Below are 57,671 nucleotides of genomic sequence, written 5' to 3'. Positions count from 1 at the left end.
GAGAAATTCCACCCAATCTTATTTTACCAGATTCTACAAATCAAAAATGGTATAATCTATACGAAACAGAAGCAGATTACACAATATTGTACTTTTGGGATCCAGGATGTGGCCATTGTAAAACTGTAACACCGAAATTAGAAACACTTTACTCTGAAAAGTTTAAAGCGCGAAATGTTGAGATTTTTGCGGTAGGAAAAGCAACAGGTGATGACTTTGAGGATTGGAAAAAGTTCATAAAAGATAAAGGATTGAGTTTTATTAATGTTGGTATTACGAGAGACATATACAATCAAGCCAAAGAAAATCCAAGATCGTTAATCCCTTCTAAAACAACATTGGAATCGATAAACTATCAGGACACCTATGATATTTATTCGACACCACGAGTTTGGATTTTGGACAAAGACAAAAAAATCATTGCTAAATCTTTAAGCATTGGTCAAATTGAGCGATTAATTGATGATTTACAAGATCGTTCTGATGATAAGAAGCTCTTTGAGCTTGATGAAAATGCCACTGATATCAAGTAAAGATTAAGCGCTTGAAATTTGAAAAGCTTAATGTTAAGCTGGTAGATGTAGATAAAGATTTCTCGTAATCTGAATAAAATGGAAACGTAAGAAAAAAGGAGAAAAGATTCGCTTTTCTTCTTTTTTCTTATTCTCAACTCTAACTGACTTTCATTTCTCCATCTCTAAAGTCAAAGATTTTAGAGATGGAGGAATTTTATTAATACCATATTAGTATAATTGTAGGGAATCACGTAAAAAATAGAGATTTACGCAATTTAGAGTCTATTGTATAGTTGTAAGCGTTATGGGTTGAATCAATCTTTTATCGAAAAAGAATTGCACATTCATACGCTCTCATCGTATGAAAAACAAAAGGAAGACGGTGGTTGCGTTTAAGGATTATATTGATAAAGCATCAATTACTGCTTATCTGATTGACATTTTTCTTCTGGTTTAGCACCACACATTCCACATGCCGCACCTTCTTCTTGTAAAACTGGATTATTACTTGCGCAAGTACCTGCAAATTCACCATCTTTTTTAGCCCAAATTTTTATTGCAATCCCTCCGAATGCTAAGGCTAATAAAACAACTGCTATTATTATTAAATCCATTGGTTTGTTCTTCTTTTATTATGCTACAAAAATAAGATATATATCTTAATTATTCAAATCGATTAGATTTCCTTTCCCGTATTTGGAAAAAGATACAGTCCCAGGGTTTCCAACATATTTTATATTGCCACTCTCATATATTTCAGCTTTGAAAGAATGAGAATTTGCATTGATCAACATATTGGATACCGTATTAGAAATAACATTCAAACCATGTGTTACTTTTAGCTTTCTCGTATCACAATAACTATTGGTATTACAGTGTAAAAATGCAGCATTAGTATAGCCACTCAACTTAAAGTTTCCAAAACCATGTGTAATGACCGCACTGGTGTAACTGTTTTTTAATATTAAATTAACATCTCCAGCACCATCCGTAATCATCAATCTCAATTCGTTTGAAAATAAAGTATCCTTACTCAATAATTGTTTAGAACCTTCATAATGAATAGACCGGACAGTATCCACATAAATATAAGCATGTATTTCATTTTTAAACGACCTCAAAAAGCTACATTTATTTTTGTTGCGCAATGTTAATTTCTTATCGCCTACCTGCACATCTATGTGTTTCAATAAATTATCTCCGCCTTTCAAAACAACTTTATGCTCATCACTATCAATTAAAGTGTAAAATAAATTATCGTAAAGCATTAAACTATCTACTTGAATCGGTAAAACATATTCTAAAGACGCATCATCACCTTTTCCTTTAAAACAGGCACGATCTTCTGCTTTTTTACATGCAAAAAACACAAAAGTGAATACCAACAAAATGCTACTTTTCTTTAACATAATTACCAACGATATATTAAACCATATTCAAAATAATCTGCTTTTGCCCAATGTGATTTTATAGAAACATTTGCCCAAATTTTTTCCGTGATTTTAAATCTACCTCCAAATTTATGATACCACATTCCAGCAGGATCAAGCGGATTATAAACATATCTTCCCATGCCTACCAATAATTGAATTTGATGAATTGGAAGTACATAAGCACCATACAATCCAAGTTGAATATTCTTTTCCTTTCCATGATTTCCTCCGTTGTATTTTACAATAGTTGCATTATAAATTACATCTACTCCACCTTCAACAATACATTTGGGCGTAAATTTATAATGTGTATAATTAGTCAAAGCTAAAACACCATGTCTATTTCCACCAGTTGGATAAATTTCTTTTACTGATCCTACCAGTTGTGTATAAAAACGCCAAGATTTTGCCTGTTGCCCTACCCTACCAATAATTGGTTCTTCTAAAAAACGTAAAGGATGAAGAAAATACGTATAATTCAATGATAAATACGGAAGATTAACACCTAAGTTTGGAAGTTTATAAGCACCGTTAGACATGTGTTTCATTCCTATGGCAAAACCAAGACTATGTTTTTGGAACTGTTTTTCAATTTTAAATCCTAAATCAACACAAATATTTATATGAGAACCTATGGCATTATTTTTTGGATTATCTTCAAGATCATACTTTTTGGAGAAATAGGACATTCCTGCACTAAGTTGAGAACCAAAACTAAATCCATTTTTCTTTAAGTAAGGTAGATATAATCCAGTGGTAAGATTTATTGCATTTCCTAAAACTTCAGTGTTTCCAAGATTAAAATAAGAAATACCAGCATGAATTGATGGAAGATTAAAATCATGATGCCATTGTTTTTCTCCGTTTGTTTGAATGACACCTTGCACCCCAACACCATAAGCATGTTGTCTAACTAAATGAGCCATCGTTGACCGATGAGGCATTAAATAACCAACATCAACCGTTCCCATTAAACCATAATTTTGCTTTTGTGTAAACCCAATATTAGGATACAAAAAACAGCTGAGTATCAAAAAGCAGCTTATGGTTTTAAAGAATTGCAATTAATTTGAGTTCTGATGATTAAAATTCTAGACAAATATCGGATTTTAATTTTAATCAACACAAATAAAAAGTTTGAAAGATAGATAAATGCCATTACTTTTGAAAAAAAAGTACAATGGACAAACGTTTAGAAGCATTTGAGAGGTTATTAAATATTATGGACGATTTAAGAGAAAAATGTCCTTGGGATAAAAAGCAAACGCTTTCCTCTTTACGTCATTTAACAATTGAAGAAACTTATGAATTAGCAGATGCAATTATAGACAACGATTTGGATGAATTAAAAGGAGAAATTGGTGATCTTATGTTACACATGGTGTTTTACAGTAAAATTGCTAGTGAAAAAGGCGCTTTTGACATTACAGATGTTCTCAACGGAATTTGCGACAAACTTGTTCACCGTCACCCACACATATACGGCGATGTTGAAGCAACGGATGAAGCAACCGTTAAAGCAAATTGGGAAAAGTTAAAGTTAAAAGAAGGCAAAAAATCAGTTTTAGAGGGTGTTCCTCGTTCTATGCCATCATTGGTAAAGGCTTCAAGGATACAAGAGAAAGTCAAAGGAATTGGATTTGATTGGGACCATCCCGAACAAGTGTTAGAGAAAGTCAATGAAGAACTAGCGGAATTAAAAGTGGAAGTAGATGGAAAAACGGATGCCATTGAAGAGGAATTTGGCGACGTTCTTTTCTCCATGATAAATTACGCTCGATTTATTGGGGTTAATCCGGAAACAGCATTAGAAAAGACCAATAAAAAGTTTATAAAAAGATTTCAAGAAATGGAGAAATTAATTAAAGAAAACGATAAAGGATTTGAAGATATGGAGCTCAAAGAAATGGATGTTTTCTGGAATAAAGCAAAAAATAATGTGGGATAAAATACTCGCTCAATACCATACACTAAACAGAAACCACTTTTTAACGTTTTCATAATTGTAGAAATACAAAAAAGTATTATCTATGCGTAAATATTTGTTAATTTAACTAAAGACATTTTGAATAAAGTATTATTTACATTTTTAATCACAGTTTTAGCCAGTAGTTTGTTTGCCCAAAAAGAATATACTGTCCGTGGTTTTATTTACAATTCTGATAATGGTGAAGCCGCCAGTTACGCTAAGGTTTTGCTGAAACCAGTTATCGGACAATCTTCTGATAATATAAAAGGTTCAACTACCGATTTAGATGGGTTTTTCCAATTTAATGCAGTTAAAGCTGGAGATTTTATCGTTGAAGTAAGGAGTATAGAATATATGAATATCATCGATACGATTGAGGTTGGACAAAAAGAAGTTTTGACGCTCCGCTATGAACTTGTAAAAAGTGATGAAGTTAAAGAAATTGAAGAAGTTTCTATTCTAGGAGAAGACCAATCGAAAAGAAACAAAATTGATATGTCGGTAAACAAACTAGACCAAGAAAGTTTAGAGCGTTTACCTAGTTTTGGTGCGGAAAATGATATTTTAGCTGCATTTTCTGTTACACCAGGAGTAGTGAGCACAGGAGATCAAGGTGGACAATTATACGTTAGAGGTGGTACACCGATTCAAAATAAAATTCTACTGGATGGAATGACAATTTACAATCCATTTCACTCCATTGGTTTTTTCTCTGTATTTGAAACAGAATTAATAAAAAGTGCAGATATTTATACCGGAGGATTTGCTTCAAATTATGGAGGTAGAATATCTTCGATTATGGATATTACCTACAGAGATGGTGATTTAAAAAAGCATGGAGGTCTGGTCTCTGTCTCTCCTTTCATGGGTAAAGCAGTTCTTGAAGGACCTGTATTTAAGAACAAAAATGCTCCTGGAAGTGGAGGCTCTTATATATTCTCTGCAAAACATTCTTTACTAAACTATACCTCTAAAGACCTTTATCCTTATGCAAATGATGGAGATGGATTGCCTTTTACGTTTACTGACATCTACGGTAAATTTACCATTAAAAGTCCGGAAGGAAGTAAATTTTCAGCCTTTGGATTTAGCAATAACGATGCTGTAAACTATACTAATGTAGCTGATTTGAATTGGCAATCTTATGGTGGAGGTATTAATTTCACCTTAGTTCCTACTTCAAATCCAGTTATTATAAAAGGACACTTAAACGCTTCAAATTACGAAATATTCTTTCAGGAAAAAGCAGGACAAGCACCACGTACCAGTAAAATAAACGGATTTGATTTAGGTTTTGACTTTATTTACTTCTTAAAAAATCAATCCGAAATTACTTACGGGATTAATATTGGAGGCTTCTCAACAAATTTCAAAACGTTCAATGAGGTTAATAGAGAAATTAAAATTGAAAACTTCAACACCGAATTAAGTGGTTACTTTAATTACCGCTTAGTTACTGGTAGATGGGTAGTAAATCCAGGAATTAGATTGCAAGCTTATCCTTCTGTTTCAACAGTGGTTCCTGAACCAAGGTTAGGTCTAAAATTTAATGCTACTGAAAACTTTAGACTAAAGATGTCTGGAGGATATTATTCACAAAACTTCACTTCTTCCTCTTCTGATAGAGATGTAGTGACTTTATTTTATGGGTTTTTATCCGCTCCAACCAATGTTCAGTCAAATTTCACACAAGCCAATGGAAAAGAAACACAGCCAGAAAATGGTATTCAAACTGCATGGCATGGAATCTTTGGATTTGAATACGACATTTCACGTCCTTTCACTGTAAACGTTGAAGGGTATTACAAATATTTCCCGAAACTATCTAACATCAACAATAATAAACTGTATGACGATATTCAAGAAAATGCAAACATAGCAGATGTTTACAAAAAAGACTTTTTAATTGAATCAGGAGTTTCTTACGGAATTGATGTGCTTTTAGAGTATAAAAAGAATAGACTTTTCCTTTGGGGAGTTTACTCTTATGGAAAGTCAGATCGATGGGATGGATTTAACACCTACGCGCCAGTTTTCGATAGAAGACATAATGTGAACCTAGTAGCAACCTATTCTTTTTTAAAGGATAAGAGTTTGGAAATAAGTGCTAGATGGAACTTTGGTTCAGGTCTTCCTTTTACACCAACCTCTGGATATTACCAAGGTGAAAACTTTGGAGATGGAGTAACTACTGATTACACAACTTCAAATCCAGCAGATTTAAGTGTGTTATTAGGTGATTTAAATTCAGCAAGATTACCGACTTATCATCGTTTTGATATTACCATCAAAAAGAAATTCGAATTTAAGAACAAGAATGTTTTAGAACTTAAAGGTGGTGTTACCAATATTTATAATAGAGACAATATCTTTTATGTAAACAGAGTAACAAACGATAAAATTTATCAATTACCATTTTTACCAAGTATTGGTTTGAGCTTTGACTTCTAAATGAAAATAAAACTTTTTAAAACAAGGAGTAGAGACTGGCATTAATTGTCAGTCTCTTTTTTTTTGAATATTAATTTGTTACTAAGTAGTATAATGGGTTAATTCCGAACATTACGACTCTAACAATTGCTCAACAAAGTCTGATTAGTAAACCTTTCAATAATACATATACAGAATGAGGCTCTTAATATAAAATGCTTATCAGTTACTTTACCAGTAGTTGAATAAACTATATTATAGAGTACTCTTTTTAAACCTGTGTAAAGGGTGTCATTTATAAAGTTGTAATATGCGATGTTTTGGAATGTGGAACGCTTACCGAAATATCACCATACCAAAGCCGAATTCATGTGATTTTGTATTCCTATTTTTAAACCTGTCATACCTTTAAAATTAAAATTGTGTTTTTAATACAACGAAACTTTAAAGAGGTAAACCTTAACCCGAATTATTCACCAATCTTAAAGTTTAAGAATATTAATACCTGTAAGTCAGTATTTTAACTGTATTTCCTGTAAAATTTGAGAAACCCATTTTTGGGTATTTGTGTATTTGTAAGATTTTGATTTAATTTTGATCTATTCGTCGTTACAAGCCCTGCGAAATATGCATATATTACTTTAGGTCTTGTGCCTAGAATAGATTTAAAATTAAATGCATGAACCGAGCCTGCGAGCTCAACGACTAAAGGAGTTAATAATCCGGGTTAAAAGAAATTATTCAAAATTTTTGCTTTTCAGATTTAGAAAATAGAAGAGCAAAAACAAAATATAGTGCATAAAAAAAGCCTTTCGATATGCGAAAGGCTTTATATATTTTTATTAGTTTTTTAATTACTTACTCAACAATAATTGACTTTGTAATTAAAGCTGCTCCAGATTGGATTTTAACATGATAAATTCCGTTTTCTAAATCAGATACATCTAAGGTATTTGTTTTACCATTTATAGTTGAAGTCTTTACCGCTCTTCCCATTCCATCATAAACTACTAAATCTGCAGTTTTCACTTCGTTTGGCAGTATGATATTCATTAGGTTGGATACAGGGTTAGGATACAACTTTGCAGCTTCCAATGCTTCTTGGTCAATGGAAGTGGTCATAATATCCTTACTCATTACAACATTGTATTCTGTTCGTGGTTCTGGCGCACCATCACGACCAAACATTAAATAAGAGTGTGTAAAAATAGGAAGGTTACTAACGGTATGGTCATAATATTCATATTGTGTATGAATAGCAATCCAGTCTCCTAGTAAGCCTGTTTCAATAACTATCGTATCGGTGATAAAATAACGAATAACGTTTTCATATTCACCCATTGCGCCCATTTTCAAAGTCCCTTTTCCATCAACTTTAGTTGTAATTAAACCTCTTGCAGGCACGGTTTGCTCTGTTGAATTAATGGTCATTGTTGCGGTTCCTTTGATGCTATCACTAATTTCATCTCCAACATCAAAAGGATAAGAATAATATTTTCCTTCATCTGTATCAAGATTTAGAATTAAGTCGCCATTTTGAGCATCTTTGTAAACAACACCTTGACTATTTCTCTCTATTTGATCATCAGTAATAAATGTTACTAATTGACCTTCAACTTCTATGGCTTTGTCTGAAGCTGTAAAAGTTGTTTCGTAAGGTGTATCAGCAACTGTTTTCACATCAATTAATCGTTGCTCTTCGTTGTAATCTATTAGGTTGGAATAATCCCATGTAACCCCCGTTCCCGTAACACTCGCATAATTTTGAGCAGAGCTGTCCACTAAATAAAGAAAAATACTGTCTTTGACTTGTGGTGCATTTGAAGGATTAAACTGGGCAATTGAGATGCTTGATAATAGGATAGTTGAAACTGTTAGTAATTTTTTAATCATAATTTTGATATTGGTTAAATATTAAGTTCATGACAAACATACTATTAATTTGATGCTTAAAAAACTTTAATAACTCAAATCCTTTATTTTAACAATATTAAACGACTTAACAGTAACAATTTCAATCAACACAAAAAAGAGTTTAGTCCTAAAAGAATGTTCAGGATATAAAGCATAAAAAAGCCTGTAATTGAATTACAGGCTTTTTAAAAAATTAAATACTTATCGGATACTTTACGAGTAAATATATCTAAGTCATCAATCATGTAAAAAAACGATTAACTGACAAGATCCTTCACAAATTGCACTTTCCAACCAGTTGAAAAGAGTGCTCTATATTGTAGTTTATTAAACTACTGATAAAGTTGCCGATAAGCTTTAAAAATTATTTGTCGGGTATTTTACTCCACAACGATGCTCTTAGTTGTTTTAAACATATCATTTGAGATATGAATCAAATAAACTCCTTGTTGGTAGCTTGATGTTGAAACTTTTAAAGGTCCATTTACATTCGTATATGCATCTATATGTCTTCCTGCTGCATCAGTAATCTTGATATCAGCTTTCTCTACATTACTCGGCAAATCGATGTTCATTACACCTTTTGCTGGATTAGGGTAAATTACTGTTTGCTCTAATTCATTTTTAACTAAACCAACATTTGCTGCTGGATTATCAAGTGATAGCACGAGCTTGTTTTCTGTTGGAGAAATTACTCCACCCTCAGGAGCAACGATTATGGTTGTATGAACAAATAGCGGCAAACTGTTATTTGCTAAATCGTAATACTCATATTGTGCACGATAAATATTCACATCAATCGTACCCATAAACCCTGTACTTACATCCTTCATCACAATGGTATCGATAAGCGAGTACCGTAAAACATTTGTGTAATCATTATTAGCTAATTTCAAAGTTCCTTGCCCATCCACCTTTGCATGTAATTCACCTAAAACTAACACATTCTGGGCACCATTAAAATTAAAAGATGCATGTCCTATAAAGCTATCAACAACGGCATCTCCTAAACCCATTGGATAAACGTGTGTTGTTGCATCTACTGAATCAAACTGAACGATTACATCACCTAAATTTGGTTCTGAAAAAACAAATCCCTGACTCAATCTTTCTGCAGCAGAACTGATAGAATAGCTCATCGTTAATCCTTCTACTTCTAAAGCTTCAACTGAAATAGGATAAAGAGCTGCTTCTGCCGTACTTGATGCGTCAAATACCGTTAAGTTTCTCGCATCATCATTATATCCGGCATAAGTACTATAGTCCCATACAGCACCGCTTCCAACTTCTGTCGCCATATTAGGTGCAGATTCATCAATTAAATACAAAGTTGTTCCATCTCCTTGAACTGGTTTATTAGCATCTGTAAATTGAGCAGAAGCAGATAAACCGATAATTAATGAAAACCCAAAAAGTAAATTTCTTTTCATAATAATAGTTTTAAATATACATTCAAAAGTAACGATTTTTTTTAAATACTAAGGACAAATAAACAAAAGGAACCTTTAAACGTTATCTTTGCATTCTATAACGTACAAAAAGCATTTAGGGTTGGAAAAAAATTTAAAAAGAATTGCTTATGCCGCTATCACTTCTGTTCTTCTGATAACCGCATTTTTTGCTTTTCAACTTCCGAATACACAACTCAATTATAATTTTGAAGAATTCTTTCCTGCAGAAGATGAGGAAACCAGCTTTTTCTTTGAACATAGGGCTTTATTTGAATCTGATAATGACTTTTTATTGATTGCAATAGAAAGAGAGGATGGGATTTTTAATCGTGCTTTTTTAAATAAAGTCAATCAATTCGCTAAAACACTAGACACACTTCCCAATGTTCTTTTTACCAGAGACATAACCCATGAAAAAGAGAGTTTTATTTATACAGGTGGTAGACGAGGTGAACGACCGTACATTCATTTAGACTCCTCCAACTATCACCAAGACTCGATTCATATTTTTAAAAATAAGGAATTAATCAACACCATGGTTAATGCCGAAGGAACCGCACTTACCGTATTTTTAAGACATAAAGATTACCTGAGCAAAGCAAAAAGTGAACAATTGGTAGCAGATGTCAAAGCAGTTACAAAAACCTATGATTTTGAAAGTGTTCGCATGGCTGGAAGAACTGTTGGCCAATTATTTTATATCGATACCATGATTACAGAAATGACAACCTACGTCTCTATGAGTATTGTTTTGGTGATTATTTTCCTTATTGTCGCTTTTAAATCACTTTGGGGATTAATGGTTCCTCAGATTGTAATCGTTGGCTCCATGATATGGATTGTTGGTTTTATGGCGTTAATTGAGAAACCCATCAATATCCTACTCATTGTATTGCCTTCCATAATGTTTGTAGTGGCAATGTCTGATGTCATTCATCTCATTTCGAAATATCTTGAACTGTTAAGAACGGGAAAACCAAAAACTACAGCCATAAAAATAGCATTTAAAGAAATTGGTATGGCTACTTTTCTTACCTCTCTAACGACTTCCATAGGCTTCTTCTCTTTACTTTTTGTGAATGTTATTCCCATTCAAGATTTCGGGTTGTACACAGGAATGGGTGTGCTCTTTGCTTTTGTTTTGACTTATGCCTCCCTCCCTGCTCTATTTTATCTTACGAAAGTCCCTGAAGTTGGGAAAAGAACAGATAGAAATTTTTGGAAACCCATCATGCGGAAAGTGTTTTTGTTTACGTTAAAAAAGAGAAAACTCATTCCAATAATTAGCATTTTAGCTATTCTATTGTTTGCGTATGGTGCTTCCAAAATTGTAGTGAATAATTTTATTATGGATGACATTAGTCAAGATAGTAAGGTCAAACAAGATTTTGATTATTTTGACGATCGATTTGGAGGTGTGCGTCCTTTTGAGTTGGCCATTGTATTAAAAGACAGTTCGAAAAGTATATGGAATGCAGAGCGATTAAATGAAATTGAGCAAATTGAACAGTATTTAATCAATGAATATGGAGTGAGTATAAATACTTCATTAACACGGTACATTTCTGTTTTACATCGTGCCTCACATGCAGGAAATGCAGAAAAATTTTATGTCCCCGAAAAACAATCGACCATACGAAAGTATAAACGCATGCTTAAAATCGCTGATCAAGGAAAGTTTATTCGTTCTGTCTTAGATTCTACTGAAAATACGACTCGAATTAATGGCGGTGTTCCTGATTGGGGAAATATAAAAGCAACAGAAAAAAATAAGGCTTTTAACGCTTTTATCCAGCAAAACAAATTAAATGAACACCTTAATGTACACGTAACGGGAACTGCAGAGCTCCTCGACAGAAATATGAGTTATATGTCTTCGAGTTTGGTAGAAGGATTATCTTTTGCAATAATTGTTGTCTCTATTTTAATGGCTTTACTTTACAGGTCTTTTAGAATGTTAATTATTTCCATAATCCCCAACATTATTCCTTTGATTGTAATTGCTGGAGTGATGGGCTTTTTTGATATCAATTTAAAAATAACTACAGCAATAGTTTTTACCATTTCATTTGGAATTGCAATTGATGACACAATTCATTTTCTAAGTAATTTTAAACTTGAATTACGCCGCGGCAAGTCTAAACTATATGCTTTAAAAAGCACTTTTTTAGGAACAGGTAAAGCCATTGTTTTAACTTCAGTAATTCTTATTGGTGGATTTAGTATGCTATTAATGTCAAGCTTTATGGGAACCTTCTATATGGGATTAATGATTTGTATAACCTTAGTAATTGCAGTACTTTCAGATTTATTTATTCTACCTCTTCTACTTTTATACTTTTATCCTGGCCCAAAGAAAAAGCAACTAATTAAAGAAATCCCAAGTGATTCCCAAACGAATTAGCATAGGCATTATTGGATAATCTCTATCAATTCTATGGGTTGATTCTTGAAACAGATAGGAAATATTTTCTCCTTTAACAAAAAACCTAAATTCATCAATAGACAAAGCCATAAAAGCATTTAATTGAAATAATTCAGGGGTTTTGATTCCCGTTGAAGTTGGTTCATAGAGATCCAAAACACCATTGTAAGTCATAAATTGATATCCCGTATGGTAACCTAAATCGACACCTAAGGAAACGCCTAATTTTTGCGCTTTAAACAATTTCGTTGTAAATGCAATTCTATTCAAAGTAGAGAATAAAGGTTGGTAATTGAAGTTACTGGCATTAAAACGAATAGTCGCTTTCGGATAAAAAGACCATTGTCCTAAGTTGAAACGACCTTTTAAATGAAACGCCCCTACCGAAACAAAATCCAGTGTATCTTGACGCCATGTTCCATCTATAAAATAGCGACCGTTATTGATATTGGTCCAATTAACACGTGCTTCAACGTAATTTGTATCTCCATATCTTACACTACCCGAAAGTTGAAGCTTTTGTTGCATTTCGAGATTACTAATATTCCATTGATAGTAATTCGCTTGATGAAATCGCTGATAAGGCGTAGGATACAAATTTTCAAAATTGAGGTTTCCATTTACATTCAAATTGGAAAGCACCTCATAATTGAGGGTTGCATAATTTTTAATTTCACCTGTTGCACCGATTAAATTAAAATAAAATTCATTTTGTAAACGCAGTTGCTCCCCTATTCCTGCATTTAAAAGAGAATGCAAAAATACTTCATTGGTGTCTCTATTGTTTCCTAAGTTTTGATTTCTCCAATAGCGATGATTTAAACTTGCATCAAAAGAAAAGTTTGGCGAACTAAAATAAATTCCCGCACCATTTGAGATCTTAGCTGTTTGATATTGGTCTCGGGTGGTTCCTGTTGTATCAATAAAAAATGTATCAACGCTATTCATATCTACAGCTTGATCATAAAATTCACGTCCACGAATACTGTATTGGTGTCTTGTTTTTAAACCTGAACCTATAATGGAATCACCGATTAGACGTAGATAGTTGTTCCATTTGATATCTAATTTTCGTATTTTAGATTTCGCATTTTCACGCTTAACCGGAATGAGGTTCAATTCAAAGACGTCCAATAAAGAATCAGAAGCTAATCCATCATTTTCACCTAACTCGTGCGCACCATAATAAGCTTCTAAATGAGTCGAGTATCGATTTTTTTGGTGAAAAAACTGCAAACTAACATCGTTTAATTTGTAATCTCCACTTCGTAGAAATCCATTACTACTTCTGCGTCTATATTGAAAATGTAAATGTGTATTGGTTTTAAAGAATTGCTGATACTCAACATTCAAATCTTGTGTCAACGAAGAGCCGAAAGCGTATTTGAATCCTAGGTAGGGCAAGCCTGTAAACTTGGGTTTTACTTTAATTGGTGAAGTGAGGTAGGCAAAACCTGCTGGACTTAAAAATGTATGATCAGCGAGATTAAACTCATGTAAATTTCCAAAGCCTCCACCAGGTCTTAAATTATAATTCCCTATAAAATCATCAATTTGATCTAAAGTATTCCCACCCGAACGATAATCAATCTCAAGTGAATCCATGGTTTGAAAAAACAATTCTTTCTGACCAAAAATAGCAAAGGAGAAAACAGACAAGTATATAGTTAATAGTTGCTTCACTTCACGGTTTTAATTATTGGTACTGCCATAGATTTAATTCAGTGAACAAATTTATGATTTTAACCTTAATAGAGGAAGTTTAGCAGTATAATTTTAAATGATGCGTTGTGAAAATTTATTTTCCGGTAAAGTTCAACTATTCGAAAGTTTTATTTTTTAAATATTTTCTTAGAAACTTGCTTGTCAGTGCCAACAATATTTAACATCACAACTATCCGAAAGTTTTTAAAGTAAAATAGTCCCTTATCTTTGTAGATCACAACAATACCAAAGCGACAAAGGTCATTCTAAATACAGGACTTACGACCAGTTAGTTTCTTTATTGTTCGGACAGCTGAATAAATGCCATACTTTAGAGGACATATCTATTAGAATTTGTTTACCCTTTTATTTGTCTTTAGATTATGTGATGAATAATATCAAACCAATAGCTCAAAAAGCAGAAAAACCTCCACCTAAACCTGATCTGTGGAAATCCACACAACTTAATCTATTTTAAAAAGAGGACTTTATTTCTTGACTTTTAAAAAGCACCCTTTGAAAACAAAGGGATATAGCGATTTATTGACTAGATTTGAAAAACTTTCGGATGAATGTGTTTTGGATAATAAACACAAAACTAAGTAAATAGTTTGAAAGGATAGGGATGAATATTAAGGACTATAAATACACCACTGGATTCTGTTCGCGAAGATTGTATTTGGAAGCCATAACCTCTCCGTATGCACCAGTGCTGTGAATTTTAATATAATCCCCACGTTTGGTTTCTTGCAATTCGATTTTCTTCCCAAAACAGTCAGAGGATTCACAAATTGGACCAACAACATCATAAAACTCTAGAGAACTAGAAGAAGAAGTTAAGTTTTCAATGTGATGATAAGCTTGGTATAAAGCGGGACGTATTAGCTCTGTCATTCCTGCGTCAAGAATTACAAAATTGGTTTTAATTCCATTTTTTACATACAGAACTTTTGAAATTAAGCTTCCACAATTACCAACCAAAGACCTACCTAACTCGAAGTGTATTTCTTGGTGTGGTCGAGGCTCTAAAAACTGATTGAAAACCCCGAAGAACAACTCGAAATCGGGGATTGGACTTTCTTCAGGATTTTGATAGTCAATACCTAATCCACCACCTAAATTAAGGTGTTGAATGTGAATGTTTCGCTCTAAAAACCAATTATTAAACTCATTTACTCGAATACACAAGTTTTTAAAAGGAGTCATAGAGGTAATTTGAGAACCAATATGAAAGTGAAGACCCGTAACTTCAATGTTTTTAAAGTTAGGAAGTTGTTCTATCAAACTTTCTAATTCCCAACCGTTAATTCCAAACTTATTTTCTTCTAAGCCAGTGGTAATGTGCTTATGCGTTTTTGCATCAACATTTGGATTGAGTCTTAAAGCTATTTTGGCTACTTTATTCTGTTTCTCAGCTATTTCATTGATAACTTCTATTTCTTGTATGGATTCACAGTTAAAAGAAAAGATATCATGTTCTAATCCGATTAAAATCTCTTCATCTGATTTTCCCACGCCAGCAAAAGCAATTTGAGTAGGAGAGAAACCCATTTCAAGTGCTTTTAATACTTCATTTCCACTCACGCAATCAGCACCAAGTCCTTTTTCCTGAATTAATTTCAATATGCGATCGTTGGTATTTGCCTTTAGAGCATAATGTATGTGATAATTGTGCTTTTCAGCATTTAACTTGGCTGTGTCTAAAGTGTTTTCTAAGAACTCCAAATCATATAAATAGAAAGGAGTTTTGTGTAGAATAAGTTCCTCTACTTTCATGTTATTTTTGATTAAAAAGTCCGTTATTCAATGCTACTAAAGCCTCTTTTTTGTACTTAGTTTCTATGACTATAGAGACATTGTGTTGACTTCCACCATAAGAAACCATACGGATAGGAATGTGCTCTAAACTGTCAAATATTTTGCCGCCAGCACCTTTGGACTCATGAGAAAAGTTACCCACTACACAAACAATAGAAAGTTCTTTTTGAATAGAGACTTCACCTAAGCTTTTTAACTCCTCATAAATAGCTTCAAGGTTTGAATTATCGTCAATTGTAAGAGATACAGCTACTTCAGAAGTAGTAATAACATCGATTGGAGTTTTATAACGTTCAAAAATATCAAAAATCTTCCTTAAAAATCCGTAGGCTAATAGCATTCGGCCTGAAATGATTTTAATGGCTGTTATCCCATCTTTAGCAGCGACTGCTGTGAATTCTCTTTCGCCTACCGTCTGTTCAATTTTTGTCCCTTTCTGTTCAGGTTGCATTGTATTCTTAAGGAAGATTGGAATTCCACTAAGTTTAGCAGGATAAATACTCGCAGGGTGTAAAATTTTTGCTCCAAAATAGGCTAACTCTGCTGCTTCATTGTAAGAAAGATGCTCTATAGAATAAGTGTTGTCAACAATTCTTGGATCATTGTTGTGCATACCATCAATATCTGTCCAAATTTCAATTTCACTGGCTTGAATCGCTTCTCCTATTAAGGCAGCAGTATAGTCACTACCTCCTCGTTTAAGGTTGTCTATTTCACCAAACACACTTCTACAAATGTAGCCTTGTGTAATGTAGAGGCTTGCTTTACAGAACTTTAGTTCTCGTTCTAAATTGTGTTTAATATAGTATGTATCAGGCTCTAAATCTTTATCAATTCTCATGAATTCTAAAGCAGGAAGTAAACAAGAGTGGATGCTAACTTCTTCTAAATAAAGCTGAAATAAAGCTGTTGAAAGTAATTCACCTTGTGCTAAAATTGTCTTTTCTTCATGAATCGTAAATAAGTCTTGAGTAAAAGAATTGATATGGCTGAAATGATGTTTGATTATCTCTTCAGCTTTTGAATATTGGTCTTTATTAGCCAGTAATCCTTTTATGTAGGCTAAATATTGAACTTTTAAATCCTGAATAATCACTTTTGCTTCAGTGTGTTCTTTCTTGTACAGCAGTTGTGCTATTTCAGTTAATGTATTTGTTGTACCGCTTATTGCAGATAGAACCACGATTGCATTTTCTTTTGCTACTATTTCAGCAACTTGTTTCATCCTTTCAGGAGTCGCCAAAGAAGTACCACCAAACTTTATTACCTTCATAATATATTAAATATTTAACAAAAGTAATATTTTTTTAACAAAGAAGTGGTAAGTTTAAAAAAAGATTTAAAAAAGCCAATTAAATCGAGGAGGAGAGATGGTTATCCAAGTTTTATGATTAAAAAGTAAAATTCTAGATATTAAAAAGAGAGAGTATGAAAAAGCAGTAACTACTAATGTCTCTATAATTCGATGATTAAAATTATTCCTAGAGCATTCAACTTCCCTAGCTTTTGCTTGTTATCAGTTTCTAAGTCAGGATTTATTTTGAATTTACTTAGGTCAAATTGAAGTCCGTAATTAAAACCAACACTAAAACGGTTAGAAACTCGATATGCTAGGCCAAATCCCAGTTGGGCACCATAATTCCAACCATTATAGTTGTTTTTTTGCGAATTATTTAAATACTCATACTAGTCTTTTAGAATAGTTTGAGCATAAAACCCAAAGCTTGGAGCTACTCTGAAGTTGTCTGAAATATTATACTCTAAAACAGCAAGTAAAGGGATTTTAAGCAGTATTCTTTCGTGATGGAAGTAACCAATGGTATCAAAACTATTTCCAGAAAGTTGATTAACTCCAACTCCTGTAGCCAATCCAAAGCGATGTGTTATTCTATAATTTAATTGAAGATCCGAACTGTTACTGTTCATATTGTAATTTACATCCTTGTCATTTTCTAGTACTCCAAAACCAATGTTACCATAAGCAAGTATGTTAAAATCATAGTGCTTTATTTGTGCATGTGCGACATTGACCATCCAAAGAAAGATAAACAATAATAAGAACTTAATTTTATTCATCGTTTTGATATTCTGGTCATAATATACTTATTCGTCTTTTAAATGACAATAGTACGTTGTTGTCAACACAATTTTAGATACCAAGACTTGTTCGTATGTAAATCGTGTTCAATTAGAACTCTTTTTATGAAAACAAGTCATCGTTCACGGACTTTCAAACACAACACCTTTTGAAAAATATACGTTTACTACTGATCATTTCACTATTGCTAACTTTGGGTGCATTAGCTGTATTGATTTACCAAACCAACCATAAGAAAAGACTGATTAAAGAAGATTTGATCGAAATTTCTGACATAAAATACGGTTTATTTAATGTGGATGAGTGGCCCGATATTGTTTCTGAGATAATTGCCAAAAAAATTGATGAACTAGAAGTTCAAGGAAAAGACAAAGTCAAATTAGAAAAGAAAATAGCAGACTTCCTTCACGATGTTATTCATGATTTTGAAAAAGATTACTACGATAAAAACAGGAATAGTTTTTCAGGTATAATAAAAAACATTGACGCTTCGGCTTTCGATATATTCGGCTCAATGAAAATTAGAATTCCAGAATTCTCTAAGCAAATTGTTGAATTTCTTGACGACCCTGAAAACAAAAAACTTAAAAGCATACATCACTGCTAAAATCAATGAGTATGCTGAAAACACCTTTTCTGAAGTCGATTATTCAGCCCACAAAGCGGTATTGAAAAAGTACCCGTGGGGAGATCGTCCTGCAACTATCGCGGGGCTAAGAACTTTGCTTAATGATATTCAAGAGCAATCAAACTTGTACAAATACATTTTGGCGGTAATTGCCGTAATAACAGCAGTATTTATCTTTTTCTGGCTTGTTTTTTTTTAAGGTACGTAAGTAACATCAGCTACTTTAATGACTGGTTTTAATTTGTATTCACCGTTTCCAGTTTCTACAATTGAACTTCCTGCGTCAAAATCTAAAGTCACTACCATCGTTTGATTGGCCAGAACTTCAGAGTTCAAATTAATTTTCAATCCTGTTTTGTCTTGACTTGAAAGCAACAAAGGATGTTGAACGCTAACCGAGTCAATTACCTCAACAGCATAGTTATTTCCTCCAAGTACAAGCCTCATCTGATTGATTTTCCCTGTTGGCAAAGATGTTGGATCTGCAAGGACATCCGTTACACCATTTTGCAATTGCAACAAATCATAGAATCCTGTATTGGCATTCAATTCGACCCAGCCTCCTGAATAATGAGCCCAAACTTCTGTAATGTTTACATTCACTTCTGTGAAATCAGCTGGTGCATCCGTTAATAGGACTTTAAGCTGACCCTGTTCTTCCTTCTTACATGCAAAAGTCAATGCTAAAATAAACAATGCAGGCACTAAAAATTTTATGATCTTCTTCATAATTTTATGTTTTATAGTTTTTGATTTCGAATACCAAGCTAATGAAAAACAAGCTCACCTCCTATTCTCTTAGGATAATTTAACGATAAAAATTCACAGAAACAATACTCAGCTTTAAATTCTAAAATCAACAATTTATATATGGTCCAACTCAAGAAAATATGGAGACACCTTGGGTGGGTTTAGCAATATCATTATTTTGTAATTTTTGACAAAAAACAATGAAATTTCAAACTTTTTATGACAAAATACAGTCTTTTATCGCTTTTTATGATGATTTTAGCCATGTCCTTTCCTAATATAATTGGACTTTACATTATGGCTCCAGAAATCAATGCAGATATGAAGGCGTATTGGCAGAAGTTAAAGGATGGAAAATTGTATATCAATCCTCAGTATTTAAAGACCAAGGAGTAAATACACTTTGCTCAATGTGAATTACGGAACAGGAGTTAATCATTAAAAGCAGGAAGCTGGTACAAAATATCAAGGTTATTGCTCAAGCACAACACATTGATTGAGAATGTAGAAGCTACCAACCTCCTCCTCCACCTCCTCCAGCGCCACCACCAGAGAAGCCACCACTAGAGCCACCTCCGGATCTGCTCGAAGCAATTGAACTTTTCTGAGATGATGCAGCAACTGAAGAAACTGAGGAGATAGCTCCTAAAGCAACTGAAGAAGAAGTAAATCGGCCTATACGACTACTCGTTTTAAAACCATCATCCAGCACCTCAGCCGGGAAGTGTTGGCTCCACTTTTCAGACTGTCCAAATGCAATAGCATAAGGAAGGTTTTCTTCATAACAAGTAAAGTTCATATCAGGTTGATTCAAAGCGTTAATTCTTAATTCATCCGCATACTTTATAAACCTTTCAAAACCCAAAATATGATCCAACACCTGTCTACCTCGAACTGTAGGGCGATAAATTAGCTTCATAAAAACAATCATAATAACGATCAAAGAAACAAACACTAAAGGCATTGTCCACCCTGGCCCACCAAACACATTAAAAGTATATAACATCAAAATAAAGCTGCTAAATAAGATGATTATTTGAGGTAAAATGAGTCCACTATTCTTTTTATAAAAAACTCCTTTTTGCTTTTTTTCTATGTCCTTTATCAATTGTTTAAAAGCAAGACTAATTCGTTTATCTGTTTTACCACTTATTGTTATTGAATTAGCTCCTTTCATCAATTTAGATAAGAAGTTCTCTTCAATTTCGTTCAACTCTTTTTTATCTTTGTTATCCTCTATAAGCTCTACAGTAAATGATTTTTTTTTAAACCAACCACGCCCTTCGTCACCATTTGAATTGATTTTCACATGCCCTTTAACGGCCAATTGAATTAACTGAGCTGCGAATATATTTTTATCTGGTTTTGCCTTATTTTTTAAATATGATAGCTCAGCAGGACTCATATTCTCTGGAGGGTAAAATTGCGGAATAATAGTTCCCTCTTTTGGATCTTTTCCGAACTTTAACCACAATAAAAAGTTAATCAGAAATGATAAAACAAGAGCAAGACCTCCAATTAAAAAAAGTCCTTTATCTCTATAAAAGTAATTTACCCTTTGATTAAATGATGCAGGAGTCATAAAGCTGCTTTCAAAATCAATTGAAAACGTTAGGTTTTCATTGCGACCTAAATTTGTACAATAAAAAGTATGTGCAGATTCATTTATAGCGTAAGACTCAAAATCTTCACTCTCCTCAGAACCGTATTTACCTACCCATGCATTGAAGTTCTCTATTTTGGAATTATTTGGTAAATAAACTTTAGCAACTAAAGAATCTATTCTTAAATCCCAATCATTTCCATTGACATTCCACATTAATTCACAGCTGCTGTTTTTATCGTCACAAACAACACTTCTATCTAATTCATAAACAATTTCATAAACATGCCTTCCAGGGTCGATCATAAAATTTTTTTGTCCAACCATTATTCGAAGTCCACCCTCATAAGACTCAATGAAATATGGCTCTGGATACCCATTTCGCATAACATCAACAACCTTCAATTTTTGTCTTCTTCTCTCGTCATTTACATAGAAGTCTAAGGGAATTGCTCTATAAATCCCACTTTTTATCCTAGCATTATGAACTTCTACCGAGATTTTCTCATGCACAATTACACTTCCATCCTCTTGAATTTTAATATCACTTTCAAAAACATGGATCTTTTCGGTCTGTGCCGAGAGATTATATGAAATAAGCAATAAAAATAGTAGTAATAGTCGTTTCATTTCTATTCAAAAATTTTATGAGGTTCACGTTCAAAGGATTCTATTTCATAAAACGGTCTTTCTTTAAAACCAAAAGGTCCGGCAATGATCAAATTAGGAAAAACACCAATTTTGGTATTATAATCTCGGATGGTTCCATTTAAATATCGTCTTGACATGGCCAACTCATCTTCAACTATAGAAAGTTCTTTCATCAACTCCAGAAAATGGGTGTTGGACTTCAACTCGGGATAATCTTCGACAGTTACTTTAATGGATTGACTCACCAAATTCAGTCCAGCATCTTCTTTTTCTTTTTGCACCATATCTTTTCCATCCTCCGACCGCAAAGCTGTCACCTTTTCAAATGTTTCCGCTTCGTAGTTGGTGTATCCTTTCACAATTTCCACCAACCTCGGAATCAATTCGAAACGTTTCTTCAATTGCACATCAATTCCTGCCAATGCTTCATTGATGGATTCTCTTGCAGTAATGAGTTGATTGTAGATCACCCAAATGAAAATCAAAAGGATGACAATCAAGGTTGAAATTATAAGAGTAGTATTCATGCTGGTAAATATAATAATTATGAATTAGAAATTACCGACGGTTCGTCTTTTGGAAAAATATTTGCAAAATTATACTAGAATAAAGAGAAAAGTATAAGTTTACAAAAACAACTTAATATCATGTGGTTTAAACAGCTTGTTGGATTCGAAGAGGAATCACCTAAAAATGTACAAAAAAACATCCGTATCGACGGGAATCAATTGATTTCAAAAGTAAATGGTAAATCTTATCAATATGGTACTTTGGAGATCCCTACTTTGGAAGCGCTCCGAAAAACTTCACCTATTGGGAAGTTTAAAGGTGATCAGATTATGGTTCATGAAATAGTCGGCGATGTTCAAAAGATGCATTGTGACTCCAAAAACAAAAACGCATTTTTCCAGGCAGCTTCACAATTCAACTTACTGGAAATGGTTGGTCCGCACGTAAGCCCTGAGCAAGGAGTGGATATATATGAACACGATAGAACACAAGGTCCTGCATGTGCAATAGCTTGTGGAGCAGGAACAATCTTTAGAAATTATTTTGTCCCTGTAAAGGATCAGTTAGGTCAAACCAAAAACAAGCAGGTTGACTGTCTTGAACTTATTGGAAAAGAATTAAACAATGCACAGCACGACCTTTGGGAAATGAGCAATGGATATGCCTTGCCGAATGAAGAAGGGCTTTTAAACATCAATGGTCAGTTATCCCAATTGACTCCACCACAAAAAGAACATTTAAAAGGACAATTAAAAATCGGAATTCAATGGGATACAGAAGTTACCTTGAGCAAAAACAAGCAAATCGTTTCTCAAGCCTACTGCTCCGCCCTACCCGTTGCCTATTCACGCCTTGAACCTATGTACTGGGAGCGTTTTGCCCGCTTGATTCTTGAAGCAAGTTACGAAGCTACATTGCACGCTGCTTTGATCAATTACGAACGCACGGGGTCTAAAAAAGTATTTCTAACACTTCTAGGAGGTGGCGCATTTGGTAATGACACAAAATGGATTTTGGATGCCTTAAAAATTGCATTGAATCGTTTTAAGAATACGCCGTTGGAGGTTGGGATTGTGAGTTATGGAAGGAGTAATGAGGAGGTTTTGGGTATAACAAAAATCTTCTAGGCCAGCGATTGTTTTTTCGGTTTTATTGTCCCCCCTCTTTTCAAATGGATATTATTTCCGGGGAATTAGATAGCGAATTTCATGTTTTTTTTGTATTTTCATTTAAACAATAGACTAAAACCTAAAATCACCACCATGAGAAATGACCACCTTGGAAAATACCTAAACGACTTCGAATCACTTATTGACACGCCATTTATGAGCTTGGACAAGATTGAATGGTGGCTATTAAAATATGCCGATTTCCATTCTGAAATCACAACTTATTATAGAGACAACAATATAGGTTATTCTCCTAATTCTGACCTAGAAGCCCATCCGCTTTACCCACTCATCATAAATCTTCATGCATTTTTAGACTTCTATCATTTTCTAAATGAAATTACTGAATACACCAGAAGAGAGGCCTATTTCAAAGAAGAAATAAAAGAATATCAGCGCTTAAAAGCTTCACAAGATGATCCGAAAGAATGGCTGTTCAAAAACTTAAAGTTCGGACTTGGTCCTCACCCCCAATTTATTGCAGATGCCAATGCCTTTGGAAACGATGAAATGATTGTCATTCATGAGCAGCATGATGTGGTGTTTTATTTGGATCGCAAGCACTTCAGTGCTGTGTTGGAGTTTATTGAAATATTTGAGGAGGTGGTTAATACACAACAGATTTTATCCGAGCAACTAGATTTCTAAATCAAGGTGATTTCGCATTCGCATTTGGACATGATAAGGAGTTCTAAGAAAAATACCCATCAATTTCTCAATATCATTGTCTTTAAATCCAAACCTGTCGAGGTGTTCAGTTTTTTCTGCAAAGTTCCATTTCATAGATTCTGAGTTGTTCATTATAAATGATTAATTCTTTGTACTATACAAGCTTATATTAAGCCGATGAATAAAAGAGATCTCTTATATTGATTGATTTATAGCTGTTTAGATTAATCGTTAAAAATAATTAAAAACATTAAGAATTGCAAGCATTCTTTTTATCATTCACTTTTTTCTAAAAGGATTAATTGAAAGAGACTCCTACCCCACCGCCAACTTCGCACTCTCCTTCCACAAATAATGAGGAATAGGCTCGGCCAACTCCCATTTTATAGACATTGGTTTTGCACCTTCGTGAGACACATATTGCGCTGGACCTATAAATACATAGCCTTGGGTGAAACCTTCTGCAGTATTCTTACTTTCTCGAACAAATAACAATATAGTTTTCTCGTTTTTCTTTTGTTGAATATAAGATTTTCCTTTTGGACTTTCGGGAGAAGCGCTATTTTGAGATTGCCAATGGAATAGAGTTTCATTGATGGCATAATCATCGTACATTGTTGTTGGAGAGAATTCTTCTTCAGATTTCTTAAGGTTGACAAATAATGCCTCAACATTTATATCTTTATTTTGCGCTACTCCTTCCCTATTCGAACTTTTCTTGTCAATTGTACTTAATTCTAAAGCAACTAAGATTTGATCTCTGGTATAGCGCGAATGTATTTTTAAAGGAAATTTATCCTCCATGGCAACACACGGAATTTCTTCGAAGCCAATTTTATCGATTTTAACATTGATAAAAGAGCGCATTTCTGATACAAAGGTTTTGTTGCTGCCGATTTCTTTAATTCCTTTTTCTAACGATAAGTTCGTCACGGGACCTTGGTAGAAATCATAGTAGAGCATAACAGCCATGAGGTGATGTTCACGACTGCTCAATACTTTATTCAATTCGAAATCCGCCTCTATTAGTGACAGAATAAACTTAAAATAACTTATCGATTCAGTAACAATCCATTTCTTCCCAAGCATGACTTTGTACTGGTCAAAATTCTTGTTCTCGATATGCTCACCTAACGCTTCATTTTTTAAAGAATGAAAGGTGTGATTTTTATAAATATCCTTCAACTTTAAATTGAAGATGAACAAGAAATTCTCAAGTGTTAACGGGAGTTCGGTATGACTTTTAAAATTTTGTAAAAGATGAATCAATTTGCTTTTCCCCATATTCGTTGCTTGACGAATATTGTCAAGAATATATTTTTTAGCTTGTTTTTCCAAAACAATAGCACTTCCTAAAGGTAAGTTTGGAAAATCTTTCTCAATCTCGTGTTGAACTGTTGTTTCAGTTTTACCAATTAGCGCCCTAAACTTATTTTCAAAATCATATTCTTTTCTAGCATGACCTACAAAGTCAAGAACTGTCAGTACATCTTTTCCTTCTTTAAGTCTTAATCCACGACCTAATTGCTGTAGAAAAATGGTTAAACTTTCAGTAGGTCTTAAAAACAACACAGTATCTATCTCGGGAATGTCAACACCTTCATTAAAAATATCAACGACGAATAAATAGTTGATTTCTTTTGATTTAAAGCGATGTAAAATATCAATCCTATCCTTCGAATTTTCAGAAGTTAAACATTCTGCAGATAAGCCTACTTCTGAGAATTTACTTTTCATAAAAGTAGCATGCTTTATACTCGCACAAAAACCTATTGCACTCACATTACGAAAATCCTTTGTATAGCTTTCTAAGTTTTTAAGGATATCATTAACCCTAATATCATTAGCAGTCAAGACATTCGTTAACTCCTCTACATCATATCTACCATTGTTCCATTTGATTTTTGAATAATCTACAGCATCCGATATTCCAAAGTATTGAAATGGACAAAGCAATTTATTGTTTAATGCATCAGGAAGACGTATCTCTGCGGCAGTACGGTAGCTGAAATCTTTTAAAATATTCTTACCATCCATTCGCTCTGGAGTAGCGGTAAGCCCCAATAAGACTTTAGGATTATAATAATCAATTACCTTCTGATAAGTTTGTGCAGAAACATGGTGCACCTCATCCATTACTATATAATCGTAATAATCCGGATCAGTAAAAGTTTCTGCTTGCGCTGCTAAGGTTTGAATAGTTGCGAATACAGCATTCTTCGCGGAAGGCACATAGCCATCACCAAACAATTCTCCAAAATTTTGATCTTTTAATACATTTCGAAAGGTATGAAGTGATTGTCTTAAAATTTCAATTCTGTGCGCAATAAATAGGAATTTAGATTGTGGGTAATCTTGGTTATACCTTTTGTAATCAAATGCAGAAATCATCGTTTTCCCTGTACCTGTTGCGGCAACAACTAAATTCTTGAATGAACCATGAATTGTTCTTTCAACTTTTAATTTTTCAAGAATTTCAGATTGATAATGATAGGGCTTCAGGTCAAAGAAGTTAACAATCTCTTGGGTTGATTTACCAAATTTATTTTGCTGTAAGGTTTTGTCTAAATCTTCAAGTTTACTCGAATTGTAAAGTTCAAATTCTGAATTATTCCAATAACTATCAAAGGTCTTTTGAAACTTATCAATAATATGAGGTATTTCTTTAGTCGTCACTTTCACATTCCATTCTAATCCATCCGTAAGTGCAGACCGAGAAAAGTTTGAGGAACCTATATATCCAGTATGAAAGCCAGTATTTCTATAAAAGAGGTATGCTTTCGCATGCAAACGTTCATTGGTGTTATTGTAAGATATTTTGATTTCCGTATTTGGCAGATGATATAATTCCTCAATGGCCTTTGCCTCCGTTGCTCCCATATATGTTGTCGTAATTACCCTTAATTTACCTCCCCGTTGTGTAAATTCTCTGAAGGCTTCTCTTAAAATAACAATGGCTTTCCATTTGATAAAAGAGACTAATAAATCAACTCTATCCGCTGAAAGAATCTCTTTTTTTAATTCTGAATCTAGAGACAGACCCTCATTACCCCCTACGAACAAAGCACTTTGAATAAGTCGAGTTTCAGGCATTATTTCACTCAATCTCAAATCTAAAGATTGATAATCAGAATTCAGTTGATCCAAAACTCCTTCCAAAATCTGACCACTGGAAGCTACAAGATCCTCATTAAAATTATATCCTTCAATTTGATCTGAAAGATGTGTTAACAGTTGATTCGTAATTTCAATTTGCTGCTTAACAACTGACCCTTGCTCTCTCTTAATACTTTTGATGGCTTTTAAAGCATTTTGAAATGCCTTTTGAAGGTGTAGTGATAAAAAGTGAATAGCCTCCGCTTTATCAAGTGCTTTTTGATCTGCAACAAAAAACCGATCTCTATCTAATCCTTTTAGCTTCTCCTGTAAAGCCTCAGTAATCAAACTTTCATATACTCCTATTTTCATAAGCTCATTATTTCTTCTACAATTGGAATATCAGCTGCTGCCCAATCATAATTAGTTAGGTTTTCTTTCTTTTCCCATTTAATTTCTTTGTGTTCGGTTTTTACAAAATCCTTTGACTTGACGTCACAAATAAAAGGATATAACGTAATCGAGAAATCAGGATAATGATGTTCAACAGAAGTCAACGCTTCATGCACTTCAATATTCATTCTCAACTCCTCATAAATCTCTCGTTCTAGTGCTTCTTTCTTATTCTCACCTTCTTCAATTTTACCTCCAGGGAATTCCCATTTAAGTGGTAGTTTCATGCTCTCACTCCGTTGAGCAATAAGGATTTTCTTTTCGAATTGATTTATAGCACAGACTACTTTTATCATGTTACTAACATAATGATTTTTATGAAATCACAACACAAAACATTCTTTTCTGTGCCAATCGAAGTTCTCTTGCAAAGGAAAGTAGTTCTTATTTTCAGGGAGCAGGATTCGTTTCCCTTCGAATTGTTTTAAGGCATAAGGTGAATCGTATTCTTTAAAATAAGAAGAAAGTAAGACTTCGTATTTTTCATCAATCGTGATCAATCCCCTATCAAAAGCCCTATGAAGTGTTGGTGTTAAACTAACTCCATTCCCTACGGTGTCGTCTTGTGAAATTGAAAACGGTTTTATATGACAGGCGTCAACTAACTGTGCGTTAATTGTGGCTTCGATTCTCAATCCTGAAATTGCGCAAGTATAGTTGTAAAGTTTTGGAATTTCTCGTTTAAAAATTCCGTTTCTAACATAGATTTCTTCTTCGAAGTCACTGACTTGCATTTTACTTCTTAATTCTTCTATTCTTTCGGCGTAAGTGAGACGATCATTATTTAAAACTTGATTTTTCAGTTGATTTACAAAATCGTTTTGAGAATTTGTCAACCTGTCTTTTGTGTCGGGGAAGTAATGATTCAGCAATTCTGCCTTTATTACTTCACGAGAAATTGGATTCAAAAGGAAGTCAAATAAAGCTTTGTCCATTTCGGCGAGTTCAATAGCTTCTCTTAAGCCAGCAAAAGAAGAAATTGTTCTTGGAATAAATGAACCGTGTTTAGAATGCAATTTCCAAAATCCATCCGATTTCAAACGAAAAAACGGCATTGCAAAATTCTGTAAATGATCGGTTACAACAATTTTCGACCAAATATCTTTAAACGACAGCACCAACTCAGGGGAAATGGCAATGCGATTTGAAATTATATCCCCATTTTCAATTCCTTCAATAATCGCCAACAACAAAACAGGTTTATGCGGAGCGTCTCCTCTCTTCTTATTCCTGTCTCGCCTTAACTTCTTAAGCTGAAATAGGTACTTCGATAATTCTTCATTGCTTTCCATAGCTTTCACAATAATACAAATTAATTGAGAATTCTCCCTCTCCCTCTCCCTACCGATTCATCGGCTCCCCTGCCCCGACGAAACCAGAAAGCTTGGCGAACACAAAACCTATTTGAACACGCAAAGAAAGAGCGACTTTAGAAGCTCCTTTGTTTGGGTTGTTTCAAAAGGATTTGGGGAGGCAACTTGGCGGTGTAGGCGGAAATAGGCTCAAAAAAAATAGATGATAAATTACTTCTGTTTCAGTTGAGGTTCCCTTTGTTCTCTCTTAATAAGCTAGCTCAAAGCTGCCTTAGTTTTCAAAGATAACTAAATTTAAATTAGCAAAAAAATTGTTTTCTAACACAGAATCTCGATACAAATTACTTCACCGCGTTACGCAGTTCACTCGAACTGACGGGAACGATACAGCACGTCAGTTCGAGTACCGCCGCTGACTGAATCTATAGAAGGCAACGGAAGCAACGAAGATGTATCGAGAACACGTGCGTTTTATTATCCACACAACTACCCATAACTATGCAATAAAATCATTATCTTACCGAATTCTGAAAAATGGATTGTTTAACCTTAATTAAAGTAAAATGGCTGGACATAGTAAATGGTCAAATATTAAGCGCAAGAAAGGAGCGGCAGATGTAAAACGAGCAAAGCAATTTAATCGTGTATTGAAAGAAATAGCGGTAGCGGTTAGGGAAGGTAAAAGTGGAGATCCTGATGCTAATCCGGCGTTGAGGAATGCGATTGTTAACGCGAAAGGGATTAATTTACCGAAAGACAATATAGAACGGGCCATAAAAAAAGCAAGTGGCGCGGAGGCGGAAAATTATGAGGAGATTAGTTTTGAAGGATATGGTCCTTACGGAATTGCCTTTTTTATTGAATGTACAACTGATAATACCAATAGAACGGTGGCCAATATTCGATCTATTTTCAATAAAAATGGCGGTAATCTCGGAACCAATGGCTCTTTAGAGTTCTTGTTTGAACGAAAAGGGGTTTTTACCATTCAAAAAGATGTAATAGAACAAGATTTAGAGGAATTAGAGTTGGAATTAATTGAGCATGGATTGTCTGAAATAGACAGTGAGGGTGATGATGCGGTAGTTATTTATACTGAATTCAGTGATTATGGCAAAATGGCTTCTGCATTGGAACAAATGAATCTTGAAATTCAAAGTACGCGCTTGGAGAGGATTCCACTAAACACCGTCGAACTACCGATTGATCAAGCAAAAAAGATTTTAGAATTAGAAGAGAAATTTGAGGATGATGACGATGTTCAAAATGTTTTTCACAATTTGGAGATTTCGGATGCTTTAGTGGAAGCGATGGAAGAGTAAGCACAATACATTCATTTCAATAAGTAAAGTGTGGCATATCGCGTATTGCGATATGCTATATTATTCTTCTAAGAAAATTGTTTTCCTTACCACTTATTAAAATCAAAACTTCCCGTTTTTATTACTGGCGTTGGTCCATCTTTTCCAGGTTTTCCCTCTGCTCCTTTATGTCCCTGCTTTCCATCTTTTCCATCCTTCTGTCCTGCTGCTGGCTTACCGCCTTTTCCAGGCTCTCCGAAGTCTCCAGCCTCACCAACTTCTCCCCCTTTATTAAGTATCACAAGTCGAGATAGTATCTCTTGTGCATTAGGGTGAACAATAACTTCGACTGCAGCTCCATTGCCACCATTACCAGCGTCGCCACCATTACCGCCATCACCACCATCTCCAGGCGAGTATTTTTTATCTTCAACAATTTTTCCTTTAGATCCACGGCTACCATCTCCTCCATTTCCTCCGTCTCCTCCATCGCCACCAGAGGCATCAATCACAATATTATCTTTATTTATCGTTTGATAATAATACGCCGTTTTCTCACCAATAATTTCCGTTCGCACATAGCACATATCGTCTTCCTTCCATATATGTAAACGAGCAGCTTGTGCATCTTCACCATGCTCGCCATTATCGCCATCTTTTCCGGTTTTCCCTTCGGTCAGCAATACAGGTCGCAAACGTGGCAACTTGTCAAAGCCTTTCTTTCCTGATTTCCCAGCTAAATCTATAGTTAATTGACCTGAAAAGTTAAGTTTTACCTTTTGAGAGTAGGTAATTGAATCTCCTTTTTCTTTGATGACTATTAGAAAAGGTATTTCATCAATATCCTTTTGTTCAGGTCTTTTATTAATGTACAACATCTGTTCTTTCCAATCGTAATCCAATCCATCACCCTGAACTTTCATTTGAAGATTTTTAGAGATATCGATTCGCTCTCCTGCTGTATTTACATTATAGAAAGCAACAGAAAGCGTATCACCATAATTAATAGGTCGATTTTTATCATATTCAAAAATAACATTCTGTGAGTTTTCTATTGCAATTCTATTGGATCCACATGCAGATAAAAGAACAGTCAATAATCCGTAGTAAAGTATCTTTTTCATAAGTTATGCTTTAAAAAAAGTATTTTAACAAGATTCATTCCTAAACTTAAAAACCTAAATTTAAGAATCTTATAGAGAAAAAGCTAATAATTCCTGTACTCTGTATTGATGGCTTGTAGATTGTTCAAGTTGCATTAATATTGATTTTGAAATGAGTGGTAAGAATTGTCCGATTAAAGAAGAATCATTTTCAATGATTGAAAAGTGATCAAAAAGTTAATATCTTGTAGAAATATGCAACTATGAAATCGGATTACCTATCTATATATGGAAAAGCCCATCGACACCGGTATTTAGACAAATAGATCACAATTAGCAAATTCAAAACCAGCAATTATGCCAGAAGTCAAAGATAAGAAATATGGAAAAACCCTTTTTTATATTGAAGGAAATGAAATAAAGGACAAGAAATATGGAACAACTTTGTTTTATTTAAACGGAGCTGAGGTAAGGGAAAAATCCAAATACGGAAACGTTAACTTTTATATTGATGGAGATGAAATAAAAGAAAAGAGCAAATACGGAAATGTACGCTACTATGTAAATGGCAATGAAATAAAAGATAAATCAAAATATGGATCATTGCGTTTCTTTTTAGACGGAAGCGAAATAAAAGACAAGAAATATGGAAATGTGAAGTACTTCATTGACGGAGCACTTACCCGTGATCAACTCTATGGTTTATTGTCGATTATCTAAGAAACAATCTAACTCAAAATCAAGCATTAAATTAGTGGTGACCCTAAATTATATTAAAGTTTATTCAACCTTCAATTAGTTCGGTAAACGCAATTGTACACTAAAACCATACACAGTTCTACCAATAAGTCTATTTACAATTAAATCTCCATTCATTCCCTTACTATTATAACACTACCTTCTTGGAACTTATGTCTATCATATTAACTTTGGAAATAAAGAAAAGCAGTTGATAAATTGCTTAAAATTGTAAACACTTAAAATTAAAAATGTGAATACGAATGTAGATGTGAACGAAATCGTTCAAAACCTTTACGAACAGATAAAGAACAGCGAAGATAAAGGAAGTTTAGCCTCTTATATTCCTGAATTAGAAAATGTAGATTCAGCGCTTTTCGGTGTACACATCTCCACGATTGACAATTCAAATTTTGGAGTTGGAAATTGTTATGACAAGTTTTCTATTCAAAGTATTGTCAAGGTATTATCCCTCATTATGGCGTATGACTTACTCGGCGAAGAATTATGGACCAGGGTAAAAGTGGAACCTTCTGGAACACCTTTTAATTCACTTATTCAACTTGAAGTAGAGAATGGAATACCAAGAAATCCATTCATTAACGCTGGAGCACTTGTTATTGCGGATGTTCTTTTAAGTAACTTAAAGAATCCCAAAGAAGATTTCCTCAATTTTGTAAGAAACCTTTCCGATAGCAAAGACATTACTTATTCATCAAAAATAGCCAGTTCTGAAAAGGAATTCGGATACAGAAATGCTGCCTTATGCAATTTAATAAAGTCATTCGGGAACATAGAAAACGAGCCTTCTGATGTACTTGACTTCTACTATGATCTTTGTTCACTTGAAATGAGTTGCGAAGAACTCTCCAACCTGTTTTTATTTTTAGCCAATGACGGCTTCACCTTAACAGAAAGAAAACAAATACTTACCCGAAGTCAAACCAAAAGAATAAACGCCTTAATGCAAACCTGTGGATTTTACGATGAATCAGGAGATTTCGCTTTCAAGGTTGGACTTCCAGGAAAAAGTGGCGTCGGCGGTGGAATTGTGGCAGTACATCCAAAACAATACGCCATTGCTGTTTGGAGTTCGAAATTAAATGCCAAAGGAAATTCATATAAAGGAATGCGCTTTCTTGAAGAGTTTACAACAAAAACCGAATCTTCGATATTTTAGAGTGGTTGAAGAGAGCATGGTTTTGTAAATGAAACGGACTAAAGGACTTGCTATATCCAAAACAGAACTACCATTATAATTGCATATATGCATTTAAAACCCTATTTTCAACCAATATAATGGCAATAACATGTTGGAGATTGTAACAATAAAAGATATAAAAGACAAGATTGGTGAGGCTTGTATGATGAATCGCAAAGCGAATAATTTGTCTTGTGAAGAGCTTGCTAAAGCCTTGGATGTTTCTAGCACAACGATTAAAAACATTGAAAATGGTAAAAACACCACTTTAAATAATGTATTAGAAGTAGCCAATCACTTTGACTTATTACAAAAAATTGCAAAAGAACTAGATAGCTATACAAGTGACCAAAATAACATTTCATTATACTAAAAGATGGCTAAAGATAAAATCATAGAAGTAATGGCATTTGGTCTTGAAGTAGGGAAATTAGGCTATGATACAGATCAAGGGAAGTCTTATTTTCAATACCATCCTGACTTCTTAGAATCTGGGCAGTATTCAGAATTGTTCCCGTTTATATTCAAACGTACAAAACAGGTACAAGTATTCTCAGAGTATCAACAAGATACTTTTCAAAGCCTCCCTCCTATGATTGCAGATTCGCTACCAGATACTTTTGGTAATGTCATTTTTCAAGAATGGCTTAACGTTAGAGGAATACAAAAAGTAACTCCTTGGTGTAAAACAACCTAAAAATTGGACATGATTGTTTAGAGGAGTACGAAATGTTGAATACTTTTTATCCAGATTGACAAATATTTATTCCGAATCCTCAACAACTAGTCTTGATCCGGAACTCTCCAGACATAGTAGCTAAACAAATAATACTTAAAAAAACGTCTAGAAAAGACAAAACCCCTAAGACATTTGATACGTCTTAGGGGTTTTTCTGACGTTACAGTCTGAATTCCGACCGAAGCGACGGAATCCTGACGTTTCTGTCTAGATTCCGACCGAAGCGTCGGAACTCTCCAGCCATAGAGGCGTTAAAATTCATACCTTATATCTATCTATAAACTCTAACAATCGTTCTCTATTTAAATTCTTTAGCTTTCTCTCTAAAACAATAGCTTCTGAACGCGTATTTTTTTCTAGAATTAAAACTTTCAACCAAGGTTAATAATGTTTGGTGGACTTTACTTTTCCTGAGTTATGCGTTGAAATTCTATTTTCAAAATTGTGTGTTTGTCCAATGTAATATTTATTAAATTTTGGACTGAATAAGATGTAAGTGCAATATTGATTCATGGTGGTGATTTATGGTTCTCTATTTAAGATAAACAAAAAACCCACATAAAAACCATCTAAAGACAAACTTCCATAAAAGACAAAACCCCTAAGACATTGATACATCTTAGGGGTTTCTATTCCTCCAGCCATAGAGGCGTTTTGTAAATGCGGTCTGGACGGGACTGTCTCAGATGCATTAATATGTTAATAATCAAACTCTTGAAACTCAACTTTAAATCAGGTAACCGAATTAGTAACCTATCGCGTTGGGTTGTTTTGTTGACATTTAATGAACGTTTTGAGATGCAAATATAGGGACAATATTTTATTATACAGCACAAAACGCAACAAAATGTATCAAAATAAAAATAAAAGATAATAAATAAAGAATTAGCACTTGTTTTTCAGTCTTTTAAGTACTCTTTGATATCCTCTCTTTTAATACCAGAATAGTCACAAAACTCATCAATGGTTATAAACTGGTGACGCTCCTTATCTAAGTGATCTTTGATGCGCTCTAATAACCTCCTACCATATCTTTCACTTCTACCGGTAATTCGTTGGATATCCTTGGGATATATGCATATACGATTTACTTTCATTTCACAATCAGTAATGTAAATATAGAAATAAATGTTCGGTTGAAATTAACATTTTGCATATTGATAGATATTGTATTGTTTTGACAATTACCATACACTATCCATACACTACTTATACCCCATCGATTACTCATCATAGTATTATTCGGTATAAAAACCTAATATCGGAATAGATGGAATTGGAATTTTGCTTACCTCTCTCCTACCTGATAAATTTAATGTATCGATTTCATGTCGCGACGAAATTTGAGGAATGTTGAGAAAGTCTCAGCAGGATATTGTCAAAACTTACCGACGATGATTTTAATGGTCGTCCAGACGTTTTCAGTCTGAACTTCTTAAAATCTATATCGGCATTATACCACAAAGTTATAATGTCAAGATTAGAAAATCATGTTGGTATAAAAACTATGTAATCATGGCAAAACAAAAAGGAATAATCAAGCTTACGGGTAAGATTGGAGATTTGTCTTTTTATAAGACGAAAGATGGCTATTTAGCACGTGAAAAAGGAGGTGTTGATGGAGAGCGTATCAAGAATGATCCTGCGTTTGCAAGAACCCGAGAGAACGGAAGTGAGTTCGGGTTGGCAGCTACGGCAGGAAAGACTTTGAGAGACGCATTTCGTCCGTTGATGATGCGTGCGGCAGATAGTCGTATTACCTCCAGGTTAACGAAAGTGATGTCTTCAATTCGTAAATTGGACACGACAAGTGCTCGTGGAGATAGATCTGTTGGTGTTGCGATTCAAAATCAGGCGGCAAAGGATATGTTGAAAGGATTTAACTTCAACATTCGTTCAATGCTGAATGCGATTTTGTATCGTCCAATCACATTGGATCCTTCCTCTGGAGAAATAGAGATTGAGGACCTTGTGCCAGTTAATCATATTGCTGCACCAGCAAACGCAACTCATGTATCTTTTACAGCTGCATGGGGAAATGTGAACTTTGCTGACGGCACTTATGAATTAGCGCTTTCTAATCCAAGTAATATTGAGATTGATAGCACACAGTCTACAGTTGCAGTTACACCCACTGCTCCACCTTCGGGATCGGGGACAGATGTGTATATCTTACTCGTGGAGTTTTTCCAAGAAATTAATGGTACACAATACAGCTTAAACGATGGAGGGTATAACGCTCTTAATATCGTGGATGTTGTTTAAAACCTATTGATCATGGAAAAGAGAAAGCAAGACAAGTTAGCATCGATGGGTAAGCGATGCAAAGATGAAACTCCTCCATTTTTCAAGAAGCTACGCACGGCTGGATTGGTGTTGGCTGCAATCGGAACATCGGTTGTGGCGGCACCTATAGCCTTGCCTGCAATTGCTGTTACTATCGGTGGTTATGTGCTACTTGGTGGAACAGTTATCACAGCAGTGAGCCAAACGGCAGTTGGCGAAATGGATTGTGAGGAGAAGGAAAAAGTTAAGTAAGTAACCAGTCTTTCAAAAAGAGAAATGAAGGACACAAACTTTGAATTATGTCAGAGAAAAAAAGTTTAAATGACGAGTTAATTGTAAATGTATCAAGAGCTCGTCCGAAATTTAAGGCAGGATCTGAATTAGCCAAATCAGTAAATCTGATGGATGTTGATTCAAGCAAGAATGTAACTGAAGATGCTGAAATCATAAAGGTTTCTATGCGAATGAGTACAAGAACTTGTTTTGAAGGTAGCAAAGAGTTGGATGATTAATATTCGTAGAATATGATCAGTTCAAAAAAGTAAATTGTTTAATCCGTTCTCCAGGATAAATGGAGAACCATAAAATTTAAGAATTATGTCTGAAAAAAGATGTTTCGAAGATGAAATCATAGTGAATGTGACAAAGAAAGGTCCGAAGTTTAAAGCAGGGAGCGATTTAGCAAACTCTGTTCACTTAATGGATGTTGATTCCAGCAAGGAAGAAAACGAGGATTCTGAAATCATCAAGGTTTCTATTCGATTGAGTGAAAAGTCTTGTGAATAAGAGCAAGGTTAAGGTTCAGAAAAAGCCATCAAGCACTTTTGCCTGGTGGCTTTCTTTTTTCATATAAAGACCAATACTAATGGAACAAATATCGACGATGATTTTAGTAAAGAATGGATCTAAAGCTGCAGGGTTTTCTAAAATCTATGTCGGTATCTTAAAATGAACAAAAATGGAAACGACAGATGACAATACAACATTTATAGGAACAATCTCTGGAACGATACTGAGCGTTTTAGCGATGTTTGATACCAAGGATTTGATTAAGACGGTAATCATGGCTACCATTGGGGCTGTGGTTAGTTTTTTGGTGAGTAGAGGGTTGAAGTGGATTTGGAAAAGGTGGAGGAAGTAGGTGAAAGTTTAAGGGAAAGTTTATATATTGTGGCTTTATGAGAGACTTTAAAATCTCACAAAACATCACTCTATATAAACAGCTTTAACTTATGTTTTTATCAAAATAGATATTCAACATGTTTTTAAATACTATATTTAAAAAATAAACACCTAGTTATGGGAATTTTTGATTCAATAAAAAAGAAAAACAAAAAAATAAGAGTACGAAAGACTTTTATTTTGGCGCAGTAGAAGCAGAAGGAGAGAATGTTTCTGACTTGAACCTCCTATCTTATTTTGATGATTACTTATGCATTTTAAATAGTTTAGAAATAGGGAAATTCATTTTCACTGGTCGAAAAGGAGTTGGAAAAAGTGCAATAGCCAAATATATAAAAGATCTATCTGATGATAACGAACAATCCCATGCCAAAATTCTTAAGATTGGAGATTATGAATTAGAAAAACATATACAAGAAGTTGCTTTACAAGAATCAAAACAGAAGTTGATATTTGAATGGCTTATTCTTGTGAATTTGGTTAAATTAATAGTAGAAAATGAATGTGGAAAATACACAAAGGAATTTACCAAATTAAAAAGATTCTTAGATATAAATTCTGGCGTGATAGATGTAGATAAACATCAGTTCATTACAGGTGAAAAGAATAAAGGAGGCGAAGTTAATTTTGCTCCTTTAAAGCATGTTTTTGGTGGAGTATTCAAAAATTACTTTAAGACCTCAGTTAATAAAGCACCATTTTATAAAGTGATTCCACCTTTAAAACAAATTGTTAAAATTGTCTTAGACTTTCCTGTTAACAAAGAAACTGAGTTCTGGTTGTTATTTGATGACCTAGATATAAATTTTTCGGTTAAGAATAAGCTTTCTGCAGATAAGGTAATGGAGTTAATACGAATAAGCCGTGACTATAACAATGAATTACTTCAAAACAATAAAGCTAAAATACTGATCTTCTTAAGAGATGATATGCGTGACTTTCTAAAACCTAAGTACGCTGATTCTGCAAAAATATTTAATTCATATGAGATAAATATTAATTGGTATGATCATTCTGTTTTAAATGAAAATGAGATACCTCTAAAGCGCTTAATCAATAAAAGAGTTGAACTTAACTTTAAAAAAAATGAGATAGAATTTATAGGTGACCCTTGGGAGAACCTGTTCACAGAATCATATATAAATGGAAAGTCAATTTTCAAATATATTCTCGATTTTACTTTTTATCGACCAAGAGATATAATTACACTATTAAATGTGCTATCACTTGAAGATTATCAATTTCCAATTGATCATTTCACACTTAAACGCATCATAAAAAAATATATTCACATTAATATAGACGAATTAAAAAGTGAATTAAGCTTATTCTTTACTGGGAATGATATTAATATTTTATTTGATAAATTGTTTCCTTACATATGTGAAAATCAGAATATATTGGAGAAAGAGTTAAATGATAAAATTGAGGATTTAGGATTCTCTATAAATACCCACGAAGTTATAGAACTTCTTTCTAAATATTCGCTTATAATATTAAGAGATAATAACGGGAATTTATATTTTCAATATAGAGATGACACTGAGTTAGATAATATTGATAGGTCTCATCTCCATTATACCCTACCTAAATGTATATATCACAAATATAAATTTATAAATTGAATTCCCCATATACTTCTCCTAAGCTATTAAATACGCTGGTTTGTTAGTCATAAAGTTCTCTAACAATCTGCCGAAACTTATCTTCATAAAAGCTTTTCTATTAAATTTAAAGAAAAACTCATCTAGGTAATTTTGCATACATTCTTTTGAGACATGATGATGAATGCCTCTCAGCCAGCCTTTGATCAACATTGTTAAAGTATTCAGTTCTTTAAAGTTCACCCCACCTTCAGACTTTATTCTGTTTATTTTATATTGCTTTGAAATTGGTTCGTAAGATGACCATTTATCTGTTGTGACATCTGCCTCTGTATCGACTTTTTCTTTAAAAAAAGGAAGAAGATCAGCTTGGCTATACCCATCAATAACTTTTGCATAAGCATTTCCGAGTGTGTGTTTGCCTTTGTGCTTAACAACTTCACAACCTAAAATAATTTTCACCTTCTTGCTTGTGGAACTTCTTCCCTGTTTCCCCTTTTCCTTACCTCCAACAGCAAATTCGTCAACATAAACGTTCTTTTTTAGTTTATGCTTACCGCTACTAAACATTCCTCTTTGTATTTTTTTTCTTAGCAAACTTGCTGTGTCTGGATTTACATCATAAGTCCTTGAAATCTCTAAAGCTGACATCCCTTTTTTTCGATTACTTAATGCAAACATAATTTCAAATGCTTTCAAAATTGATAGTTTCATCTTATGAAACATGGTGTTTGCTTTAACTGACTCATCATACTTACATTTAGTACATCGCAAGTACCATTTCGTTCTCCCCTTATAACACAATGTGTTCCCGCACCTTGAACATTAATAACCATTTCCCCATTTCAAATCAAACAAATAAGAATAACAATCTTCTTTCGTTTTGAACTGACTTCTAAAATCATAAACACTTAATCCTTTGAACATAGCTTTTATTTTTAACTCAAAACTAAGACCTCACTCCATAATTTTTTTACGGTGTGCGAAATAAGTGGGGAATTCAAATTTATAAATTAGAATCATATTGGGATTAAAACCTATATATTTAGTATAAACAGCCCGCCGAAGCGAACTGCTGAGAGTTACAAATGAACCACAACGGGCCACGAATCAACCCGTTTGCGTTATTTGTTTCTCTGCTATCGCTAGGATGTCAGTTTTTGACACCAGCGATAAAGCTTAATAAACTTACTCCTTTCCGTTCCTGGAGGAGTTTCGTAAATCTTCTGTTTGAGCTTTTCCATTTCTGCAGAAATTTCTTTTCTGGGCATTGATCTAAGAATGCTTTTAATGACTGCTGAATTTACGTGATACATGATATTTAAATTTATGTTCGGCACACCTCATCTAATGAGACGTGCCGAACTGGTTAATAATTACGATTTAATTAATTGGTGCACAAGCACCTGTTTTAATTGTTTAATTGAAGCCTGTATGCGTTTATAGTTCTCTTCTTGCTGTTCAAGTTGAAGAAGTGAGCTAACAGTCTTTTGAACTGCCTTTGGCTTGCTGTAGGTTCTTTTTTGCGCTTCCTTAATAACTTTGATGAGGTCGTTTTTCCGTATGAAAGGAATCACAGATCCAACTAATGAAATTTGAAATTGCTTTCCCTGATGGAGAGAATAAACTATCCAGTACAAACTTTCTTTTTCGGTTTCCGAATTGCAGCATACCACAAAGCAATTCGGGCAAGGTTTTTTGAGTGGTTTTCCGCTGTTTAATCCTTTGTTGAGGATAAAGAAGTGGGGACCTTTATACACGCCTTCTGGGCGGTAAGTAATCATTTTGAAATTAGACATAATTTAGGTTTTAAAAATTAAGTCTTGTTCATCGTCGCTTCGCTCCGCCAGGAATTCCAAAAGAAAAAACCAAAGAAAACGACCTAAAAGGCCGAAAAAAAAGGAAAAAAGAAAGCCCATTTTTTAGGGCTAAGTAGCAGCTTTGTCAAGGTTTTTGTCAATAAAAAATTTGACTCCATGAGTGAACAAAGGAAAGGATGGCAAATTTTAGAGCTGAGGAGATTTAAGTTGAAAAAAGGTAACCAAAATTATTATTGCAAAACCCGAAGGGCTTGACCTTTATAAAGCTGTGCACAGCCCTATTTTTGCTTTTATTTTTTTATTTTTTATCCAAGGAGAAATGTTAGTTAAAAATCCTGAATCGAAGAGATAACTAAAGAGAAGGCTATAATGATTAATCGAAGGGAGGTTGTTTGTTCAAGTGTAGTTGTTTTACAGTTGTAACATAAAAACATAGGGAGCAAGGAGGAGGAACATTTTCAATGAAGGCTATTTGTAGAAAAGAGAAAACAACTACTCTTGACTTTCTACAAGTTTAGTTTAAAAAGATGAGGTTGAAGTATTTGCTGCCTTTTTCAGGCAGCTGATACCTCCCTGCAAAAATGTTGGTTAGTTCGGAGAGACGATGTTTTGCAAGTGTGCTTTTTTTGAGTAACAATAAGAAAAAAACTATATTAAAAATAACTAACTTAGTATCGTCATAAAAATTAATTATAAGGATGGGTGAACTTAGATATGTTAAAACAAATGCAACGGCCAAACAAGGAGTTAATCACGTTAAGCTTATGATTAAGATAAATAAACATAAGTTTGTGGATATACATGATGAGGATGATATAGGGCTAGATTGTTTTATACAAAAAATGGAAAATAATGAACCCGAAACATTGATTGGGGTACAAATAAAATCAGGAGATTCGTTTTATAATTTTTCAAAACAAAAATGCAGTATACCTATAAAAAACCACAAGAAGTATTGGATCAATAATAGCTTGCCAATATATGGAATCGTATTTGTACCGAGCTTATTAAAAGCTTTTTGGTGTGATCTCAGGACAGAAATAACTAAAAATGAAACTAATAAAGTAGTTACTTTTGCTGCTTCCGAATTGACAGAACTAAATCCGACAAATTTTAATAAGGAAATGGGGAAACCATTTTTGTATAAAGAGAAGTATTTAAACGTTGTTAAAAGAATAGTTAAAACTGATTCAGTGTTGAAAGGATTTATAAACTTTGTGTTGAAAGAACTAACCCCGTATATAGAAGAAATAATCAATTATAGAGATTTTGAGAGTTTTTTAAACGATATCAACTACAAAGTGATAGATGAAAAAAGGTATAAACAACATTCAGAAAGGGCGGAGATTACAGGAATGACATTTCCACAAAATAATGGGAGGTTTGCTGTACATAAGCATAGTAATGAGATATATTATACGGATGAATTTAAAAAAAGATGGAACAGTCACTTAAGAATCTAAAAGAAGCCTTTTTATGTGTGAAATAGAAGATATAACCTATGATTTTATTCAAAGTATTATTGAGACATCTAATTCAATTGTCCATAGTGAATTCTTGAACACTGGAATAAAATATATTGATTTAATGGTAGAGCTAGTAATTGACGAGAAACCTGTTAATAAAACCATTGCCATTAAGGTGGTAAGCAAAAAGGAAATATATAAAAATAACAAAATACTCTATTATTTAGAAGATGCCCAACTTGATTATTATGTAAAGAATGAAATGGCAGTTTTGTATATTTTAGAAGGATATCAGGATTTTGGTATGCTGTGGTTTTATGAGGAGGTACCTAAAGATAAAACTATAAAATTCAATGTTGATAATGAGTTTACTTTGATGAGTTTTGAGCATAATGTAGTGCCTTACATAATTAATAAAAAACAAACTCTTAAAAGATTGAAGAGTAATCTGCACGAACCAGAATGGAACGAACTCAAAACTTTTTTAATGAACAGATTTGATGTTTTGGAGCTAGTATATCCATTAATTATTAACAATAAAACCTTAGATGATCTGATTGATTTCTGTAATGTGAAAACAGAAATAGTTATAAATCAGCAAATGAACCCATCTAAATTTGATTCAAAAGGACAAGGACCCAAAGGTATTGAGCTAGGATTAAATATTTTTAGTTGGGTGTACCATACAAATGAAATTATTTTTATAACACCGGATAAATATCTTTTACTCAAAAAGCAGTATCAAAAACTACATGGCAGATAATGGGTTAAGTTTATAATTTTTGGGTAGTAAAAAAGTTATAAATGAAATCTAATGCTAGAATTAAAAGTTTACTTTAAAACCAAGTTACTGAATAATTACACAGGAAATGGAGCCTTCAGCCTCTATAAATTCAAGAACGAAGGGTTGAGTTTTTCTTTTAAGATAAAGCCAAACACGAAGGGCGCGAGCCGTCTGCGAGTGGAACGAAGGGGGGATATGGAGAGTGAGAAACAGAGCGATAGCGGAGTGGAGCACGGGAATGACCTCTGTGCCTTAGCACACGAAGGGCGTTTTATTTTTTTGGATCTCGGAGAGATAAGTTTATTCAAGTGTGGGATTGCTTCTTTGATGGAACGAAGTGGTGTTTCGGCAGGCTCAACAACCAGATCGTAATGCTAGATTAAAAGGAGCGGATAAAGCAAACCCACGCTTGACTGTCTACATGTTAGATTGAAAGGTGATGTTTAAGTGCTTGCTGACCAGCGGGAGGCTAGCACATTCTTGGGGTAAATGCCAAAAAAATGAAATGCCCTGAAGCCTGAGAGACTAGCAGGCGAGCCAAACACGACGCTGCGGTGCCACCCCATTTATAGGGAGAGGGAGAGTTGGAGGAACGAGAACTCTACCACACCTTAAAGGGGTTTGGGGTGGCAGAGTAGCAGCAACTGAAGGAGGAGACACCCACAGTGAGAAAAATAAGTGGAGTGTGGCGCGCGGAGTTTCCGAGCACGACACAATGGAACGGTAAAAACAAGCCCGTAGTGAAACGGAGCTTTGTATAGGCTTGTTTTTATATTTTTGGAGCAGGGAGGTGTTGATGACTGAAGACCATATTTCCTGTGCCATACAAACGATAGAGGGAACTAATTTATGCGAAGCTAAGAACCAAAAAATCGTTAGTTGATGGTTCGAAGGGTAGATGTTAGTATTATGGGATAAACCACAAGTTTGGAACCTTGCGGTAGCGGCGTTTTGGAATGGAGGGGTGTTTTATTAAGGAGTAAACTTTAAATTGAAAAGATTACGCCACGCCCCGTGGGAAACGGATAGCTTTTTGAACTGTTTTGCACAGGAACATACTATTACAAAGCGACCTTGGAATGCTCTTGTAATAGTGTTGTTTCCGTAGCAAAAACAGAAGGAAACTAGGAGGAGTAGACGGATAAGGCGCAAAAGTTTAATTATTCATTTTTAAGAGGTAATGACCTATATGAATTTTAGATTTTTGAATTGAAAATTAATGGTCGTGAATTTCTTTAATTAATTGGTAAATATCCGTTTTAAATGTAACTTTATGGAAATCATTTAAATATAATAATATGAATTATTACAGAGTCAATAAAAGTACGTCATCAAATCCTAATGGTGATAATGAAGTGCATAAGGATACGTGTTATCATTATGATAGACTTTCCAATTATGAATCTTTAGGACAACATTCAAATTGTAGTAGTGCTGTTTCTTTAGCAAACAGGAAGAGGTATAAAGCAGATGGCTGTAAGAATTGTATTCCAGAATGTAATAAAGGGTAGGAAGATAGATAACTTAATCGTAGGAAGTCTACGATAGCGACGGAGGTTTTTTATACAAGAGAAATCTCGCGATAGCCCTTAGTTTATATTGTTATTTATTTGTCTCAATTTCCCACAAATCTTTTCTGAGTCTTTTAACCTCTATGACTCCAGCTTTATATGGAATAGAGTTTTTAATCTCTTCTAAAAGTGAATTTTCACATGTTATTTGTTCAGCACCTTGAGTTATTTTAATCCTATAACGGAGTGTGTAATCATCATTACTTCTAATACTATTGATTTTTATTATTGGTTCCATGTTCTTTAATATTTTAAATTCTTTACATTTTTCTTAATAATATCCTTATTAAATATAACATTCAACTCCAGAAGGTGTGACGAAAGATTGGAAGTATTAAATAAAATTATAAATTTAAATCAGGAAAATCCAGTATCAAGTTTAAGTAAATCTTGCCAGCAATTTGACGAGAATTATCATCATCATTTTCACGAATAGCACGCTCACAAGCAACTATAATTTTTTTCTTTTGAATGGTTGTTAATTCAATACCTTTTTCCTTTACTACTATCTCAAAAAGTTTTTCTACATCTAGCATAATTATTGGCTTTCATTACAATTATTACTCCCTACATCCTTTTATCAATTCTTTTGCCTTATCCAACGTATAGGCCCCATCAACTGGCTTTTGGTCGAATACCATGAAGTAGGCGAAGTTGTGGTCTGTTTGGCGTTCCTAGTTCTAGTTGTAAATCTGTGAATTTCATTTATAGCTCTTGTTTTTTAAGCAACCAAATGCCTTCTTTTCGTCCCCCCTCGCGCTCTATAAAATTATCTTCTCTTAATTTTTCAATGTAGGTTTGCACAGTTCGTTCTGTAACCCCTAAAATTGAGCCTATTTCTTCTGCTGTAATTTCAGGGTAAATTATTATGAGTTCTAAGGTTAGTATTTGATTCGGTAGTTTCTTTCCCGAAGCTTTCCCGAAGCTTTCCCGAAATTTTTCATAAAATAAGTCATTTTAAATATTTTTTCGGTCTACTTTTAGTAACAATTGATTTTGGTTTGTAATGTTGTTTAAATCCTTGTTGCTAATGAAGTGACAATGGTCTTTCAGTCTTTTTGTAAAATAGCTAATTGACCATTATTTACTCATTAATTTCTTCAATTCTTTTCCTTTATCTGTTAGTCTGTATTTTTGTAAGCTGCTGTTTGGTTTTTCAGGAATAGTCATTTCGATTAAATCTAAATTGATTGCTGGTTTTTGATAGTTTTCTCTATAGTTGCGCTTGTCAGATAAATTTAATTTCGTTTGAATTTCCTCTCTCCCCATTTCATCCGATATTGCCCATATTAATTTTTTAACTTGGGGGGTAACTTGGGGGGTGACTTGGGGGGCAGACTCATCGCTTTCCTTTACTGGCATGGTTTTAACTTGGGGGGTGATATCTTCTTTCGGGAAAGTCATTCTTAAAAAGTTTTCAGAAAACTTAAAACATTCTCTTCCATAGTACTCTAAAATTCGAGGTACTCCAGAACCTAATTGTTCAACTAATTCTAGGTCTTTATAAATACGCATTAGTTCTTTATTTCTTGGAACTGAGAAGCCTTCAAAGAACTCGTCTTTACTTAAGCCATTAGGTAAACCACCTGTAGAAGTGATTTCTATTCTGTCATCAAAAATCTCAAATTTTGGGGGTACTTCCGTTGTGTAATCATTGTGTACAAATGCATTTAATATCGCTTCTCGCAATGCAATGGAAGACCATGGACGTTTGTCTATACGTTCCGCTGAAGTGATGCTGGTATCGCTTTTGTTTTCAATTTCTATTTTGTCTAGAACTTGTTTTGTCGCTTTGATTAAAGATTCATACCCGAAATCTGGATTTTCAGTTAAATCTACTCTTGTTAAACCATTGTATTTTGCCAACTTAATTGAAGTACCATTTTCATCTGCCATTAAATAGGCAACGTAATTGTATTCGCCTTTTTCAGTTAATAATTCAAGGTTCTTCGCGAAATTCTTATTCAGCGTAATGCCTTTTCCTTCATAATAGATTTTCAGTTGCTCGAAAGTGAGGTCTTGACGGCTCGATCTAATTTTACCGATTGATGTTTTAGTTCTTTTGGCAAACAATTCATCAATCATTTTTTGAGGCATGGGATCGGCTGCAGTTCCATTGCGAATGTATGCGCCCTTTTCAGACATGCCGTATTTGCGTTTGTAATAGGGCTTTTCTGAACCACTTGCTACCGTAATCTTAATAATGTCTTTGCCATCCTTTTCCTCCGAACTTATATCAAACAATCCCATACAGGAAGGAATGATATTGGTTTTTAGGCGGTCCTTGATTTTGAGCATATCGCCATCAATATCCTTAACGCCCACAACTGTTCCCATTTTATCAATCCCAATATAAATAAAACCACCTTCATTGTAGTTGAGGAAAGCAATTACTTCTTTCTCCAGGTCTATCTCTTTGGTGAGCTTCTCTTTGAATTCTATTCGGTTTGTTTCGGGCATGGTGTTTTTGTTGTTGCTAATATCGTGAATATATTTTAATTATTACTGGATCTCATTTTTGAGGTAATTAAATAGAGTATCTTGAATTTACCATTTATGAAAAGGCCAATAGACGAGAGTAACGATATAGATTGAGCTACAAAGGACAATCACTATTGAAAAGCTTAGATACTTGACGGTAACAAGAGGTTAGTAAGCAGAAAAAAAATGTTAGTTCCTTTCCCGAATGTATCCCGAAGCTTACCCGAAACAACAGTTTTCATTGTACTCGACTTGGGGATTTTAGAATGGAGGTTCTACGCATTGTCTAAGGTGAAAATTTTATGTAATTCGGCAGGATTATTATAAAAATGATCTAATCTATAACTTAAAATTTGATACATCGATTCCTTCTTCAAGACAAAACTGTTCCAAAGTAGTTCCTCTTGAGGCTAATCGATTATTAATCTTCTTTTTCAATTTTTCTGATAAGTTTGAGACGGTTTGAATACAGTTCGGCATGTTCTTCGAGCTCAGGAATTCTCTTTGATGAATAAGGATTGGCGAGTGCTTCTCTAATATCGCCATTATCAAACTTTTCAAGACGCTCTTTTCGAATTCGTTCATTTTCTTCTCTTCTTTTTGTAATTGTTCTTGAAGATTCTGACTCGATTCTTTTTTCCATAAGTCGAAATCTTTCGATAACTGCTGCTTCTTCTGTTCGAAATCCAGCGATTTTTGACTCAATGTCTTTTCTAAGTCTTTCAAAGGTTTCTGGTATGGATTCTGTTTTTTCTCGTAATTCTTTAATGTCTTGCTCTTTTCTTTCTGAATCTCTTCTGAACTCTTCTTCAAGTCGTTCTTCTTCTTGTTCATAAGACTCTCGAAGTTGCTCTGATTCTCTTCCAAGCTTCTGTTGTAATTCTCCAATTTTATTTGATAATCCTTCTGTTTTTTGTCTAATTTCTTTTTCAGTTTTTTGTTCTCGTTCAATTGCTTCATCAATATTGGATTGGGCTTCGATAGCTGAGACAACTTCTCTTGTTTCTTCTTCAATAACTCTGATTTCTCTTTCAACTCTTGATCTCTTTGAACGGTATCTTTGCTCAAGTCTACTAACTTTGCTTTGAAATTCCTTTTCCGAGACTTCAACTCTCTCTCTTTGCTCTTGATATCTCTCAATTCCTGATCTGCTATGTTTTTCTCGTAGTTCTTCCAGTTCTGATTCAGCTCTTTCTGAAGCAAGCGTAATTCTTCGTATTTCTGATTCAATGTTTTGTTCAATTGTTCTGTACGATTCTGATTCCAAGATTTTTTCAATTGATCGTATAAGTTCTCCAAGTTGTGCGCTTCTGCATTTGTAACCTTCTTCAAAAAATGATCTTTGGAGCTCATCAACATCATATATTCTTCTTGAATCTTCCGCGGAAATTTGTGTATAGACTGTTTTTTGTTCTTCATAATTGAAAAGCCATTTAGTATTTTTTGATATAAGTAAGTTTCGTTTAATTTCTTCAGGTGAAGATTTAGGTACATATACCTGAATCGCATCAATACCTAATCTTTTTAATTTCATTAATTTTTTTTGATCAGGTTTGTGAGTAGCAACAAATTCAACCAAGAGAATAGGTTCGTTTTTTTCGTTTAATAAGATAGCGTCAGGGATAAAATAAAGATATTTTTCATCTACTTTATCTTTACTTACCAATTGTACTTTTCCATTTTCATCTTCAAATATTGCCTTTTCTAAGATAACAGAATGAGCCTTGACAAAATCAGCTTCTCGTATTTGGTAAATTGGGTCATCATCTGAATCAGGGTACTTATAAAGTGGTGGGACTTTAATTTTATTTAATTCTTTTAAATAAGACTTGGATAAAAAGTGTCTATGTGTTTCGTGAGAGTAGGTGCAATTGTTTTTTGAACCTTTAGTTACGTGATGTCTAAAGTATTTTGAAATTTTCTTTTTTGGTAAAACTGCCTCCATTTTCTTCTTACAACCTAAACAAAAATATCCAGGACCTAGACCGTTTTTGTCTTGTAAAACATCACCGATAAATATGATTTTATTGCTTATGTCATAAGCATATAATGATTCGTTGGTGTATTCTTCGTTATGGTCAAATTTCATTGTATTATTTATTCTTTAAATCTCAACTTAATTAATATCGAACAATTCAAAAAGTAAGCCATTCTTTAAACAAAGATCTAAAAATCATCAAAATGATACAAATCAATGTTTTTATAGCATATTACTTACATAACGATTTTTTGACTTGTAATATTCCATTTAGAACGTTCCTTTAATAACTGTCTTAACCCAATCTCTCTTATAAAAGGATTAATGATTTTATATAAATCGTGTTTAAGCAACGCTATATCCAATCGTTTAAACTCTTTGTACGACCTTTTATGAAGACCATTCTTGCATGTTTTAAGAGTGAACCCACTTCCACAATAACACTCATTTCTGTTATTGAGCAATCCTCCTGAAACTCTTACTTTCAAAATAGCAGGAATGAGGCTCATCTTTTCAATACTCAGTATATCACGATATCCTTCAATTACACCAGGTGCTCCATGTGAATACTCACCTTCTTTATATTTTTTATTTAATTCATAAAATGAATTGTTCTGAAAGTATGGGACAACGATCAATGAAATGAAATCATGTAGCGTTTTTATTTTGGTCTTGAGTAGAATACACTCTTTTGCTGCTGTAGTTAGGCAGCAATTACCAGTACTTGGATAAATATGACGATCAATTTTTAAGGGTATCCTTTCACCAACTTCATAAACCAAAGGAAAACGAATAGGGAATCTACCAATTACTATTTGTATATCGTAACTGTCGTCTGGAGCTATAGAAAGCTCTCCTGTAAACTCTAAATTGTCTTTATCCCAATTTAAATGAGGAAAGCTTTCTAGCACTTCATTTATTTGCTGATTAATATCCATAAGGACGTGGAATTATGGGTGCAGTAGAAATTGCTCTTCCTAAATTTTCTGACTTTACATCTTGATCTTTATCCTCCCCTAAAGGAAATCTATCACCAAACTGATTTTTTATAAGGACTTCACTTGCTTTTTTAAAATTCGTTTCAGCTTCTGCCTTATCTAAATCTCTTAGTAAGTTGCCTAAACTCTTTAGGAAGTCGTTTTTTCTGGTTTCTGAATAATCAGCGAAGACATCTTCATCTTTCGGGGTGGTTGGACGAATACATTTAAAGCCATTCACTTTATTTAGTTCCTTGTCTATTTTGCGGACTGTTTCACGAAATGAAAAATCATCATTATCATCTTCAGTGTAATTATTAACAGCAAGAATAGTTAGTTCAAAACCGCTAGGAAGCTTAAGAGAACTGTTTTTTAATTCTCTATAATCCTTCCATGCTTTTAAGTATCTAACAATTCTAACTAACTGTGGACTTTTCAACTCATTAAACCATTCAAAGAAAGCTTTTGCATCACTTACTGTCCAGTCCTTGGTGCGATGAGCTAATTCTATTATATCGTCTTTTTTGTAATAAATAGGTAAGTCAATGTGGTGGCCATCAGCAAAAACTACACGAATACAAGTTTGTTTTCGAATTGTATCTTGCTTTGTGTGATTATCAACTGAGTCAAAAACCCAATTATGCCATGTTTGAATTGGTTTACGATTGTCTTCATCTTCTTTTTCTATAAAATAGATTCCATCATCCAAATCATATTTGAATAACCTTCTGTCTAACTCTTCATCATAGACTGGGATTGGATTGATCGCTGTATCCATTTCAATAGATCCTTGACTTGCGAATTTAGGTTGTAACTCATTAGATTTATTTTCAGAAAACCATTTTTTAATTTTTTTTCTAAGGTCTTTTCGACTTGTTAAAAGTCCTTCTTTCTTTTTAGGATCTAATTTTATTTCTTTATTAAATCCAATAAATTCTTTATGTAATACTGACATTTTTATTTATATTAAAATTCGTGATTAAGGTCGTTGCTGACCCAGTTAAGTTTTGAATACTCTCCTTTTGTCTGAAAAGGTTCCCTTCCAGTGTAATATCCGCCTGCCAATGTTTTTTCAGTTCCATTTCTGATAAACTCAATTATGTCTGTACCCTCATGTTTTGAGAAGTTCTGTTCAGTACTTCCTTCATTCAAATAGTCATAGGTCAACTTAAAATGTTGCTCATCTTTGGTCTTCTCTATTGACAATGCTTTACTTACAGACTTTGATGATTTTACGCCACCTTCTTTCATTGTAGAAGATGTAATGGTAATTACATGACCATTTTGTTTAATCGTTTTAACATGAGGTAATTTTCCTGTTTTCAGATTTCCTTGATCATCTTTATATTGAAAATGTAAAAACCCTTCATACCTACCAGAAAAATCATCTATCCAGAAAATGTATTTGAAAGGCTTGTACTTCCATAAATAGGTAGAAATAAACATCAAGATTGCAGTTAATACCGCAATACTAGAAATGGACAATAGCCAATACTCTTTGATTAATAATAATGGGGATAATATCAATACAATAAGAGTTAGTAAAGTTTTTGAATTATAATATTTAAAGTAATCGTGCTTCATAAGCGTTTTTGTTTTTATAAAAATTAAAATTTAGGAAGGAAGTCTTTCTCCCTTCCCAATTATCATTATGCAGATTTTAGTAATACTGCAATTCCAATAAGCACCAACATTAATGTTGCGCCCATTGTAATCATTTTAGCATTTTCACCTGCTGCATGTACACAGCTGTTTTTGTGACAAACACTAACTTGATTTGATTTTTGTAAGTTTTTCATCATAAGTATGATTTAAAATTATTATTTACTTCTCCTTTCCAGAGCAGAGGAGATTCGCTCTTTTTAAGAACATTAATTATCCTTTTGAATCTTTACGATTACTTCGGATATGCTCTTTAACTTTAATAGTTTTTCCACCTACTTTTTTAGTGTGAGCAGGAACTCTATTGAACTTCTTACCGGATGCGTCTTTCGCCATCTTAATTAAGTTTTTGTTTACATTATTCTCTCACTTCTCGACCGAAAGAACTGGACGTCTATTCAATTATATATAATTTTTATCAGTTTACAAAATATTAAAAACAAATAACGTTGTAAACTTTACAAAGGTTGCCTATTTTCTATAAATCCTTTATAAAATGATTATAAACACAGATATTCAACCAATATAAACATGTTAAAATCTATACGAAATAAACTTTGTAAACTAAAAAACACCTATATTTGTTTTAATTAAAACCAAAAACAATGAATACTATTTTCGCGGAAAGATTTAAATCAGCTCGATTGTTAAGTGGACTATCTTTACAGGACGTTGTTGACAAACTCAATAATAAAATCACTAGGCAAGCTATTTATCGCTATGAAAAAGGTGAAGTAATTCCTGATAGTGAAATGATTGCTGAATTCAGTAAAATATTTAATGTACGACCAGATTTCTTTTTTAATCCTATGACCGTAGAGATTGGAAAAGTGGAATATCGTAAACTAAAAATACCTGCAAAAGAAGAAACCAGAATTCAAGAGCAAACCAAGGACTATCTTTCTCGCTATCTTGAAATAGAAGAAATTTTAGGGATAAAAAATAATTTTGTAAACCCATTGGAAGATTATCCAGCAGTTTCTGGTTATGCCAATGTAAATCATGCGGCTAATTCTCTGCGTAAAGAATGGAAACTTGGTAATAATGCCATGCCCAACATCGCTGAACTACTAGAGGATAAACACATTAAAGTTTTAAAAATTAAAGCTGATGGCAATTTTGATGGTTTACAAACTTATGCCAATGGAAATATTCCTGTAATTGCCTACAATGAAACCCAAATGGATAATAAAAAAGACCGATTGAGGTTTACCTTATTGCATGAATTGGGACATTTACTGTTAGACTTTAATGAGAGCCTAACCCATAAACAAATTGAAACTTTGTGTCATCAGTTTGCGGGAGCAATGTTATTGCCCGAGGCTGCAATTAAACAAGAATTGGGTGAACACAGAAAGCAATTATCTATGAATGAATTGGGCAATATCAAGAAGCAATACGGAATATCCATGCAAGCTATTGTGATGCGGGCTAATGTTTGCAAAATTGTAAATAATAATTATACACGACAATTCTTTAAAATGATGGATGATAATAATTGGAGGGTTGATGAGCCTTTTGAATATCATGGACACGAAGAATCGGGGCGTTTTGACCAATTAATATACAGAGCCGTTGTGGAAGAATTGATTTCCATGAGCAAAGCGGCAGCACTTAAAAACATGACGCTTGCAGCATTTAAAGCAAACACTAAAATGATATAAGAATCTATGAAGATAGCCATTACCGATGCGTGTATCTTTATTGATTTGCACGACCTAAATTTAACCGTATCTTTCTTTTCTATTGATTTAGAATTATACACTTCATTAGATGTACTCAACGAGTTATATCCAGAACAGAGAAACGTGCTCGATGCTTTTGTGAGTGTTGGGAAGCTAACAATCCACACCATAGCTTCTGCTGAAAGAATTGAAATAATGAATACGAATTACCCTCGTGCCTTATCCGAAGTTGACAAAACCGTATTATTCCTTGCCAAAAAACATGAAGCAATCGTTTTGAGCAGCGACAAAGTTATTCGCAATCACGCCAAGAAAGTAGCTATAGAATACCATGGAATGCTATGGATTTTTGACCAATTGATAGAACAAGGTATTTTAAGTAAAAAAGAAGCTTCTGAAAAGTTAAAGGAGCTGATTCAGCAAAATGTGATGTATCAGAATAATTCTAAGTTGATGAAGGAATTTGAGGGAAGGTTGATGGATTGGGAGGATAACTAATAAAAGTAAAGACAAAATGCATTATAACGAAAGGACAATTATTGAGGGGTTGGTTTACCATTTTAACAACTATTATAGACTTCATCAAAGTTTAAATCCTATAGTAAAAGATAAATACACTGATCAAGCTAGAAGTCAAAATTGGATCACGATTAACTCTATGAGACATGAGCTTACTGCTTATTTAAATAGAATGGGACAGTTTTATTTTTATGCCAAAAGCGATAGTGTTACAGATTTAGGAATCTCTTATGAAATTGAAATGCCAGAAATACTAAGGTTTATCCCACTAAGACATAAATTAACAGCACATAGAGCCTTTGATAATCCAAGAAAAAATGAAGAAATAAATCAAATTAAAATCACTGACAGTCATTTTCATGGAGGAGCATATATGTTAATAAATGGAAGGTTTATTGTTCAATTAAAACATAAAAATGATGTAATTTCATTTGATCTCATAAAAGAACATTCTAAAATAATATCTGAAGCGAAAAAACTTTTAGATTTAATTGAAGATAAAAAACAAATTTAACTTATTCTTCACGTTTTACAGACTAATACGTTTCATCTCTTATATGTTTGATGTTCTTTTTAAAGTTCTTTCCTTTAGGGGAATTAAAAACTGAATGATTCAAATCAAACAACACCTTTTCATTTCCTCAAAAGCACTACTAATGATATAACTCAACAAAATCCTTAACTTGGTTTACAACCTCATCGACCATCTCATTAAAATAATCAGCATCATCTAACAATTTCTCAAGCGTTTTTATACTGGACAAATTCAAATGATTATCGCATGGTGTTTTTATATCTCTAATTAAAGGCCAAGAAGAATTCAATCTATAATCGCCATCACTTAGAATTTCATACTCCTTTTCCTTTTCTCTATCAAATACACCTATAAAAATACGTCCATGATTATGTCCTTTTCCCGAGAATGACTCTAAACCAAATTGTAGATCCTTAACATGAAGCTTTTCAGAGTTCAACCAAATCTGTGAGTAAACATGAGAAGTATCGTTCCCTGGACGTGCAGTCACATCTAACTTCCTATTATTTATTTCTTCACAAACTGCAATTCTAAGTTTTTCTCTAATGTTAGAAACAGCTTTTCGGAAGTGTGAGTGAATATATTTTGCTTCTTTTAGATTGTTTTCAATTAGCTTATTTAGCTTAACTTCTAGGTTATTATCCATTGTATGAGTTAGATTTTTTATTAAAATTCTGTATTGTTTTATTGCATTTTCAACTATTGAACCAGGCTTTACTATTAACAAACAATTCTCCAACCAATTTAAGACATGAGTTTTATAAGTAATGATATCATAATCTTTGTCTGATAATTTATAAAGACTTTTCTTTGTTGGTTTTTCACCATAAAGATTTAGATAATATAATCTACTGTCTGCTCCTTTATACAAACTATACCTATACATCTGGTTTTTCTGATCGCCAGCCTTAATTTTATTTTCTATAGCTATTGCTTTTCCTGAAGGAAAGTTGATTAAAATATCAATGGAGCCTCCACTTAAATAATCTTCTGGAATTTTCCCCAAATTATGTTCAGCTTTAACTTTTACCAAAATTAGGTTTTCATCCTCATATTCATAACCGATTTCTTTAAGAAACAATTCTAAAAATCTTTGGCCGTGATAATGATTCCCATTAGGATCTAACAACGCCACAATCATTCCTGAATGTGTTTTGGTTTCATCCTCTTCCATTTTCAATACAGAAAAGATATTAAAATCTTCGCCTTTTTCTCTTATATTTTTTCGGTGTTCTTTTACAATCGACCCTGTATCATTAAGTAATGTGGCTAGCTTCGTTTGATTTATGTCCGTCATACCATTTCTATATTAATTCCCTACTTAAAAAATCTATTTTTTCAACCTCCCAGCTGCGGTTTCGAAAACTTTACCTCCAAAAATCCCTTCTTTGTAAAACTCGCTTATAACTTGGATAATGTTTTTAGCTTCTTCTTCGTCCTTAGCATTTATCTTCCCATCAACATCGTAAGAGAATTTAATTTTCAATTTCTTTCCTGCTCGATTGAACTCCAATTTGAAGTTCTTACAGGTTTTTAAAAAATCGATATTCCCAATATCTTTAGCCTTGATAAGTTTATTTCTAAATGATGGCTTACTTAATATAACAGACGAAATGTGCTCTATTCCATTTACGAAATTTATATCATTAACCTCTTCAACCAACTCCTTACTCAATTCTATGAATTCCTCAGTTAGGCTTGTTATATCTTCAAAGCCTTTTTTGTTGAATATATAAATATTTTGATCAAAATAAATCATATCAATACTAGGTTCGATATTGATAGAGAAACCGTTCATTGGTTTTAGAGTGCTAGTTGTGGTATCAAAAACTGAATTAATTGAGTTTTTCATAGCACCTTTGAGATTTTTTGATAAAGATTGATCTACTGCCATATTTCTAGGCGCCAGTTTCTTAATACAGTACAACCAATCCTGTTTTTCAGAACTGTAAAAGCCATAGCAGATAGCCCATGCCTTTTCTAATTCAGCTAATTTTTCAAAGGACTTTAGAGCTTTAATCTCTCCTCCTAATCTTGAATTCAAAAATTCTTTAAAACCTGTTATCTTTCCGAGATCCTTGTAAGTCTGAATCTTATCTTCTGTATCATCTATTACCTGATATTCTTTTATTTCAATGTCATCGCGCACCTTTTTATTGATCACTTTTTTGAGCATGTCCTGGATACTTGGAGCTAATTCCTCACTTAAATCTACTTGTAAAGGTACATATTCAAATTTTTCAGATGGTTTTGCTTTTGTTTTAACACCTGCTTTTTTCTTTCTTTCAATAATATACATGTGAATTGTTTCACTTTCTGTATATTCATTTAGTTCTTCTAACAAATCTGTCGCTTCCATTTTATATCTTTAGTTTTCTAGTTTTTATAGGCATAATATAACCGATGGCTTAATTTTAAAAGTTTTAACTCCTCCTCTTCCTCAATCCATTTTTGACTTGATATGATTAAGGCGTTTCTCTTTACTTTGTTATTAGAGCAATGTATATAATCTAGTTCAAACAAACCATATTTCATGTTTAGTATTGGATTAATCAATATTAAACTAGAAGTTGAATATAACTTGTAGTAAATAAAAAATAGAATCGAAAAAACAATGTAATTATATGTATCAATGTTTCCCTGAATCATTAAAGGAATAACGTATGTTGCCAAATAAGATAATGATTCTTCATTTTTGGGTCTAATAGATGTGACTTTTACAGGAAAAGCATTCCTTTTTTTCTTAGAAATATTCTTAAAAGTTAATTTCGTTCCAACTATAGCATAAACAGTCAAGAAAGTAAGTAAAGCTAAAAAGCCAAATTCAGATATAAATAATTTTATTGAGTCTAAGCTGATTTCAACAAATTTGAAACGATTAAATTTTTCAAATAAAATCTTAATTGCAAGCAATAAAAACAAAGGCAAATAGGATAGACAGAACATTGCAAACAAAGAACCCCTTTTCAATATATGTGGTGAATCTCCCATTTTAAAATTAACTTAAGATATGTTTATAACAATCACTCATACCATTTCCTTTTTAATCTCCCCTTCAAAAGCCTCCTTCAAAACCGCCTGCATCAACATCTGTGCATTGGCTTCACTTTCTGCTACTTCTTTTTCTAATTCCTCGCAATGCTCCATTAAAACCTCTACCTTTTTTACGATTTCTTGTTGTTCTTCCAGTGGCGGTAATGCAATTAGTATATTATCCATTTTATTCTTTGGTAATCCTTCTCTTCCAGCTCCAGTTTGTGCTTCATAAATCATATTTTGAAAATAGGGAGAGCAAACAACCTTGTGAATAAAGTATCCATTGCTTTTTATTAAGGTTCTAATAATAGCAACATGCTGATTTATATTTCCTGTTTTGAAATCTTTTGGTACAATACAACATCTACCTATAGAACCTCCTGTAATATTGAGTAATAAATCTT

59 protein-coding genes and 2 pseudogenes (2 of these 61 cut by a window edge) are annotated in these 57,671 nt (G+C 33.5%); 26 read left to right on the top strand and 35 right to left on the bottom strand.

What is annotated here, in order from left to right:
• On the top strand, window positions 1–533 hold the final stretch of the coding sequence (locus CW751_RS08305; protein WP_101334546.1) for a thioredoxin-like domain-containing protein. It extends 994 nt beyond the left edge of the window; 533 of the gene's 1,527 nt are visible here — the last part of the coding sequence; the start codon falls outside the window, past its left edge; its stop codon occupies window positions 531–533.
• A gap of 401 nt (window positions 534–934) precedes the next feature.
• Here CW751_RS08305 and CW751_RS08300 read toward each other — a convergent pair whose 3' ends face one another.
• The 3 genes from CW751_RS08300 to CW751_RS08290 are packed head-to-tail and all read right to left on the bottom strand — an operon-like array spanning window position 935 to window position 2,919.
• Window positions 935–1,129, bottom strand: coding sequence for a membrane or secreted protein (locus CW751_RS08300; protein ID WP_101334545.1), 195 nt, complete (start codon window positions 1,127–1,129; stop codon window positions 935–937).
• Window positions 1,130–1,174: 45 nt separating this feature from the next.
• A complete protein-coding gene (locus tag CW751_RS08295; protein ID WP_101334544.1) occupies window positions 1,175–1,924 on the bottom strand; it encodes a GIN domain-containing protein in 750 nt (249 codons plus the stop codon).
• 2 nt (window positions 1,925–1,926) lie between these two features.
• Window positions 1,927–2,919 (bottom strand): acyloxyacyl hydrolase, encoded by a 993-nt coding sequence (locus CW751_RS08290; RefSeq protein ID WP_133122171.1) that lies wholly within the window; start codon window positions 2,917–2,919, stop codon window positions 1,927–1,929.
• Window positions 2,920–3,128: 209 nt separating this feature from the next.
• Here CW751_RS08290 and mazG point away from each other — a divergent pair, with 209 nt between their 5' ends.
• Both mazG and CW751_RS08280 read left to right on the top strand, forming a co-directional pair.
• Window positions 3,129–3,896 carry a nucleoside triphosphate pyrophosphohydrolase gene (gene mazG, locus CW751_RS08285; RefSeq protein WP_101334542.1) on the top strand — a complete coding sequence of 256 codons (768 nt, stop codon included), beginning with the start codon at window positions 3,129–3,131 and terminating at the stop codon, window positions 3,894–3,896.
• Between the two features lie 117 nt (window positions 3,897–4,013).
• On the top strand, window positions 4,014–6,368 hold the full coding sequence (locus CW751_RS08280; protein ID WP_101334541.1) for a TonB-dependent receptor: 2,355 nt from the start codon (window positions 4,014–4,016) through the stop codon (window positions 6,366–6,368).
• A gap of 837 nt (window positions 6,369–7,205) precedes the next feature.
• Here the strand turns inward: CW751_RS08280 and CW751_RS08275 are convergent.
• Together CW751_RS08275 and CW751_RS08270 are read right to left on the bottom strand one after the other, a co-directional pair.
• Window positions 7,206–8,240: a T9SS type A sorting domain-containing protein gene (locus tag CW751_RS08275; RefSeq protein WP_101334540.1), complete on the bottom strand. Its 1,035-nt coding sequence runs from the start codon at window positions 8,238–8,240 to the stop codon at window positions 7,206–7,208.
• A gap of 401 nt (window positions 8,241–8,641) precedes the next feature.
• Window positions 8,642–9,691 (bottom strand): T9SS type A sorting domain-containing protein, encoded by a 1,050-nt coding sequence (locus CW751_RS08270; protein ID WP_101334539.1) that lies wholly within the window; start codon window positions 9,689–9,691, stop codon window positions 8,642–8,644.
• Window positions 9,692–9,812: 121 nt separating this feature from the next.
• On the opposite strand from CW751_RS08270, the gene CW751_RS08265 reads away from it, so the two are divergent.
• On the top strand, window positions 9,813–12,116 hold the full coding sequence (locus CW751_RS08265; protein WP_101334538.1) for an efflux RND transporter permease subunit: 2,304 nt from the start codon (window positions 9,813–9,815) through the stop codon (window positions 12,114–12,116).
• Here CW751_RS08265 and CW751_RS08260 read toward each other — a convergent pair.
• Window positions 12,078–13,820 carry a putative porin gene (locus CW751_RS08260; protein WP_133122170.1) on the bottom strand — a complete coding sequence of 581 codons (1,743 nt, stop codon included), beginning with the start codon at window positions 13,818–13,820 and terminating at the stop codon, window positions 12,078–12,080. The two genes, CW751_RS08265 and CW751_RS08260, sit on opposite strands and share 39 nt — an antisense overlap.
• A 259-nt stretch (window positions 13,821–14,079) precedes the next feature.
• On the opposite strand from CW751_RS08260, the pseudogene CW751_RS15660 reads away from it, so the two are divergent.
• Window positions 14,080–14,187, top strand: a pseudogene (locus CW751_RS15660) (DUF4372 domain-containing protein); the annotation flags it as partial.
• A 293-nt stretch (window positions 14,188–14,480) separates the two neighbouring features.
• On the opposite strand, the gene lysA reads toward CW751_RS15660, so the two are convergent.
• From lysA to CW751_RS08240, 3 genes are all read right to left on the bottom strand, one after another.
• The gene (gene lysA, locus CW751_RS08250; protein WP_101334535.1) at window positions 14,481–15,617 is read right to left on the bottom strand and encodes a diaminopimelate decarboxylase; all 1,137 of its coding nucleotides are present in this window, start codon (window positions 15,615–15,617) and stop codon (window positions 14,481–14,483) included.
• A 1-nt stretch (window position 15,618) separates the two neighbouring features.
• Entirely contained in the window at window positions 15,619–16,932 is a 1,314-nt protein-coding gene (locus CW751_RS08245) for an aspartate kinase (protein WP_101334534.1), read from the bottom strand.
• Between the two features lie 413 nt (window positions 16,933–17,345).
• Window positions 17,346–17,735: a hypothetical protein gene (locus tag CW751_RS08240; RefSeq protein ID WP_133122169.1), complete on the bottom strand. Its 390-nt coding sequence runs from the start codon at window positions 17,733–17,735 to the stop codon at window positions 17,346–17,348.
• 170 nt (window positions 17,736–17,905) lie between these two features.
• On the opposite strand from CW751_RS08240, the gene CW751_RS08235 reads away from it, so the two are divergent.
• A complete protein-coding gene (locus tag CW751_RS08235; RefSeq protein ID WP_133122168.1) occupies window positions 17,906–18,364 on the top strand; it encodes a hypothetical protein in 459 nt (152 codons plus the stop codon).
• A 216-nt stretch (window positions 18,365–18,580) separates the two neighbouring features.
• Here the strand turns inward: CW751_RS08235 and CW751_RS08225 are convergent, their stop codons facing one another.
• Window positions 18,581–19,114: a DUF4382 domain-containing protein gene (locus CW751_RS08225; protein ID WP_101334530.1), complete on the bottom strand. Its 534-nt coding sequence runs from the start codon at window positions 19,112–19,114 to the stop codon at window positions 18,581–18,583.
• Between the two features lie 240 nt (window positions 19,115–19,354).
• Here CW751_RS08225 and CW751_RS15405 point away from each other — a divergent pair, with 240 nt between their 5' ends.
• Complete coding sequence (locus CW751_RS15405; RefSeq protein WP_165779261.1) at window positions 19,355–19,531, top strand: alanine:cation symporter family protein; 177 nt, start codon at window positions 19,355–19,357, stop codon at window positions 19,529–19,531.
• A gap of 115 nt (window positions 19,532–19,646) precedes the next feature.
• Here the strand turns inward: CW751_RS15405 and CW751_RS15400 are convergent, their stop codons facing one another.
• The gene (locus CW751_RS15400) at window positions 19,647–21,368 is read right to left on the bottom strand and encodes a DUF2207 domain-containing protein (protein WP_165779260.1); all 1,722 of its coding nucleotides are present in this window, start codon (window positions 21,366–21,368) and stop codon (window positions 19,647–19,649) included.
• Between the two features lie 2 nt (window positions 21,369–21,370).
• Window positions 21,371–21,916 (bottom strand): LemA family protein, encoded by a 546-nt coding sequence (locus CW751_RS08215; RefSeq protein WP_101334529.1) that lies wholly within the window; start codon window positions 21,914–21,916, stop codon window positions 21,371–21,373.
• A 120-nt stretch (window positions 21,917–22,036) separates the two neighbouring features.
• Here CW751_RS08215 and CW751_RS08210 point away from each other — a divergent pair, with 120 nt between their 5' ends.
• Both CW751_RS08210 and CW751_RS08205 read left to right on the top strand, forming a co-directional pair.
• Window positions 22,037–23,026 (top strand): hypothetical protein, encoded by a 990-nt coding sequence (locus tag CW751_RS08210; protein WP_101334528.1) that lies wholly within the window; start codon window positions 22,037–22,039, stop codon window positions 23,024–23,026.
• 135 nt (window positions 23,027–23,161) lie between these two features.
• A complete protein-coding gene (locus tag CW751_RS08205; protein ID WP_101334527.1) occupies window positions 23,162–23,716 on the top strand; it encodes a hypothetical protein in 555 nt (184 codons plus the stop codon).
• Here the strand turns inward: CW751_RS08205 and CW751_RS15395 are convergent.
• The 4 genes from CW751_RS15395 to CW751_RS08190 form a co-directional block, all read right to left on the bottom strand.
• Complete coding sequence (locus CW751_RS15395; protein ID WP_165779259.1) at window positions 23,705–23,869, bottom strand: hypothetical protein; 165 nt, start codon at window positions 23,867–23,869, stop codon at window positions 23,705–23,707. The genes CW751_RS08205 and CW751_RS15395 overlap by 12 nt on opposite strands.
• Window positions 23,870–24,052: 183 nt before the next feature.
• On the bottom strand, window positions 24,053–27,205 hold the full coding sequence (locus CW751_RS08200) for a DEAD/DEAH box helicase (RefSeq protein ID WP_101334526.1): 3,153 nt from the start codon (window positions 27,203–27,205) through the stop codon (window positions 24,053–24,055).
• Window positions 27,202–27,582 (bottom strand): (deoxy)nucleoside triphosphate pyrophosphohydrolase, encoded by a 381-nt coding sequence (locus CW751_RS08195; protein ID WP_101334525.1) that lies wholly within the window; start codon window positions 27,580–27,582, stop codon window positions 27,202–27,204. The genes CW751_RS08200 and CW751_RS08195 overlap by 4 nt, the downstream gene beginning before the upstream one ends.
• 27 nt (window positions 27,583–27,609) lie before the next feature.
• Window positions 27,610–28,578: an HNH endonuclease gene (locus tag CW751_RS08190; RefSeq protein ID WP_101334524.1), complete on the bottom strand. Its 969-nt coding sequence runs from the start codon at window positions 28,576–28,578 to the stop codon at window positions 27,610–27,612.
• A gap of 584 nt (window positions 28,579–29,162) precedes the next feature.
• On the opposite strand from CW751_RS08190, the gene CW751_RS08185 reads away from it, so the two are divergent.
• Window positions 29,163–29,921 (top strand): YebC/PmpR family DNA-binding transcriptional regulator, encoded by a 759-nt coding sequence (locus CW751_RS08185; RefSeq protein WP_101334523.1) that lies wholly within the window; start codon window positions 29,163–29,165, stop codon window positions 29,919–29,921.
• Between the two features lie 86 nt (window positions 29,922–30,007).
• Here the strand turns inward: CW751_RS08185 and CW751_RS08180 are convergent, their stop codons facing one another.
• A complete protein-coding gene (locus CW751_RS08180) occupies window positions 30,008–31,024 on the bottom strand; it encodes a putative periplasmic lipoprotein (RefSeq protein WP_101334522.1) in 1,017 nt (338 codons plus the stop codon).
• A 336-nt stretch (window positions 31,025–31,360) separates the two neighbouring features.
• Here CW751_RS08180 and CW751_RS08175 point away from each other — a divergent pair, with 336 nt between their 5' ends.
• From CW751_RS08175 to CW751_RS08160, 4 genes are all read left to right on the top strand, one after another.
• Window positions 31,361–31,723, top strand: coding sequence for a hypothetical protein (locus CW751_RS08175; RefSeq protein ID WP_101334521.1), 363 nt, complete (start codon window positions 31,361–31,363; stop codon window positions 31,721–31,723).
• Window positions 31,724–31,994: 271 nt separating this feature from the next.
• Window positions 31,995–32,921: a glutaminase gene (locus tag CW751_RS08170; protein WP_101334520.1), complete on the top strand. Its 927-nt coding sequence runs from the start codon at window positions 31,995–31,997 to the stop codon at window positions 32,919–32,921.
• Between the two features lie 130 nt (window positions 32,922–33,051).
• Window positions 33,052–33,315 carry a helix-turn-helix domain-containing protein gene (locus CW751_RS08165; RefSeq protein WP_101334519.1) on the top strand — a complete coding sequence of 88 codons (264 nt, stop codon included), beginning with the start codon at window positions 33,052–33,054 and terminating at the stop codon, window positions 33,313–33,315.
• A 3-nt stretch (window positions 33,316–33,318) separates the two neighbouring features.
• Window positions 33,319–33,639: a HipA N-terminal domain-containing protein gene (locus tag CW751_RS08160; RefSeq protein WP_101334518.1), complete on the top strand. Its 321-nt coding sequence runs from the start codon at window positions 33,319–33,321 to the stop codon at window positions 33,637–33,639.
• A 423-nt stretch (window positions 33,640–34,062) separates the two neighbouring features.
• Here the strand turns inward: CW751_RS08160 and CW751_RS15975 are convergent, their stop codons facing one another.
• Window positions 34,063–34,194 carry a GIY-YIG nuclease family protein gene (locus CW751_RS15975; RefSeq protein ID WP_101334517.1) on the bottom strand — a complete coding sequence of 44 codons (132 nt, stop codon included), beginning with the start codon at window positions 34,192–34,194 and terminating at the stop codon, window positions 34,063–34,065.
• 386 nt (window positions 34,195–34,580) lie between these two features.
• Window positions 34,581–34,778, bottom strand: a complete 198-nt coding sequence (locus CW751_RS08150; RefSeq protein WP_101334516.1) for a hypothetical protein — start codon at window positions 34,776–34,778, stop codon at window positions 34,581–34,583.
• 418 nt (window positions 34,779–35,196) lie between these two features.
• Here CW751_RS08150 and CW751_RS08145 point away from each other — a divergent pair, with 418 nt between their 5' ends.
• The 6 genes and pseudogenes from CW751_RS08145 to CW751_RS08120 all read left to right on the top strand — a co-directional run.
• Complete coding sequence (locus tag CW751_RS08145) at window positions 35,197–35,946, top strand: hypothetical protein (protein ID WP_101334515.1); 750 nt, start codon at window positions 35,197–35,199, stop codon at window positions 35,944–35,946.
• Between the two features lie 45 nt (window positions 35,947–35,991).
• The gene (locus CW751_RS08140) at window positions 35,992–36,219 is read left to right on the top strand and encodes a hypothetical protein (protein ID WP_240612549.1); all 228 of its coding nucleotides are present in this window, start codon (window positions 35,992–35,994) and stop codon (window positions 36,217–36,219) included.
• A 47-nt stretch (window positions 36,220–36,266) separates the two neighbouring features.
• Window positions 36,267–36,479, top strand: a complete 213-nt coding sequence (locus CW751_RS08135) for a hypothetical protein (RefSeq protein WP_101334513.1) — start codon at window positions 36,267–36,269, stop codon at window positions 36,477–36,479.
• An 85-nt stretch (window positions 36,480–36,564) separates the two neighbouring features.
• Complete coding sequence (locus CW751_RS08130) at window positions 36,565–36,753, top strand: beta clamp domain-containing protein (RefSeq protein WP_101334512.1); 189 nt, start codon at window positions 36,565–36,567, stop codon at window positions 36,751–36,753.
• Window positions 36,754–36,925: 172 nt separating this feature from the next.
• On the top strand, window positions 36,926–37,108 hold the full coding sequence (locus tag CW751_RS08125) for a hypothetical protein (RefSeq protein ID WP_101334511.1): 183 nt from the start codon (window positions 36,926–36,928) through the stop codon (window positions 37,106–37,108).
• Between the two features lie 232 nt (window positions 37,109–37,340).
• A pseudogene (locus tag CW751_RS08120) lies at window positions 37,341–38,774 on the top strand (P-loop ATPase, Sll1717 family); the annotation flags it as partial.
• An 18-nt stretch (window positions 38,775–38,792) separates the two neighbouring features.
• Here the strand turns inward: CW751_RS08120 and CW751_RS08115 are convergent.
• Together CW751_RS08115 and CW751_RS08110 are read right to left on the bottom strand one after the other, a co-directional pair.
• A complete protein-coding gene (locus CW751_RS08115) occupies window positions 38,793–39,467 on the bottom strand; it encodes an IS1595 family transposase (RefSeq protein WP_165779258.1) in 675 nt (224 codons plus the stop codon).
• A gap of 662 nt (window positions 39,468–40,129) precedes the next feature.
• Complete coding sequence (locus tag CW751_RS08110) at window positions 40,130–40,552, bottom strand: DUF6943 family protein (protein ID WP_133122167.1); 423 nt, start codon at window positions 40,550–40,552, stop codon at window positions 40,130–40,132.
• Between the two features lie 719 nt (window positions 40,553–41,271).
• Between CW751_RS08110 and CW751_RS08105 the strand changes: the two genes are divergently transcribed.
• From CW751_RS08105 to CW751_RS08090, 3 genes are all read left to right on the top strand, one after another.
• Entirely contained in the window at window positions 41,272–42,036 is a 765-nt protein-coding gene (locus CW751_RS08105; RefSeq protein ID WP_101334507.1) for a DUF4365 domain-containing protein, read from the top strand.
• 13 nt (window positions 42,037–42,049) lie between these two features.
• Entirely contained in the window at window positions 42,050–42,802 is a 753-nt protein-coding gene (locus CW751_RS08100; RefSeq protein ID WP_101334506.1) for a hypothetical protein, read from the top strand.
• A 1,319-nt stretch (window positions 42,803–44,121) separates the two neighbouring features.
• Window positions 44,122–44,334 carry a hypothetical protein gene (locus CW751_RS08090; RefSeq protein WP_101334504.1) on the top strand — a complete coding sequence of 71 codons (213 nt, stop codon included), beginning with the start codon at window positions 44,122–44,124 and terminating at the stop codon, window positions 44,332–44,334.
• Between the two features lie 91 nt (window positions 44,335–44,425).
• Here CW751_RS08090 and CW751_RS08085 read toward each other — a convergent pair whose 3' ends face one another.
• The 10 genes from CW751_RS08085 to CW751_RS15830 all read right to left on the bottom strand — a co-directional run bounded on the left by CW751_RS08085 (window position 44,426) and on the right by CW751_RS15830 (window position 51,828).
• Window positions 44,426–44,632 (bottom strand): hypothetical protein, encoded by a 207-nt coding sequence (locus CW751_RS08085; RefSeq protein WP_101334503.1) that lies wholly within the window; start codon window positions 44,630–44,632, stop codon window positions 44,426–44,428.
• Window positions 44,633–44,738: 106 nt separating this feature from the next.
• Window positions 44,739–44,930, bottom strand: coding sequence for a hypothetical protein (locus tag CW751_RS08080; RefSeq protein WP_101334502.1), 192 nt, complete (start codon window positions 44,928–44,930; stop codon window positions 44,739–44,741).
• A 169-nt stretch (window positions 44,931–45,099) separates the two neighbouring features.
• A complete protein-coding gene (locus CW751_RS08075; RefSeq protein WP_101334501.1) occupies window positions 45,100–45,282 on the bottom strand; it encodes an HTH domain-containing protein in 183 nt (60 codons plus the stop codon).
• A gap of 192 nt (window positions 45,283–45,474) precedes the next feature.
• On the bottom strand, window positions 45,475–46,854 hold the full coding sequence (locus CW751_RS08070; RefSeq protein ID WP_101334500.1) for a Fic family protein: 1,380 nt from the start codon (window positions 46,852–46,854) through the stop codon (window positions 45,475–45,477).
• A gap of 442 nt (window positions 46,855–47,296) precedes the next feature.
• Entirely contained in the window at window positions 47,297–48,964 is a 1,668-nt protein-coding gene (locus CW751_RS08065) for a coiled-coil domain-containing protein (protein ID WP_101334499.1), read from the bottom strand.
• A 125-nt stretch (window positions 48,965–49,089) separates the two neighbouring features.
• Window positions 49,090–49,791: a hypothetical protein gene (locus CW751_RS08060; RefSeq protein ID WP_101334498.1), complete on the bottom strand. Its 702-nt coding sequence runs from the start codon at window positions 49,789–49,791 to the stop codon at window positions 49,090–49,092.
• Window positions 49,781–50,785: a cyclic GMP-AMP synthase DncV-like nucleotidyltransferase gene (locus tag CW751_RS08055; protein WP_101334497.1), complete on the bottom strand. Its 1,005-nt coding sequence runs from the start codon at window positions 50,783–50,785 to the stop codon at window positions 49,781–49,783. The genes CW751_RS08060 and CW751_RS08055 overlap by 11 nt, the downstream gene beginning before the upstream one ends.
• Window positions 50,786–50,796: 11 nt before the next feature.
• Window positions 50,797–51,414 (bottom strand): Cap15 family cyclic dinucleotide receptor domain-containing protein, encoded by a 618-nt coding sequence (locus CW751_RS08050; RefSeq protein WP_133122166.1) that lies wholly within the window; start codon window positions 51,412–51,414, stop codon window positions 50,797–50,799.
• Window positions 51,415–51,479: 65 nt separating this feature from the next.
• Window positions 51,480–51,632: a hypothetical protein gene (locus tag CW751_RS15390; RefSeq protein WP_165779257.1), complete on the bottom strand. Its 153-nt coding sequence runs from the start codon at window positions 51,630–51,632 to the stop codon at window positions 51,480–51,482.
• Window positions 51,633–51,705: 73 nt separating this feature from the next.
• Entirely contained in the window at window positions 51,706–51,828 is a 123-nt protein-coding gene (locus tag CW751_RS15830; protein ID WP_262484522.1) for a hypothetical protein, read from the bottom strand.
• A gap of 269 nt (window positions 51,829–52,097) precedes the next feature.
• On the opposite strand from CW751_RS15830, the gene CW751_RS08045 reads away from it, so the two are divergent.
• The 3 genes from CW751_RS08045 to CW751_RS08035 are packed head-to-tail and all read left to right on the top strand — an operon-like array spanning window position 52,098 to window position 54,210.
• Window positions 52,098–53,156 (top strand): helix-turn-helix domain-containing protein, encoded by a 1,059-nt coding sequence (locus tag CW751_RS08045; RefSeq protein ID WP_101334495.1) that lies wholly within the window; start codon window positions 52,098–52,100, stop codon window positions 53,154–53,156.
• Between the two features lie 6 nt (window positions 53,157–53,162).
• A complete protein-coding gene (locus CW751_RS08040) occupies window positions 53,163–53,675 on the top strand; it encodes a PIN domain-containing protein (protein ID WP_101334494.1) in 513 nt (170 codons plus the stop codon).
• A 16-nt stretch (window positions 53,676–53,691) separates the two neighbouring features.
• Window positions 53,692–54,210: a hypothetical protein gene (locus CW751_RS08035; protein WP_101334493.1), complete on the top strand. Its 519-nt coding sequence runs from the start codon at window positions 53,692–53,694 to the stop codon at window positions 54,208–54,210.
• Between the two features lie 139 nt (window positions 54,211–54,349).
• On the opposite strand, the gene CW751_RS08030 is transcribed toward CW751_RS08035, so the two are convergent.
• The 4 genes from CW751_RS08030 to CW751_RS08015 all read right to left on the bottom strand — a co-directional run.
• A complete protein-coding gene (locus CW751_RS08030) occupies window positions 54,350–55,528 on the bottom strand; it encodes a PDDEXK-like family protein (RefSeq protein WP_101334492.1) in 1,179 nt (392 codons plus the stop codon).
• A 33-nt stretch (window positions 55,529–55,561) separates the two neighbouring features.
• A complete protein-coding gene (locus CW751_RS08025; RefSeq protein ID WP_165779256.1) occupies window positions 55,562–56,530 on the bottom strand; it encodes a Kiwa anti-phage protein KwaB-like domain-containing protein in 969 nt (322 codons plus the stop codon).
• 77 nt (window positions 56,531–56,607) lie between these two features.
• Entirely contained in the window at window positions 56,608–57,222 is a 615-nt protein-coding gene (locus CW751_RS08020) for a hypothetical protein (RefSeq protein ID WP_133122165.1), read from the bottom strand.
• Between the two features lie 36 nt (window positions 57,223–57,258).
• Window positions 57,259–57,671, bottom strand: the 3' end of a protein-coding gene (locus CW751_RS08015) for a restriction endonuclease subunit S (RefSeq protein WP_101334489.1). 958 nt of this gene lie beyond the right edge of the window; 413 of the gene's 1,371 nt are visible here — the last part of the coding sequence; its start codon lies beyond the right edge, outside the window — the gene reads right to left on this strand; its stop codon occupies window positions 57,259–57,261.

This window comes from Brumimicrobium salinarum (genome assembly GCF_002844555.1).
Taxonomy (GTDB): domain Bacteria; phylum Bacteroidota; class Bacteroidia; order Flavobacteriales_D; family Crocinitomicaceae; genus Brumimicrobium; species Brumimicrobium salinarum.
This window is presented reverse-complemented; position numbering and strand designations above follow the sequence as displayed.

Bases quoted from the DNA above. Each gene is read 5' to 3' on its own strand.
- CW751_RS08300 (WP_101334545.1), bottom strand. From the start codon at position 1,129: ATGGATTTAATAATAATAGCAGTTGTTTTATTAGCCTTAGCATTCGGA.
- CW751_RS08295 (WP_101334544.1), bottom strand. From the start codon at position 1,924: ATGTTAAAGAAAAGTAGCATTTTGTTGGTATTCACTTTTGTGTTTTTT.
- CW751_RS08290 (WP_133122171.1), bottom strand. From the start codon at position 2,919: ATGGGAACGGTTGATGTTGGTTATTTAATGCCTCATCGGTCAACGATG.
- mazG (WP_101334542.1), top strand. From the start codon at position 3,129: ATGGACAAACGTTTAGAAGCATTTGAGAGGTTATTAAATATTATGGAC.
- CW751_RS08275 (WP_101334540.1), bottom strand. From the start codon at position 8,240: ATGATTAAAAAATTACTAACAGTTTCAACTATCCTATTATCAAGCATC.
- CW751_RS08270 (WP_101334539.1), bottom strand. From the start codon at position 9,691: ATGAAAAGAAATTTACTTTTTGGGTTTTCATTAATTATCGGTTTATCT.
- lysA (WP_101334535.1), bottom strand. From the start codon at position 15,617: ATGAAAGTAGAGGAACTTATTCTACACAAAACTCCTTTCTATTTATAT.
- CW751_RS08245 (WP_101334534.1), bottom strand. From the start codon at position 16,932: ATGAAGGTAATAAAGTTTGGTGGTACTTCTTTGGCGACTCCTGAAAGG.
- CW751_RS08240 (WP_133122169.1), bottom strand. From the start codon at position 17,735: ATGAATAAAATTAAGTTCTTATTATTGTTTATCTTTCTTTGGATGGTC.
- CW751_RS08225 (WP_101334530.1), bottom strand. From the start codon at position 19,114: ATGAAGAAGATCATAAAATTTTTAGTGCCTGCATTGTTTATTTTAGCA.
- CW751_RS15405 (WP_165779261.1), top strand. From the start codon at position 19,355: ATGACAAAATACAGTCTTTTATCGCTTTTTATGATGATTTTAGCCATG.
- CW751_RS15400 (WP_165779260.1), bottom strand. From the start codon at position 21,368: ATGAAACGACTATTACTACTATTTTTATTGCTTATTTCATATAATCTC.
- CW751_RS08215 (WP_101334529.1), bottom strand. From the start codon at position 21,916: ATGAATACTACTCTTATAATTTCAACCTTGATTGTCATCCTTTTGATT.
- CW751_RS08210 (WP_101334528.1), top strand. From the start codon at position 22,037: ATGTGGTTTAAACAGCTTGTTGGATTCGAAGAGGAATCACCTAAAAAT.
- CW751_RS08205 (WP_101334527.1), top strand. From the start codon at position 23,162: ATGAGAAATGACCACCTTGGAAAATACCTAAACGACTTCGAATCACTT.
- CW751_RS15395 (WP_165779259.1), bottom strand. From the start codon at position 23,869: ATGAACAACTCAGAATCTATGAAATGGAACTTTGCAGAAAAAACTGAA.
- CW751_RS08200 (WP_101334526.1), bottom strand. From the start codon at position 27,205: ATGAAAATAGGAGTATATGAAAGTTTGATTACTGAGGCTTTACAGGAG.
- CW751_RS08195 (WP_101334525.1), bottom strand. From the start codon at position 27,582: ATGATAAAAGTAGTCTGTGCTATAAATCAATTCGAAAAGAAAATCCTT.
- CW751_RS08190 (WP_101334524.1), bottom strand. From the start codon at position 28,578: ATGGAAAGCAATGAAGAATTATCGAAGTACCTATTTCAGCTTAAGAAG.
- CW751_RS08185 (WP_101334523.1), top strand. From the start codon at position 29,163: ATGGCTGGACATAGTAAATGGTCAAATATTAAGCGCAAGAAAGGAGCG.
- CW751_RS08180 (WP_101334522.1), bottom strand. From the start codon at position 31,024: ATGAAAAAGATACTTTACTACGGATTATTGACTGTTCTTTTATCTGCA.
- CW751_RS08175 (WP_101334521.1), top strand. From the start codon at position 31,361: ATGCCAGAAGTCAAAGATAAGAAATATGGAAAAACCCTTTTTTATATT.
- CW751_RS08165 (WP_101334519.1), top strand. From the start codon at position 33,052: ATGTTGGAGATTGTAACAATAAAAGATATAAAAGACAAGATTGGTGAG.
- CW751_RS08160 (WP_101334518.1), top strand. From the start codon at position 33,319: ATGGCTAAAGATAAAATCATAGAAGTAATGGCATTTGGTCTTGAAGTA.
- CW751_RS15975 (WP_101334517.1), bottom strand. From the start codon at position 34,194: ATGAATCAATATTGCACTTACATCTTATTCAGTCCAAAATTTAATAAA.
- CW751_RS08150 (WP_101334516.1), bottom strand. From the start codon at position 34,778: ATGAAAGTAAATCGTATATGCATATATCCCAAGGATATCCAACGAATT.
- CW751_RS08145 (WP_101334515.1), top strand. From the start codon at position 35,197: ATGGCAAAACAAAAAGGAATAATCAAGCTTACGGGTAAGATTGGAGAT.
- CW751_RS08140 (WP_240612549.1), top strand. From the start codon at position 35,992: ATGGGTAAGCGATGCAAAGATGAAACTCCTCCATTTTTCAAGAAGCTA.
- CW751_RS08135 (WP_101334513.1), top strand. From the start codon at position 36,267: ATGTCAGAGAAAAAAAGTTTAAATGACGAGTTAATTGTAAATGTATCA.
- CW751_RS08130 (WP_101334512.1), top strand. From the start codon at position 36,565: ATGTCTGAAAAAAGATGTTTCGAAGATGAAATCATAGTGAATGTGACA.
- CW751_RS08125 (WP_101334511.1), top strand. From the start codon at position 36,926: ATGGAAACGACAGATGACAATACAACATTTATAGGAACAATCTCTGGA.
- CW751_RS08115 (WP_165779258.1), bottom strand. From the start codon at position 39,467: ATGAAACTATCAATTTTGAAAGCATTTGAAATTATGTTTGCATTAAGT.
- CW751_RS08110 (WP_133122167.1), bottom strand. From the start codon at position 40,552: ATGTCTAATTTCAAAATGATTACTTACCGCCCAGAAGGCGTGTATAAA.
- CW751_RS08105 (WP_101334507.1), top strand. From the start codon at position 41,272: ATGGGTGAACTTAGATATGTTAAAACAAATGCAACGGCCAAACAAGGA.
- CW751_RS08100 (WP_101334506.1), top strand. From the start codon at position 42,050: ATGTGTGAAATAGAAGATATAACCTATGATTTTATTCAAAGTATTATT.
- CW751_RS08090 (WP_101334504.1), top strand. From the start codon at position 44,122: ATGAATTATTACAGAGTCAATAAAAGTACGTCATCAAATCCTAATGGT.
- CW751_RS08085 (WP_101334503.1), bottom strand. From the start codon at position 44,632: ATGGAACCAATAATAAAAATCAATAGTATTAGAAGTAATGATGATTAC.
- CW751_RS08080 (WP_101334502.1), bottom strand. From the start codon at position 44,930: ATGCTAGATGTAGAAAAACTTTTTGAGATAGTAGTAAAGGAAAAAGGT.
- CW751_RS08070 (WP_101334500.1), bottom strand. From the start codon at position 46,854: ATGCCCGAAACAAACCGAATAGAATTCAAAGAGAAGCTCACCAAAGAG.
- CW751_RS08065 (WP_101334499.1), bottom strand. From the start codon at position 48,964: ATGAAATTTGACCATAACGAAGAATACACCAACGAATCATTATATGCT.
- CW751_RS08060 (WP_101334498.1), bottom strand. From the start codon at position 49,791: ATGGATATTAATCAGCAAATAAATGAAGTGCTAGAAAGCTTTCCTCAT.
- CW751_RS08055 (WP_101334497.1), bottom strand. From the start codon at position 50,785: ATGTCAGTATTACATAAAGAATTTATTGGATTTAATAAAGAAATAAAA.
- CW751_RS08050 (WP_133122166.1), bottom strand. From the start codon at position 51,414: ATGAAGCACGATTACTTTAAATATTATAATTCAAAAACTTTACTAACT.
- CW751_RS15390 (WP_165779257.1), bottom strand. From the start codon at position 51,632: ATGATGAAAAACTTACAAAAATCAAATCAAGTTAGTGTTTGTCACAAA.
- CW751_RS15830 (WP_262484522.1), bottom strand. From the start codon at position 51,828: ATGGCGAAAGACGCATCCGGTAAGAAGTTCAATAGAGTTCCTGCTCAC.
- CW751_RS08045 (WP_101334495.1), top strand. From the start codon at position 52,098: ATGAATACTATTTTCGCGGAAAGATTTAAATCAGCTCGATTGTTAAGT.
- CW751_RS08040 (WP_101334494.1), top strand. From the start codon at position 53,163: ATGAAGATAGCCATTACCGATGCGTGTATCTTTATTGATTTGCACGAC.
- CW751_RS08035 (WP_101334493.1), top strand. From the start codon at position 53,692: ATGCATTATAACGAAAGGACAATTATTGAGGGGTTGGTTTACCATTTT.
- CW751_RS08030 (WP_101334492.1), bottom strand. From the start codon at position 55,528: ATGACGGACATAAATCAAACGAAGCTAGCCACATTACTTAATGATACA.
- CW751_RS08025 (WP_165779256.1), bottom strand. From the start codon at position 56,530: ATGTATATTATTGAAAGAAAGAAAAAAGCAGGTGTTAAAACAAAAGCA.
- CW751_RS08020 (WP_133122165.1), bottom strand. From the start codon at position 57,222: ATGGGAGATTCACCACATATATTGAAAAGGGGTTCTTTGTTTGCAATG.